The 57671-nt window shown below is 66.6% G+C and carries 47 protein-coding genes and 1 tRNA gene (2 of these 48 cut by a window edge); 22 read left to right on the plus strand and 26 right to left on the minus strand.

The features are described from left to right. From yjjJ to BMX32_RS04545, 6 genes are all read right to left on the minus strand, one after another. Nucleotides 1–1071, minus strand: partial view of a type II toxin-antitoxin system HipA family toxin YjjJ gene (gene yjjJ, locus BMX32_RS04520; protein WP_089975025.1) — the 5' portion only. 303 nt of this gene lie to the left of the window's left edge; only the first 1071 of its 1374 coding nucleotides appear in the window; it begins with the start codon at nucleotides 1069–1071; its stop codon lies beyond the left edge, outside the window. 319 nt (nucleotides 1072–1390) lie between these two features. Further along, nucleotides 1391–2674, minus strand: coding sequence for a sensor histidine kinase (locus BMX32_RS04525; RefSeq protein ID WP_089975029.1), 1284 nt, complete (start codon nucleotides 2672–2674; stop codon nucleotides 1391–1393). Next, on the minus strand, nucleotides 2658–3344 hold the full coding sequence (locus BMX32_RS04530) for a response regulator transcription factor (RefSeq protein WP_089975032.1): 687 nt from the start codon (nucleotides 3342–3344) through the stop codon (nucleotides 2658–2660). The genes BMX32_RS04525 and BMX32_RS04530 overlap by 17 nt, the downstream gene beginning before the upstream one ends. A gap of 211 nt (nucleotides 3345–3555) precedes the next feature. Continuing rightward, a complete protein-coding gene (gene rimK / locus BMX32_RS04535) occupies nucleotides 3556–4491 on the minus strand; it encodes a 30S ribosomal protein S6--L-glutamate ligase (protein WP_089975035.1) in 936 nt (311 codons plus the stop codon). Next, complete coding sequence (locus tag BMX32_RS04540) at nucleotides 4488–4937, minus strand: ATP-dependent zinc protease family protein (protein ID WP_089975038.1); 450 nt, start codon at nucleotides 4935–4937, stop codon at nucleotides 4488–4490. The genes rimK and BMX32_RS04540 overlap by 4 nt, the downstream gene beginning before the upstream one ends. 178 nt (nucleotides 4938–5115) lie before the next feature. Continuing rightward, nucleotides 5116–6420: an MFS transporter gene (locus BMX32_RS04545; RefSeq protein ID WP_089976935.1), complete on the minus strand. Its 1305-nt coding sequence runs from the start codon at nucleotides 6418–6420 to the stop codon at nucleotides 5116–5118. Between the two features lie 210 nt (nucleotides 6421–6630). On the opposite strand from BMX32_RS04545, the gene BMX32_RS04550 reads away from it, so the two are divergent. Then, on the plus strand, nucleotides 6631–8181 hold the full coding sequence (locus tag BMX32_RS04550; RefSeq protein WP_089975041.1) for a GDSL-type esterase/lipase family protein: 1551 nt from the start codon (nucleotides 6631–6633) through the stop codon (nucleotides 8179–8181). A 16-nt stretch (nucleotides 8182–8197) separates the two neighbouring features. Here the strand turns inward: BMX32_RS04550 and BMX32_RS04555 are convergent, their stop codons facing one another. Continuing rightward, complete coding sequence (locus tag BMX32_RS04555) at nucleotides 8198–9073, minus strand: LysR substrate-binding domain-containing protein (RefSeq protein WP_170843561.1); 876 nt, start codon at nucleotides 9071–9073, stop codon at nucleotides 8198–8200. Nucleotides 9074–9191: 118 nt separating this feature from the next. Here BMX32_RS04555 and BMX32_RS04560 point away from each other — a divergent pair, with 118 nt between their 5' ends. Together BMX32_RS04560 and katG are read left to right on the plus strand one after the other, a co-directional pair. Further along, a complete protein-coding gene (locus BMX32_RS04560; protein ID WP_089975046.1) occupies nucleotides 9192–10571 on the plus strand; it encodes an NAD-dependent succinate-semialdehyde dehydrogenase in 1380 nt (459 codons plus the stop codon). A 178-nt stretch (nucleotides 10572–10749) separates the two neighbouring features. Then, complete coding sequence (gene katG, locus BMX32_RS04565) at nucleotides 10750–12999, plus strand: catalase/peroxidase HPI (RefSeq protein WP_089975049.1); 2250 nt, start codon at nucleotides 10750–10752, stop codon at nucleotides 12997–12999. A gap of 72 nt (nucleotides 13000–13071) precedes the next feature. Here katG and BMX32_RS04570 read toward each other — a convergent pair whose 3' ends face one another. Next, complete coding sequence (locus BMX32_RS04570) at nucleotides 13072–22374, minus strand: autotransporter-associated beta strand repeat-containing protein (RefSeq protein WP_089975051.1); 9303 nt, start codon at nucleotides 22372–22374, stop codon at nucleotides 13072–13074. A 500-nt stretch (nucleotides 22375–22874) separates the two neighbouring features. Beyond that, on the minus strand, nucleotides 22875–23810 hold the full coding sequence (locus BMX32_RS04575) for a hypothetical protein (RefSeq protein WP_139206667.1): 936 nt from the start codon (nucleotides 23808–23810) through the stop codon (nucleotides 22875–22877). A 79-nt stretch (nucleotides 23811–23889) separates the two neighbouring features. Between BMX32_RS04575 and BMX32_RS04580 the strand changes: the two genes are divergently transcribed. The 5 genes from BMX32_RS04580 (at nucleotide 23890) to BMX32_RS04595 (ending at nucleotide 27869) form a co-directional block, all read left to right on the plus strand. Beyond that, on the plus strand, nucleotides 23890–25308 hold the full coding sequence (locus BMX32_RS04580; RefSeq protein ID WP_244511406.1) for a cytochrome ubiquinol oxidase subunit I: 1419 nt from the start codon (nucleotides 23890–23892) through the stop codon (nucleotides 25306–25308). A 5-nt stretch (nucleotides 25309–25313) separates the two neighbouring features. After that, on the plus strand, nucleotides 25314–26327 hold the full coding sequence (cydB, locus tag BMX32_RS04585) for a cytochrome d ubiquinol oxidase subunit II (RefSeq protein WP_089975061.1): 1014 nt from the start codon (nucleotides 25314–25316) through the stop codon (nucleotides 26325–26327). Next, nucleotides 26327–26440, plus strand: a complete 114-nt coding sequence (locus tag BMX32_RS18390; protein WP_139206668.1) for a DUF2474 family protein — start codon at nucleotides 26327–26329, stop codon at nucleotides 26438–26440. The genes cydB and BMX32_RS18390 overlap by 1 nt, the downstream gene beginning before the upstream one ends. Nucleotides 26441–26567: 127 nt before the next feature. Continuing rightward, nucleotides 26568–27623 carry a hypothetical protein gene (locus tag BMX32_RS04590; protein ID WP_089975064.1) on the plus strand — a complete coding sequence of 352 codons (1056 nt, stop codon included), beginning with the start codon at nucleotides 26568–26570 and terminating at the stop codon, nucleotides 27621–27623. A 57-nt stretch (nucleotides 27624–27680) separates the two neighbouring features. Continuing rightward, nucleotides 27681–27869, plus strand: coding sequence for a hypothetical protein (locus BMX32_RS04595; RefSeq protein ID WP_029213985.1), 189 nt, complete (start codon nucleotides 27681–27683; stop codon nucleotides 27867–27869). Between the two features lie 13 nt (nucleotides 27870–27882). On the opposite strand, the gene BMX32_RS04600 is transcribed toward BMX32_RS04595, so the two are convergent. The 4 genes from BMX32_RS04600 to BMX32_RS04615 form a co-directional block, all read right to left on the minus strand. Next, entirely contained in the window at nucleotides 27883–28614 is a 732-nt protein-coding gene (locus BMX32_RS04600; protein ID WP_139206669.1) for a TlpA family protein disulfide reductase, read from the minus strand. A 69-nt stretch (nucleotides 28615–28683) separates the two neighbouring features. Next, nucleotides 28684–29805, minus strand: a complete 1122-nt coding sequence (locus BMX32_RS04605; protein ID WP_089975070.1) for a M56 family metallopeptidase — start codon at nucleotides 29803–29805, stop codon at nucleotides 28684–28686. After that, entirely contained in the window at nucleotides 29802–30170 is a 369-nt protein-coding gene (locus BMX32_RS04610) for a BlaI/MecI/CopY family transcriptional regulator (RefSeq protein ID WP_089975073.1), read from the minus strand. Before BMX32_RS04610 ends, BMX32_RS04605 begins: the two co-directional genes overlap by 4 nt. Nucleotides 30171–30220: 50 nt before the next feature. After that, nucleotides 30221–30769 (minus strand): TetR/AcrR family transcriptional regulator, encoded by a 549-nt coding sequence (locus BMX32_RS04615; RefSeq protein WP_089975076.1) that lies wholly within the window; start codon nucleotides 30767–30769, stop codon nucleotides 30221–30223. A gap of 87 nt (nucleotides 30770–30856) precedes the next feature. On the opposite strand from BMX32_RS04615, the gene BMX32_RS04620 reads away from it, so the two are divergent. Together BMX32_RS04620 and BMX32_RS04625 are read left to right on the plus strand one after the other, a co-directional pair. Beyond that, complete coding sequence (locus BMX32_RS04620) at nucleotides 30857–31876, plus strand: NADP-dependent oxidoreductase (protein WP_089975079.1); 1020 nt, start codon at nucleotides 30857–30859, stop codon at nucleotides 31874–31876. Nucleotides 31877–31942: 66 nt separating this feature from the next. Next, entirely contained in the window at nucleotides 31943–32323 is a 381-nt protein-coding gene (locus BMX32_RS04625; RefSeq protein WP_089975081.1) for a hypothetical protein, read from the plus strand. Between the two features lie 317 nt (nucleotides 32324–32640). Here the strand turns inward: BMX32_RS04625 and BMX32_RS18395 are convergent, their stop codons facing one another. From BMX32_RS18395 to BMX32_RS04635, 3 genes are read right to left on the minus strand one after another with little or no spacing between them, the layout of a single operon-like run. Continuing rightward, nucleotides 32641–33081, minus strand: coding sequence for a hypothetical protein (locus BMX32_RS18395; RefSeq protein ID WP_139206670.1), 441 nt, complete (start codon nucleotides 33079–33081; stop codon nucleotides 32641–32643). Next, on the minus strand, nucleotides 33069–33701 hold the full coding sequence (locus tag BMX32_RS04630; protein WP_089975084.1) for an RHS repeat-associated core domain-containing protein: 633 nt from the start codon (nucleotides 33699–33701) through the stop codon (nucleotides 33069–33071). The genes BMX32_RS18395 and BMX32_RS04630 overlap by 13 nt, the downstream gene beginning before the upstream one ends. A gap of 17 nt (nucleotides 33702–33718) precedes the next feature. Further along, nucleotides 33719–34351: a hypothetical protein gene (locus BMX32_RS04635; RefSeq protein WP_089975089.1), complete on the minus strand. Its 633-nt coding sequence runs from the start codon at nucleotides 34349–34351 to the stop codon at nucleotides 33719–33721. Nucleotides 34352–34513: 162 nt separating this feature from the next. Between BMX32_RS04635 and BMX32_RS04640 the strand changes: the two genes are divergently transcribed. Further along, on the plus strand, nucleotides 34514–35167 hold the full coding sequence (locus BMX32_RS04640) for a peptidoglycan-binding domain-containing protein (RefSeq protein WP_170843562.1): 654 nt from the start codon (nucleotides 34514–34516) through the stop codon (nucleotides 35165–35167). 18 nt (nucleotides 35168–35185) lie between these two features. On the opposite strand, the gene BMX32_RS04645 is transcribed toward BMX32_RS04640, so the two are convergent. Continuing rightward, nucleotides 35186–35259 (minus strand) — tRNA-Gly (locus BMX32_RS04645). 447 nt (nucleotides 35260–35706) lie between these two features. Between BMX32_RS04645 and BMX32_RS18600 the strand changes: the two genes are divergently transcribed. The 4 genes from BMX32_RS18600 to BMX32_RS04665 all read left to right on the plus strand — a co-directional run bounded on the left by BMX32_RS18600 (nucleotide 35707) and on the right by BMX32_RS04665 (nucleotide 40709). Beyond that, entirely contained in the window at nucleotides 35707–35859 is a 153-nt protein-coding gene (locus BMX32_RS18600; protein WP_170843523.1) for a hypothetical protein, read from the plus strand. Nucleotides 35860–36212: 353 nt separating this feature from the next. Further along, nucleotides 36213–36944 (plus strand): tRNA (guanosine(46)-N7)-methyltransferase TrmB, encoded by a 732-nt coding sequence (gene trmB / locus BMX32_RS04655; protein WP_089975098.1) that lies wholly within the window; start codon nucleotides 36213–36215, stop codon nucleotides 36942–36944. Nucleotides 36945–36989: 45 nt separating this feature from the next. After that, nucleotides 36990–38723 carry a ubiquinone-dependent pyruvate dehydrogenase gene (poxB, locus tag BMX32_RS04660; protein WP_089975102.1) on the plus strand — a complete coding sequence of 578 codons (1734 nt, stop codon included), beginning with the start codon at nucleotides 36990–36992 and terminating at the stop codon, nucleotides 38721–38723. A gap of 168 nt (nucleotides 38724–38891) precedes the next feature. Beyond that, entirely contained in the window at nucleotides 38892–40709 is a 1818-nt protein-coding gene (locus tag BMX32_RS04665; protein ID WP_049808583.1) for an SLC13 family permease, read from the plus strand. A gap of 8 nt (nucleotides 40710–40717) precedes the next feature. Here the strand turns inward: BMX32_RS04665 and BMX32_RS04670 are convergent, their stop codons facing one another. Beyond that, on the minus strand, nucleotides 40718–41059 hold the full coding sequence (locus BMX32_RS04670; RefSeq protein WP_049808584.1) for a Rieske (2Fe-2S) protein: 342 nt from the start codon (nucleotides 41057–41059) through the stop codon (nucleotides 40718–40720). An 80-nt stretch (nucleotides 41060–41139) separates the two neighbouring features. On the opposite strand from BMX32_RS04670, the gene BMX32_RS04675 reads away from it, so the two are divergent. The 3 genes from BMX32_RS04675 (at nucleotide 41140) to yedA (ending at nucleotide 43373) form a co-directional block, all read left to right on the plus strand. Beyond that, nucleotides 41140–41415, plus strand: coding sequence for a hypothetical protein (locus tag BMX32_RS04675; RefSeq protein ID WP_089975105.1), 276 nt, complete (start codon nucleotides 41140–41142; stop codon nucleotides 41413–41415). A 68-nt stretch (nucleotides 41416–41483) separates the two neighbouring features. Next, nucleotides 41484–42359 (plus strand): methylated-DNA--[protein]-cysteine S-methyltransferase, encoded by an 876-nt coding sequence (locus BMX32_RS04680; RefSeq protein ID WP_089975111.1) that lies wholly within the window; start codon nucleotides 41484–41486, stop codon nucleotides 42357–42359. A gap of 99 nt (nucleotides 42360–42458) precedes the next feature. Further along, a complete protein-coding gene (yedA, locus tag BMX32_RS04685) occupies nucleotides 42459–43373 on the plus strand; it encodes a drug/metabolite exporter YedA (RefSeq protein ID WP_089975116.1) in 915 nt (304 codons plus the stop codon). 397 nt (nucleotides 43374–43770) lie between these two features. Here yedA and BMX32_RS04690 read toward each other — a convergent pair whose 3' ends face one another. From BMX32_RS04690 to BMX32_RS04705, 4 genes are read right to left on the minus strand one after another with little or no spacing between them, the layout of a single operon-like run. Further along, nucleotides 43771–45093, minus strand: a complete 1323-nt coding sequence (locus BMX32_RS04690; RefSeq protein ID WP_089975119.1) for an ABC transporter permease — start codon at nucleotides 45091–45093, stop codon at nucleotides 43771–43773. A 13-nt stretch (nucleotides 45094–45106) separates the two neighbouring features. After that, a complete protein-coding gene (locus BMX32_RS04695; protein ID WP_089975122.1) occupies nucleotides 45107–46273 on the minus strand; it encodes an ABC transporter permease in 1167 nt (388 codons plus the stop codon). A gap of 16 nt (nucleotides 46274–46289) precedes the next feature. Further along, on the minus strand, nucleotides 46290–46976 hold the full coding sequence (locus BMX32_RS04700; protein ID WP_029213241.1) for an ABC transporter ATP-binding protein: 687 nt from the start codon (nucleotides 46974–46976) through the stop codon (nucleotides 46290–46292). Between the two features lie 19 nt (nucleotides 46977–46995). Then, entirely contained in the window at nucleotides 46996–48246 is a 1251-nt protein-coding gene (locus BMX32_RS04705; protein ID WP_089975125.1) for an efflux RND transporter periplasmic adaptor subunit, read from the minus strand. A gap of 117 nt (nucleotides 48247–48363) precedes the next feature. On the opposite strand from BMX32_RS04705, the gene BMX32_RS04710 reads away from it, so the two are divergent. The 3 genes from BMX32_RS04710 to BMX32_RS04720 all read left to right on the plus strand — a co-directional run bounded on the left by BMX32_RS04710 (nucleotide 48364) and on the right by BMX32_RS04720 (nucleotide 51128). Further along, nucleotides 48364–49050 carry a fumarylacetoacetate hydrolase family protein gene (locus BMX32_RS04710; protein WP_089975128.1) on the plus strand — a complete coding sequence of 229 codons (687 nt, stop codon included), beginning with the start codon at nucleotides 48364–48366 and terminating at the stop codon, nucleotides 49048–49050. 71 nt (nucleotides 49051–49121) lie between these two features. After that, complete coding sequence (gene mscL / locus BMX32_RS04715) at nucleotides 49122–49526, plus strand: large-conductance mechanosensitive channel protein MscL (protein WP_029213244.1); 405 nt, start codon at nucleotides 49122–49124, stop codon at nucleotides 49524–49526. 159 nt (nucleotides 49527–49685) lie between these two features. Beyond that, nucleotides 49686–51128: a M20/M25/M40 family metallo-hydrolase gene (locus tag BMX32_RS04720; RefSeq protein WP_089975131.1), complete on the plus strand. Its 1443-nt coding sequence runs from the start codon at nucleotides 49686–49688 to the stop codon at nucleotides 51126–51128. Nucleotides 51129–51341: 213 nt separating this feature from the next. Here BMX32_RS04720 and BMX32_RS04725 read toward each other — a convergent pair whose 3' ends face one another. The 3 genes from BMX32_RS04725 to BMX32_RS04735 all read right to left on the minus strand — a co-directional run bounded on the left by BMX32_RS04725 (nucleotide 51342) and on the right by BMX32_RS04735 (nucleotide 56166). Continuing rightward, a complete protein-coding gene (locus tag BMX32_RS04725) occupies nucleotides 51342–54440 on the minus strand; it encodes an efflux RND transporter permease subunit (RefSeq protein ID WP_089976938.1) in 3099 nt (1032 codons plus the stop codon). Nucleotides 54441–54450: 10 nt separating this feature from the next. Then, nucleotides 54451–55584, minus strand: a complete 1134-nt coding sequence (locus BMX32_RS04730; protein WP_089975134.1) for an efflux RND transporter periplasmic adaptor subunit — start codon at nucleotides 55582–55584, stop codon at nucleotides 54451–54453. Between the two features lie 120 nt (nucleotides 55585–55704). Further along, nucleotides 55705–56166, minus strand: a complete 462-nt coding sequence (locus tag BMX32_RS04735) for a MarR family winged helix-turn-helix transcriptional regulator (RefSeq protein ID WP_049808587.1) — start codon at nucleotides 56164–56166, stop codon at nucleotides 55705–55707. A 77-nt stretch (nucleotides 56167–56243) separates the two neighbouring features. Here BMX32_RS04735 and BMX32_RS04740 point away from each other — a divergent pair, with 77 nt between their 5' ends. Then, on the plus strand, nucleotides 56244–56750 hold the full coding sequence (locus tag BMX32_RS04740; protein ID WP_029213249.1) for an O-acetyl-ADP-ribose deacetylase: 507 nt from the start codon (nucleotides 56244–56246) through the stop codon (nucleotides 56748–56750). A 53-nt stretch (nucleotides 56751–56803) separates the two neighbouring features. Here BMX32_RS04740 and BMX32_RS04745 read toward each other — a convergent pair whose 3' ends face one another. After that, on the minus strand, nucleotides 56804–57671 hold the 3' portion of the coding sequence (locus BMX32_RS04745) for a BatD family protein (RefSeq protein WP_089975138.1). 830 nt of this gene lie beyond the right edge of the window; 868 of the gene's 1698 nt are visible here — the last part of the coding sequence; its start codon lies off the right edge, out of view; the stop codon is at nucleotides 56804–56806.

Below are 57671 nucleotides of genomic sequence, written 5' to 3' on the forward strand. Positions count from 1 at the left end.
CATGTCGGTATTGCCGATAAGCCGCCCGAACCACCAGCGCCGCCTGACTTCGGCTTCGACGCCCGCGTCCACCCACCCGTTTCGCAGCATCCGCGTTGTCGCGGACGCCCAGTCGTCGCGCTCGCCGTCATGGGCGTCGCTCCACGCGGCGAGCGTGACGCATCCGCGCCGACCATGCGCTCCGATGCGGTCGAAGCGCGTCACTTCGAGACACACGCGTCCGTTGGAATGGATCAGCTCGGTGGCCGCGCTGGAAAGGCCATGCGCGGCCATCACCTTGCCGGCGATATGCTCGCAGATCAGCAGATCGCCCCAGCGTCGCCCCGCAGGGTTACTGTCGACGGGCTCGCTGAACTTGACGATCACATGGCGCACCGCGCCGTCGTCATCCCGCACCGTCGCCGTGAACTTCGGTTGCTCGCCAGCCGCCGATGAACCGACGGGCTCACCGGCGAGCGCCGCCGAAGCGAGTTCGTCGTAGACCCGGTGCCGTTGCGTCGCGGGAATCGCATCGACGCCCGCCTGAAGCGCGTGCTCGAGCGAAGCCTCCCCGAGCACGAAATCGCCCGGACCGTCTTCGCCGTGCAGCAACAGGGCGGCGAGCACCGCGTCGTCGCCCCAACGCAGGATATCGTTGGGCAGACCCAGCTCGCGCGACCAGCGCGAGGCAAACTGCCGGCCGAGAAAGCCCTGCGGACGCTGGTCGTCGAGAAACCACGGAACGCCGGGAGACAACCCATCGACGAAGTCGTCGCGCAGCCAGTCGGTCGGGCGCGACGCGTCCACGAGGGTCCCCGCCCGATAGAGCGCGGTCAGCCGACCGAATTCGGATGGTCGCCCTTGCGCATCGATCCGGAAGACCGGCCACGACGAACCGAGGCCGCGCACGTCGCGAGTCGCCGCATAACGCGTGCGTCGGCCACGCCCGATCTGGACCGCATCCGCCCCCGCCGCCCCGATCTCACGCGAAACGGTAGGCTGACTGACGCCCAGCGCCGCGCCGAGTTCGCGCGCGGTCAAAGGACCGTCGGCGCGGAGCATGTCGAGAAGGCGGTGAGTTGGGCGGGCCATGAGTGAATAGATACTTGAATAGATTTATCAAGTCAAATCTATTGTTTCTCAGACACTTAAGCTGAATACGGCGACTTTTGTGAATAGATAATTGATGAAAAATGGTGCGTGTGAGGATTTATACGTGGACCGGGGCGAAAAGATGTCGCGCGCGAGGCGCGCTACAGAGCGTCAGCTCGCCTTGCCGCAAATCGCGAGAACGTCCGGAGGGGAGTCGGGGTACGGCGTCCCTGGAGCGATTCCGCAGGGAGGCGAAGGCCGGACGAGAACTTAGCGACAGGGACGCCATACCCCGGCTCCCCCGCCTCACCCCCGCTCGTCAGCGAAAGTCGATCGTGGAAATGGCGCCCGACATCTCGGGGCGCGGACGCAGCGAAACATCCCAGCCATAGAGATCGCAGAGCCGACGGACGATCGCCAGGCCGAGGCCGGCACCGCCGCCCGTGGCGCTCTCGCCACGGATGCCGCGCTGGAACAGCTTTTCGGCGTCTTCCGGCTTGATGCCGGGGCCGGTGTCGATCACGTCGATGCGGCCGTCGAGCACGCGCACGGTGACCTTGCCTTCCATCGTGTACTTGATCGCGTTACCGATCAGGTTGGTCAGCGCGACCGAAAGCACCGATGCCGGTGCGTTCACGGTGACCGAGCCGTCGGCGATCAGCTCGATCTCGATGGGTTTGCCGCCCATCTGCGGACGCTGGCTTTCGATGACGTCGGCCGCGACCTTCGCGACATCCGTCGTTTCGCCGCGCGTCGGGCCCCGACGCTCGGCACGCGAAAGCAACAGCAACGCCTCGATCAGCTCCGTCGCCTGACGCGACGCGCGCTCGATGCGCTTCAGGCGCTCGCGCAGTTTGTCGGTGAGGTCGGGCGAACCCTGCAGCAGCTCCGTGGTGCTGGCGATGACCGCCAGGGGCGTGCGCAGCTCGTGGCTCACGTCCGAGTTGAACTCGCGATCGCGCTCGACGACCGAGGTGAGGCGCATGGCGTATTCGTCGAGCGCCACGGCCAGCTCGCCGACCTCGTCGTCGGCGAAGTGCGGCGCGAGCGCCTCGGCCTTGCCCACGCGGCGGAAGTCGCGAAGGCGCTTCGCCAGATCGGTCACGGGACGAAGCACGCGTGACGAGAGCCACACGCCGATCACCAGCGACAGCAGACCGAACAGGAACACGGCGGCGATGACGCTCGTCAGCAGCTGCCGCTTGCCGAGCTCGTCGCGCGACACGTCGAACTGCAGGAAGCTGATGATGCCGCCCTCGCGACGCACCGCCACCTTGTAGTGATGGCTCTTGCCGTCGCTGCCGTTCTCGTGGAGGTCGTGCACGCCGGTTTGCAAGGACTGCCAGTTCAGCGGCGCCTTGTAGATCGTGCGGTCGCTGAAGGTCGCGCCCTTCACGATCTCGAAGGGCGGGCGTTCGTTCGGGTTCGCGCGCACCTTCGCATTGAGCGAATCGACTTCGTCCTGCAGCGCGCTGTTGATCAGCTGCTCTTCGACGCGCTCGCGGATGTTGAGCGCCGCGTACGCGAACAGCGCGCTCAGCCCGAAGCCGAACAGCGTGAACGTGACGATCAGGCGGAAGCGAAGCTTACGTCGGGACCGCATCCGGATCGACCATGCGGTATCCGATACCGTGACGCGTGTGGATCAGCGGTTTCTCGAAGGGTTTGTCGATGGCCGCGCGCAGACCATGGATATGGACGCGCAGCGAGTCGGAATCCGGCAGCTCCTCGCCCCAGACCCTCTGTTCGAGATCCTGGCGGGTGACGACCGACGGGCTGGCTTCCATCAGTGCCTGCAGGAGCTTGAGGCCGATGGGATTGAGCTGGATCGACTTGCCCTCGCGCGTGACGGTGAGGGTGTCGAGGTTGTACGTGAGACCGCCCACCTTAAGCACGCGGCTCTGCGGACCCTTGCCGCGGCGCGCGAGTACTTCCAGGCGCGCCGCGAGTTCCTGCAGCGCGAACGGCTTGGTCATGTAATCGTCGGCGCCCGACTCGAAGCCCGTGAGCTTGTGCTCGAGCGAGTCGCGCGCGGTAAGCATCAGCACCGGCGTCTGCTTGTGGGCCTCATGGCGCAGTTTCTTCGCCACGTCGAGCCCGTCCATGCCCGGCAGGGTCAGGTCGAGCACGATGACGTCGAAGTCGTGGACGACCGCCAGGTGCAGGCCGGTCACGCCGTCGCCGGCGAAATCGACCACGTGGCCGCGATCCTCGAGGTAGTCCCCGATGTTCGTCGCGATGTCGGTATTGTCTTCGATGACCAGAACGCGCATGCGGGCACTCCGTTGTGCGGTCGCTTATAAGTCTTATCAGTATTGCGACTGCAAGCTTAACGGGGAATTCGTGAAGCCGACAGCATCCGTCCCGCAGTTCGTAAAAGAAAGGCCCGGGCGGGGGAACCCGCCCGGGCCGAAAGAACTACTGCCCCGATACCGTCACCCCGCGTCGCGGAATCACAGTGGGACCTTTATAGGGGACCGCCCTTTAAATCGCCGTTAACCCCTTCACGGCCCGCGGCCTGCGCGGCTTCGGGACCGCGGGACGGCTGGCCAGGCGGGCTTCGCAATGGGCCACGATGGCATCCGCCACGTCCACGCCCGTGCTGCCCTCGATGCCTTCGAGGCCCGGCGAGGCGTTCACTTCGAGCAACAGAGGGCCACGGGACGAGCGCAGCAGGTCGACGCCGGCCACTTCCAGACCCAGCGCCGAGGCGGCCCGGATGGCCACGTCGCGCTCCTCGTCCGATAGCTCGACGGCAGCGGCAGTACCGCCCCGATGGATGTTGGCCCGGAACTCGCCCGGGGCCGACGAACGCTGCATGGAAGCCACGACCTCGTTACCCACCACGAAGCAGCGCAGGTCCTGGCCGTTGGCCTCCTTGATGAATTCCTGGACGAGGAAGTTGGCGTAGAGGCCACGGAACGCCTCGATGACGCTCTTGGACGCCGACCGCTTCTCGGCCAGCACCACGCCCGTGCCCTGCGTTCCCTCGTTCAGCTTGATGACGTGGGGCGGCTCGCCGAGCATGGCGAGCAGGTCGGAGGTGTCGTCCGGGTTGTCGCCGAACGCGGTGAGCGGCATGTCGATGCCCTGCACTGCCAGGATCTGCAGGCACCGCAGCTTGTCGCGCGCGCGCAGCACGGCGTCGGAGGGGTTGGGCGTGAACACGCCCATCAGCTCCAGCTGGCGCAGCACGGCCGTGCCGTAGAACGTGCTCGACGCGCCGATCCGGGGGATGACGCAGTCGACCGGACCCAGCGGCTTGCCCTTGAAATGGATAGCGAACGACGCCGGGGCGATGCTCATGTAGCAGCGAAGCGGGTCGATCACGCGGACCGTGTGCTTGCGCCGACGCGCTGCCTCGACGAGGCGCTGCGTGGAATACAGCCGCGGGTTGCGCGACAGGATGGCGATTTTCATGAAGGGTCCCGGACGACGCGGCGCGGCGTCTGCGAGTAGGAAAGCGAAGGGTCGACGAGGAAGCGGCCATCGAGCGCCGTACGTCCGAGCAACAAGGGAAAGAGCATGTGCCGCCTGTCCGTCAGGTTGACCTCGGCCACGAAGCGTCGACCGGCGAGCTCCACCTCCGTCTCGATGAACCAGCGCACGGTGCTGTGACCGCCGGAGTCGGTCACCGACCGCCGGCCCGTCGCACGCGCTTCGCATGGCGCGGCCAGTCCGCCCTTGCGGGTCGTGCGCACCTGGAACCGCAGCCACGTGCCATCCGGGCGCTCGTCCACTTCCAGCCATTCCACGTGCAGCGCGGACGAGCGCGCACCCGTGTCGAGCTTCGCCTTGAGAACGGGAACGCCGAGCGACGGAAGAGCGAGCCGTTCGCGCCAGCCGAGAGTGACGACATCAGTCATGGGTCGGGAACGACGGTGTGGGGAATGACGATGGGACGAGAGGGGACGTCCCGTTCTCGAGGCGGCACGCCCCGATGGGAAAAGGATGCCGAAGCCGCGCTACCGGCGCAACTGGTGCGACGACGCCGGCGGCCGCCCGCCGTCACACGCATGAAAGACCCGTGAAGCCGTCGTTCCGTCAGCCGTGGAACGGTCGCCGGGTGCGCATGAGGTAGAGCGACGTCGCAATGCCGACCAACGCGACCGCGCCGACGTAGTGGGCCGGCCCGAGGCCGCCGCCGGACTTCGCGAGGATCCCCACCAGCACCGGCGTCGCCGCACCGCAGATCGCGTAGGCGACGTTGTAGGAGAGCGAGATGCCCGAGAAGCGGACGGCAGGCGGGAACGCGGCGATGAGCACCGAGGGAACGATACCCGCCACGCCGGCGAACAGGCCCGCGACCGGATACAGCACGTACAGGTTCGCACCGCCCGAGCGAAGGTCGAGATACAGCGCGTACGTCGAGACCGCGAGGCCCGTCGACACCACCAGCAGCGCACGTGCCCTGCCCTGCCAGTCCACCAGCAGGCCACCCAGCACGCAGCCGATGCACAGGGCGAGCGCCGCGAGACTGCCGGCGGTGAAGGCATGCGACGCGTCGACATGGAACGCCGTCTGCATGAGTGTCGGCGTCATCAGGATCACCACGACGATGGCGGCGGTAAGCACCCACGTCACCACCATCGACAGCAGCACGCCGGGAAGGTGGTCGCGCACGACGACGAGCGCCGGCAGTTCCGTCGTCAGTTGCTTCCGCTCGCGCATCGCCGTGAACACGGGTGTCTCGCTCAGCCAGCGCCGCAGGTAGACGGCGAGGAAGCCGAACACGCCGCCAAGCAGGAATGCGATGCGCCAGCCGTGATCGAGCATCGCCTCGGGCGACAGCCGCGCGTTCATGCCCGCGGCGACCAGCGAACCGATCAGGATACCCACGGTGAGTCCGGAACTGAGGCTCGCACAGGCGAGACCGACCCGACGACGCGGCACGTGCTCGGCGACGAAGACCCACGCGCCGGGCACTTCGCCACCGATCGCGATGCCCTGCACCACGCGCAGCAGCGTCAGCAGCACGGGCGCCAGCACGCCGATGGTCGCGTACGTGGGCAGCACGCCGATGATCAGCGTGGGCACCGCCATCAGGAACACGCTGAGCGTGAACATGCGCTTGCGACCCACGCGATCGCCGAAGTGCGCCATCACGATGCCGCCGAGGGGCCGCGCCAGGTAGCCCACGGCGAAGATGCTGAAGGCCTGCAACTGCGCGATCCAGTCCGACGTGCCGGGCGGGAAGAACAGATGGCCGAGCGTCTTCGCGAAGTAAGCGAAGATCACGAAATCGTAGAACTCGAGCGCGCCACCCAGGGCGGACAGGATCAGGGTCTTCGCATCGCCGCGTCCGAGCGGACGGCGGTCGGCGAGATCGGTATCGACGATGGCACTCATCATTTTTTCTTTTGGTTCGTGAGGAAGGCGCAGGCGGCCCATCGGGTATTTAGCTGGCACGCGCTCGCGGCGGTCAAGTTTGCCCTGCCGCGCCGAAGCGATCTTGGTGACCTGACGCACGAATCCGGAACTCGTGCGGGAAACGTGCAAGGCATTCGCGGAAACGCGGGGAAACACTCCGGCCTCCCCCCGATTTCTTACGAGTCCCCCATGCCCTTCGCCCCCTCTTCGTCCCGGCTCGCCCTCGCGCTGGCCCTCGCGTTCGGTGCCGCCGGCGCTGCCCATGCCGCGGCGACCACACCCTGGGTCGGCACCTGGGCCGTCTCCGCCAAGCCCATCGGCGAGACCGACTTCGCCGGCCAGACGCTCCGCCAGATCGTGCATACGAGCATCGCCGGACACGCCGCGCGGATACGCCTGTCCAACGCCAACGGCGATGGGCCGCTGACGTTGTCGAACGTCCACGTGGCCCAGAGCGCGGGCGGTTCGTCGACGAAGGCCGATACCGATCGACAGGTCACGTTCGGCGGCCGCACGACGATCACGCTCGCGGCCGGCGAGGAGATCGTCAGCGACAGCGTCGCCGTTACCGTCCCCGCGCTCTCCGATCTGGTGGTGAGCTTCTACGTACCACAGGCCACGCACGCGATCACGGGTCACGACTTCAGTTCGCAGACCCGCTATCAGGCACAGGGCGACGTCGCCGGCCAGCCGCAGATCCAGGCGTGGGCGGATGCCAACTACGCGTTCCTGACCAACGTCGACGTTCAGGGCGACGACCCGCAGGGTGCCGTCGTCACGCTCGGCGCGTCGATCACGGATGGCTACAACTCGACGTTCAACGCGAACACACGCTGGCCGAACGATCTGGCCGTCCGTCTCGCGGCCGCCGGCAAGAACATTGGCGTATTGAACCAGGGCATTTCGGGCAACCGGCTCCTGCACGATGGCGCCGGCCTCAGTGCGACGAACCGCTTCACCCACGATGCGCTCGATCAGACCGGCGTGCGCTGGATCGTCTTCTCCGACGACCCGATCAACGACCTCGGCGATCGTCCGGTACCGAGCGCCGCGAACCTCATCGACGCGGAGAGGGACCTGATCGCACGCGCCCACGCACGCGGCATCAAGGTGCTGTGCTCGACGCTCACGCCGTTCGAGGGCTCCGATCACTGGTCCCCGGAAGGCGAAACCGCGCGCGGCCAGATCAACGCGTTCATCCGTGGCGGCGACAGCGGCTGCGACGGCGTGATCGATCAGGACCTCGCGACCCACGACCCGCAGCGTCCGACGTGGTTCCTCCCCGCCTACGACGGGGGCGATCATCTGCATCCCAACGATGCCGGCTACCAGGCCATCGCCAATGCGGTGAACCTGAACTTCTTCACGAAGCCCAGCGTTCCCGTCATCGCGACGCCGCAGGGGTGCGGCAGCATCGGACCGGGCGAAGGCCTCCTCATCGGACAGACGGTCGTTTCCTGCGACGGCGGCTACCGGCTGGACCTGCAGGGCGACAGCAACGCCGTGCTGTACAAGGCGGGCGTCCCGCTCTGGAACACGGCGACGGTCGATCGCGACGCCGCCGGGCTGCGCCTCGACGCCGACGGCAACTTCGTGCTGTACAGCGCCTTCGGCACGACGCTCTGGCAGTCGGGCTCGGGCGGCCACGACACCGCACGCCTCTTCGTGCAGGGCGACGGCAACATGGTGATCTACGACAACGCTGGCCCGATCTGGAACACGGGTACCGCCGGCCGATAAGCACGGCGCGGCGACGCTACGGCGACGCGGCCCCGAGCGCGTCGCGCAGCGCCACCAGCGCCGCCCGTTCGCGGCGCTGGTCGTCGATGACGAGGTAATACGTTTCGTTGCCCCGGTCGACGCGCGCGTCGATCGGGGCGATCAACTTCCCGGACGCCAACTCGTTCCCCACAAGGAATTCCTGGGCGACGACGACGCCGAGCCCGGCTTGCGCCGCCTCATAAGCGAGCGCCGAGTTCTCGAAGACCCGCTGTCGCGACATGCACGTCGGGTCGATCCCCGCGGCCGCGCACCACGTATTCCAGTCGTCCGGGCGCGCGTCGACCCGCAGCAGCGTCTGCTCCGCGAGCCACGCCCCGTCGAGCGGACGACTGCGTTGCACGAGCGCGGGCGAACATACGGCGACCAGCACGTTGCGTACCAGCGGCGTCGCTTCGAATCCCGGCCAGTGTCCGCCGCCGAGACGGATCTCCGCGTCGCAGTGGTGACCGGTGTCGCCCTCGGACGACGTCGTCAGGCGGATCTCGATCTGCGGATGTGCGACCTGGAATTCGCCGAGCCGCGGAATCAGCCAGCGCGTCGCGAACGTGGTGTACGAATGCAGACGGACGATCGTGCGCGCGTCTTCGGAACGCATGGCGGCCGTCGCGCTGCGAAGCCCTTCGATATGACCCGTGACGCGATGGAAGTAATCCGCACCGGTCGGCGAGAGCGCGAGACCGCGACCCTGTCGCTCGAACAGGTTCGTCGCGAAGTAATCGTCGAGCACCTTCAGTTGCCGGCTGACCGCGCCGGGCGTCACGAAGAGTTCGTCGGCGGCCGCGCCGACCGACCCCGTCCGCGCGACGGCCTCGAAGGCGACGAGTGCGTTCAGAGGTGGCAGCGGCCGCAAGATAGTTTCCAGAAACTCAACTGTTTCCGAAAAATAGTCGATTGTCCCCCTCGATGTCCACGCGGACACTGGCTTCCGTACCGCGATACCTGCGGTCCCCCACATCGAGGAGTCAGCCATGATCAAGGTCTACAACCCGGCCGACGGTAGCGTCGTCGGCGAAGCCCCCGACATGTCCCAGACGGACGTGCTCGCCGCGATCGACCGCACCTGCGCGGCATTCCCGGCCTGGTCGAAGCTGCTGGCGAAGGAGCGTGGCGCGAAGCTGCGCCGCTGGTTCGAGCTCGTCAGTGCCGACCGCCGCGCCTTCGCGGAACTGATGGTCAAGGAGAACGGCAAGTGCCTTTCCGAGGCGCTCGGCGAGGTCGCGTACGGTCTCGGTTTCATCGAGTGGTACGCCGAAGAGTCCAAGCGCGTCTACGGCGACACGATACCCACCCACGCCCCGGACGCTCAGGTGATCGTGACCAAGGAGCCGGTCGGTCCGACCGCGGCGATCACGCCGTGGAACTTTCCCTTCATGATGATCACCCGCAAGATCGCAACCGCGCTGGCCGCCGGCTGCACGATGATCATCAAGCCGTCGGAGGAAACCCCGCTCACCGCCTACAAGCTGCTGGCGTACGCCCGCGAAGCCGGCATCCCCGAAGGCGTGTTCGAAATGGTCACCGGCGATCCGAAGGCGATCGGCGAAGCGTTCACCGGCGATCCGCGCATCCAGAAGATCTCGTTCACCGGTTCCACGAACGTCGGCAAGCTGCTCGCCCGCAACAGCGCCGACACCCTCAAGAAGATGACGATGGAACTCGGCGGCAACGCCCCCTTCATCGTCTTCGACGACGTCGATATCGACCACGCGGTGGCGGGTCTCGTGGCCGCGAAGCTGCGCAACTCGGGCCAGGTGTGCATTTCGCCCAACCGCATCTATGTGCAGGATGCGATCTACGACACGTTCGCCGCGACACTGAAGGTGGCCATCGAAACGATCCGCGTGGAGCAAGGCCTGCAGGAGGATTTCGTCGTCGGTCCGTTGATCAACCAGTCGGCCGTCAACAAGGTGGACGCGCTCGTCGCCGATGCGGTGAAGCATGGCGCGACTGTCCTGTCGGGCGGTGAACTCGCGAAGCCCGGCTCGTTGTTCTACAAGCCGACGATCCTCACCGACGTACCGGATGATGCGCAGGTCCGCCATACCGAGATCTTCGGCCCGGTGCTACCGCTGTATCGCTTCGACACGGAGGAGGAAGTCGTCCGGCGTGCCAATGACAGCGAATACGGCCTTGTGGCGTACGCGTTCACGCCGGACCTCGGCCGCGCGTTCCGCATGTCGCGCGACATCAAGGCGGGCATGGTCGTCGTCAACAGCGGGTCGGTCGGCACGGAATCGGTGCCGTTCGGTGGCGTGAAACAGTCGGGTTACGGCCGCGAAGGCGGCTATTACGGCATACAGGAATACGTGAGCGTGAAGTACACCCTGATGGCTGGCCTCGACAGGTAAGACGGCGCCCGCTCCTCTGGCATCCTCCCGGCCTCGATGCATATACGGAAACTCTCGACTCCATAGAATCAATCGATTGTCGCTATGCCACGGGCGACTCTATGATCGAGCGAGCAGCGTCGATTACCCAGTCGCCGGCGACCCGTCTCAGGGCCCGGCAAGCCAGAGGAGCAACGCGATGTCGAACGACGCAAAGTGTCCGTTCAAGCACGCCGCCGGGGGCGGTACGACGAACAGCGACTGGTGGCCCCAGCGATTGCGGGTCGACCTGCTCAACCAGCACTCCACTCGCTCCAACCCCATGGAGCCGGAGTTCGACTATGCCGAAGCCTTCGGCAAACTGGACTACCAGGCGCTGAAGAAGGACCTTTGCGCCCTGATGACCGACTCGCAGGACTGGTGGCCGGCCGACTTCGGCCACTACGGCGGCTTGTTCATCCGCATGGCGTGGCACAGCGCCGGCACGTATCGCATCGGTGACGGTCGCGGCGGCGGCGGTCGCGGCCAGCAGCGCTTCGCACCGCTCAACAGCTGGCCCGACAACGTCAGCCTCGACAAGGCCCGCCGGTTGCTCTGGCCGATCAAGCAGAAATACGGCCGGGCGATTTCATGGGCCGACCTGCTGATCCTCACCGGCAACGTCGCGCTGGAATCGATGGGCTTCAGGACCTTCGGTTTCGCGGGTGGTCGCGAAGACACATGGGAACCCGACAACGACGTGTACTGGGGTAACGAGAAGGAATGGCTGGGCGGCGACCATCGCTACGGCAAACCGACCGGCAGCGACGAAGGCGTGCTCGTGGCCGAACCCGAGCTCCATGGTGAAGAGGAAGGTCGCACCGAGGGCGGCCGTCACCTCGAGAATCCGCTGGCCGCGGTGCAGATGGGCCTGATCTACGTGAACCCGGAAGGCCCGGAAGGCCGCCCCGATCCGGTGGCCGCCGCGCACGACATCCGCGAAACGTTCGCCCGCATGGCGATGAACGACGAAGAGACCGTCGCGCTGATCGCGGGCGGCCACACCTTCGGCAAGACCCACGGCGCCGCCGAGGCAACGAACGTGAAAGTGGAGCCCGAGGCCGCCGACATCGAGCAGCAGGGTCTCGGCTGGCGTAACGAACACGGCTCCGGCGTCGGTCGCGACGCGATCACCAGCGGTCTCGAAGTCACGTGGACGCAGACGCCGGTGCAGTGGAGCCACCACTTCTTCCGCAACCTGTTCGACAACGAATGGGAGCTCACCAAGAGCCCGGCCGGTGCGAACCAGTGGACCGCCATCGGTGCCGAAGCGACGATTCCCGACGCGTTCGATCCCAACAAGAAACACAAGCCGACGATGCTCACCACCGATCTGTCGCTGCGGATGGACCCGGCGTACGAGAAGGTTTCGCGGCACTTCTTCGAGCATCCGGATGCCTTCGCCGATGCGTTCGCACGCGCCTGGTTCAAGCTCACCCATCGCGACATGGGCCCGCGTTCGCGCTACCTCGGCCCGGAAGTACCGGCCGAGGAACTGATCTGGCAGGACCCGGTACCCGCCGTCGACCATCCGCTCGTCGATGACGCCGACGTCGAGGCACTCAAGGAAAAGGTCCTGGCATCGGGTCTTTCGGTGTCGGAACTCGTGTCGACCGCCTGGGGCGCCGCATCGACCTTCCGCGGTGGCGACAAGCGTGGCGGTGCCAACGGGGCGCGTATCCGGCTGGAACCGCAGAAGAGCTGGAAATCGAATCAGCCCGAGCAGCTCGCGCGTGTCCTGCAGACGCTCGAAGGCATTCGGGACGACTTCGGCAAGGGCGGCAAGAAAGTCTCACTGGCCGACCTCATCGTGCTCGCGGGCAGCGCGGCAGTCGAGAAAGCCGCGCGGGATGCGGGCCACGACATCACGGTGCCGTTCGCACCCGGCCGTACCGATGCATCGCAGGAACAGACCGAAGTGGCATCGTTCGAGGCCATGGAGCCGAAATCCGACGGATTCCGCAACTACCTCAAGGATCGGTACAGCGTGCCGTCCGAAGCGCTGCTGATCGACAAGGCGCAGTTGCTCACGCTCACCGCGCCCGAGATGACGGCCCTCGTCGGCGGCATGCGCGTACTGGGTACCAATGTGGACGGCAGCAAGCAGGGCGTGTTCACGGACCGACCCGGCAAGCTGACCAACGATTTCTTCCGCAACCTGCTCGACATGGGCACCGTCTGGAAACCGACGTCGCCGGCGCGCGAAACCTTCGAAGGAACCGATCGCAAGACCGGTGCGTTGAAGTGGATCGGCAGTCGCGTCGACCTGATCTTCGGATCCAACGCGGTGCTGCGTGCGCTGGCGGAGGTTTACGGCAGCGCCGACGGGGAAGCGAAGTTCGTGAAGGACTTCGTGGCCGCCTGGGTCAAGGTGATGACCCTCGATCGTTACGACCTGGCAAGGAAGTAAACGCCGGATCAGGTAATGGTGTGGGTGTGGGAGCGCGCTCCCACACCCGTCGATACGGAAGCCGCGAGGTCCTCAGAAGCTCCAGCGCACCCCGAGGTTCACCGAATCGCTCTTCGTGTGCTCCGCACGATCCGCGTTGTAATAGACGAACGTGCTTGCCGCCGGCGTGATGTCGAAGCTCACGCCGACGCCCGCCTGCCAGTGGTTTCGCATCGGACGCGAACCTTCGATCGCGAACGTGCTCGACGGCGCACCGGCGAAGGCGTTGTTCACCGAGATCGCCTCGTCCTTCGTATTGTGCAGGTAACGCACCATCACGATCGGATGCAGCTTCGTGCCGGCCACGCCGAGGTCGACGTCACCGACGAGTCGCGCGCCAACGCCGTACTGCATGCTGCGCGCCGTCGCCTGCCCCACCTTGAGATCCGCGTCGCCCGCACCCTTTTCCGTAAAGCCGTCGTAACTGACCTTGGTGTAGTACGCGCCGACGAACGGTTCGAGATGCATCGTCTTGCCGAGCTCGAAGCGGTAACCGCCCTCGACGGACGCGTTGATCGCCTTGCCGTCGTAGCGCCCGGTGGCTTCCGGCCTGAAGTCGCCCACGTCGATGTGGCGCGAGCTGTCGGCATCGAGATGGCCGTACGACGCGAGGCCTTCGACCCACCACTGCTGCTGGTTGAAGTAGAGGGCGTGCAGGCCGACCGCGTACTGGTCCACGTCCGTGTAGTCGCCGCGACGATCGACTTCGCTGCGCGAGTTCGCGAAATTGGCATGCACGCCGACGCGCAGGTCGGGCGTGAGCGCCGCGTCCGTGCCCACGATCACGCCATGGATCCGGTAGTCCGCGTGCGCCGCGTTCGCGCTGCGGTCGAGATCGCTGCTCGAGGTATACGGCTCGGCCCAGACGGCCGCGCCCTGCTCGCCCGTATCGCGCTGCAGCTTCAGGCGGTAGAACACCGAATCCTGGTACTGACCCTGCCCCGCGAGTTCCGCGCTCGCCGCCGACGCGTACGTTTCGCCGGTCAGCGAATCGAAGGCATCGATGACCTGATCCGACTCCAGGCCGCGAACGTGACCGAGCAGGTTCGACAGCGGATCCCCGCCCGAGGTCGCGATCGTCTGCAACGCGTTTGCCATCGACTGCTGGTTGCCGTTGAGGCCCGGGAACTGATTGAACGGCGTGCCGCCCGTACCCAGTCCACTTCCCGCCTGGCTCAGCGTGTAGATGAGCTGGTTACCCTGCTGCCTGACGCCCGAGTCGAGGAACGGGAACCGGGTCTGCGTCACGCTCGCGTAGGTGCCGCTGATACCGCCCGTCGCATCGATCACCGTGTAGTTGGTCACCGGACCATACGAGCCGGCGCTCGGAAGGACGATCAGGTCACCGCCGATGCTGGCCGGGCCATTCACGTGGATGCTGTCGCCCGCACCCGTCGCATTGACCCGGATCTGCGTGTGCGGGCTGCCCGTGAGGGTGAGCCCACCCGTGGTGAGCACCGTCCCGGGCGTGCCCGAACCTGCTGCCGCACCGGTGGCGCCGTCGATGCCGCTGGGCGCGAGGGTACCGCCGTCGACCGTCACCGGGCCGCCGATCGTGCCACCGCCGACGAGACCGCCGCCCGGATTGACCGTGACCGGACCACCCAGCGTACCGTTCACGACGAGGTTGCCGCCGATCGTGCTGCCACCGTTGAACGTCACCGACGTACCCGTGCCGATCGACAGCGTGCCGGCCGCCGCGGTGAGGTGGTCGATGTTGTTGAAGACGCCGTTCGCGAGGCTTCCTTCGCCATCGCCCGTGATGTTGAGGGTGGAGCCCGGCGCGGTGCCGTTGACCGTGCCGGTCACCTCCGGCAGGTCGCCGTAGTCGAGATCGAGGTTGCTGCCGCCGCCGAGGTTGAGCGTGCCGGCGAGCGGCCCTGTCACCGTGATCGCGTTGCCCGTACCGTCGAGGTTCGCCGTGGCGCCGACGGCGACCGAGAGGCCACCCGTGTAAGGGTTGCTGGCGTTGAGGATGCCACCGTTGACATTCAGACCGCCGGTGAATCCGGCAAGCGAGCCGCCCAGCGTCAGCGTGCCCTCGTCGTTCTTGTCGAGCGGACCGGTACCGGAGAGCGACCCGTTGATCGTGAGATCGTTCGGCCCCTGCACCGTCGCGCCATTCGGGCCCACCGTCACGTTGTTGCCGAGCGTCACCGCCGCGCCCGCCTGGAGGTTCGCGTCGTCGATCGACAGATCGCCGGTGCCCAGCGCGCCGTCGCTGCCGACCACCACGGTACCGCCGGTCACGGTGGTGCCGCCGCCGTAGGTATTGGCGCCGTTGAGCACCAGCGTCGCGTCGCCCGCCTTGATGAGGCCGCCGGCTCCCGAGACATCGCCATTCAGCGTGAGGTCGTCGCCACCCGCCAGCGTAAGTGCCGCGTTGAGCACCACGTTGTTGGCGAGCGTCAGTGCGGCACTCGTATCCAGCGACGAGGCGCCGCCGACCGTCAGGTCGCCCGTGCCCAGCGCCGCGTCGTTCCCGAGCAACAGCCCACCCGCGTTGAGCGTGACGCCGCCAGTGAAGGTGTTCGCACCATTCAGCGCCTGGATGCCGGCGCCGTTCTTGATCAGGCCACCCGTGCCGTCCACGATGCCGTCGTATGCCGCGTCGATCGCGCCACCGAGGGTGAGCGTGTTCGCACCGAGCACGACGTTGCTCCCGACGACGCCGTCGAGCGAGGCGATCGACTGGTCGCCGCCGGCCGAGATGTCGAACGTCCCCGCGCCCGCGAGGTCGATCCCGCCATCGGGCGACAGGCTGCCGCCCGCACCGATCGCCAGCGTGCCGTCGTTGATGACGGTGCCGCCGGTATAGGTGTTCGGCCCGTTGAGCGTGAGCGTCGCGGCGCCACTCTTGATCAGGCTACCGGTTCCGGAGACGACGCCATCGAGCGTGATGTCGTTGCTGCCGAGCACGGTAAGCGCCGCATTGAGCGTCACGTCGTTGGCGAGCGCGACCGCGGTGCTAGCATCGAACGTCGATGCGCCTGCGACGGTGAGTGCGCCCGTGCCGAGCGCGGCGTCGTCGCCGACCACCAGGCCACCCGCATTGAGCAGGACGCCGCCGCTGAAGGTGTTCGCACCGCCCAGCCCCTGCACGCCCGCACCATTCTTGATCAGGCCGCCGGTGCCGGAGATCGTGCCGTCGTACGTCGCGTTGCCGACGCCATTCAATGCGAGCGTGTTCGCGCCGAGCGTCACGTCGCTTCCGGCGACGCCGGCGAGCGAACCGATCGTCTGGTTGCCGCCACCCGCGATGTCGAACGTGGCGCCCGACACGGCGACCGTCACCGCGCCGTTCGGCGACAGGCTGCCGCCCGCACCGATCGCGAGCGTTCCCTCGTTGATGAACGTGCCACCGGTATACGTGTTCGTGCCAGTGAGCGTCTCCGTGCCCGTGCCGAGCTTGATCACGCCACCCGTGCCACCGATCGACCCGGAGAACGTGCCGTCCGTCGCGTCGCCGAGTTCGAGGAAGTTCGCACCGAGATTGACGGTACCGTTGCCGATGAGCGTGCCGAACGTCTGCGTGCCGTTACCGGCCGAGAGGTCGAAGGTCGCACCCGTCGCGAGGTTGACGATGCCGGACGCCGCGAGGCTGGCACCTGCGCCGAGCGCCAGCGTGCCGGCGTTGATGTTCGTGCCCCCGGTGTAGGTGTTGATGCCGTTCAACGTGAGCGTCGCGTTGCCGTCCTTGGTCAGGCTGCCCGTCCCCGACAGATCGCCGTTCAGCGTCATGTCGTTGCTGCCGAGCACGGTCAGGCCGGCGTTGAGGACGATGTCGTTCGCCAGCGTCACGACGGTGTTCGCATCCAGCGTGGACGCGCCTCCCACCGTCAGGTCGCCCGTGCCGAGCGCCGCGTCGTTGCCGACGATCAACCCGCCCGCGTTGAGCGTCACGCCGCCGGAGAACGTGCTCGCGCCATTGAGTGTCTGCACGCCCGCGCCGTTCTTGACGAGGCCGCCGCTGCCCCCGATGCTGCCGTCGAACGTGCTGTCGGCGGCGCCGCCGAGCGTGAGCGTATTGGCGCCCAGCGCGACGTTGCTGCCCGCGACGCCGGCCAGCGACCCGATGGCCTGGCCACCGCCTGCCGCCGAGATGTCGAACGTGCCGGTACCGGCGAGGTTCACCGCGCCGGTGGATGCAAGGCTGCCGCCCGCGCCGATGGCGAGCGTGCCGGCGTTGATCGTGGTTCCGCCGGTGTAGGTGTTGGGTCCTGTCAGCGTGAGCGTCGACAGGCCATTCTTGATGATGCCGCCGTCACCGGCGATCGCACCGCTCAGCAGGAGCGCGTTGCTGCCGAGGAAGTCGAGGTTCGCGCCCGCGGCGATGTCGATGTCGTTCGCCACGTTCAGCGACGCCGTCGCGTCGAGCGACGCGTTGGCGCCGACGCTCAACGTGCCCGTGCCCAATGCGCCGCCGTTGCCGAGGACGAGGCCGCCCGCGTTCAGCGCGACACCGCCGGAGAACGTGTTCGCGCCGCCGAGTTCCTGGATGCCGGCACCGTTCTTGACGAGGCTACCCGTGCCCGCGATCAGCCCGTTGTATACGCCGTTCGCCACGCCAGCGAGGGTCAGCGTGTTGCCACCGAGCGTCACCACGCTGCCGGCCACGCCGTTGAGCAGGCCGATGGTCTGGTCGCCGCCACCCGAGATGTCGAAGCCCGTGCCGGGCGCGGCGAGCGTGACGGCACCCGTCGCTGCGAGACTACCGCCCGCACCGATCGCCAGCGTGCCTCCGTTGATCAACGTGCCGCCGGTATACGTGTTCGTACCCGTGAGCGTGGTGGTTCCCGTGCCGTCCTTGACCACGCCGCCCGTGCCCGCGATGCCGCCGGCGAAGACATCGTTGGTGGGTCCGCCAATGGTGATGCTCGTCGCACCGAGGTTGACCGTACCACCGCCCGTGAGCGTGCCGAACACCTGCATGCCGTTGCCCGCCGACAGGTCGAACGTCGCGCCGCTCATGACGTTCACGATGCCGGTGGAGACGAGGCTCGCGCCGGCGCCGAGCGCCAGCGTGCCCGCGTTGATGTTGGTGCCGCCGGTGAACGTGTTGGCGTTGTTCAACGTCAACGTGGCCAGTCCTTCCTTCGTCAGCCCGCCCGTGCCCACGAGCGAGCCGTTGAGCGTCAGGTCGTTGGATCCCAGCACCGTGAGCCCCGCGTTGAGCACCACGTTGTTGGCCAGCGTCAGCGGCCCGGTCGCATCGAGCGTGGCTGCACCGCCAACGGTCAGCGTACCGACGCCGAGCGCGGCGTCGGTACCCACGACGAGGCCGCCCGCGTTGACCGTCACGCCACCGCTGAACAGGTTCGCGCCGCCGAGCGTCTGCACGCCGGCTCCCACTTTCACCAGACCGCCGTTGCCGGTGATGACGCCGTCGAACGTCCGATCGCTCGCATCGCCGAACGTGAGCGAGTTGCCACCCAGCACGAGGCCGCTACCGGCGACGCCCGAAAGGGCGCCGATGGTCTGGCTCGCGCCGGCACCGGAGATGTCGAAGAGGGCCGGACCGGCAAGGTTCACCGCACCCGTGCCGGAGAGCGAGCCGCCAGCGCCGAGCGCCAGCGTGCCGCCGTTGATCGTGGTGCCACCGGTGTATGTGTTCGCGTTGGTCAGCGTGAGCGTCGACGGTCCGTTCTTGACGATGCCGCCGGCACCCGACACCACACCCCCGACGGTGACCGCGTTGCTGCCGAGCACGCTCAGATTCGCACCTGCGGCGAGGCCGATGTTGTTGCCGAGGGCGACCGCCGTGGACGCATCGAGCGTGGCGTTCGCACCGACGTTGAGCGCACCCGTGCCGAGCGCGCCGCTGTTGCCGAGCAGCAGGCCACCGGCATTCAGCGTCGTGCCACCGCTGTATGCGTTCGCGCCGTTGAGGGCGAGCACGCCCGCGCCGTTCTTGATCAGCGAGCCCGTCCCCGACACCGTGCCACCGAGCGCGATGTCCTGGCTGCCAAGCACGTTGACCGAACTGCCCGCCCCCAGATTCACGTTGTTGGCGAGGTTCAACGCCGCGCTGCCATCGAGCGTGATGGCACCGCCGACATTCAGCGCGCCGGTTCCCAGCGCACCGCCGTTACCGAGCAGCAGGCCGCCGGCGTTCACCGTCGTTCCGCCCGAGTACGTATTCGCGCCGTTGAGCGTGAGCAGCGTGTTGCCGTTCTTGGTGAGCGATCCGGCACCGGCGATCGTCCCGCCCAGCGTCACGTTCTGCGAACCGGTCAGGGACAACGCACCGCCAAGACCGATGTCGTTCGCGAGAACGAGCGGCGTCGCGCCATCGAGCGCCACGGCACCGCCGATCGTCAGGTTGCCCGTACCGAGCGCGCCGCTGTTGCCGAGGAACAGGCTGCCCGCGTTGGCGGTGAGCCCTCCGCTGAAAGAGTTGTTGCCGTTGAGCGTGAGCGTCGACGCGCCGTTCTTCACCAGACTGCCCGTGCCCGTGATGTCTCCGCCGAGCGTCACGTTGTTGCTGCCCAGCAGCGTCAGCGTGCCCGCTCCGCCCAGGCTCAGCGCGTTCGCGAGATTCAAGGGCACGCTGCCGTCGAGCGTCCCCGCGCCATTGACCGTGAGCGCACCCGTTCCGAGCGCTCCGTTGTTGCCGAGGTACAGGCCGCCCGCGTTGAGCGTGACGCCGCCCGTGAACGTGTTGGCTCCGGACAGCGTCTGCACGCCAAGACCGTTTTTCACGAGACTGCCGCCGGCGCCCGAGATCGTGCCGGCGAACGTCTGATTCGTGTTGTCGCCGAACGTCAGGGCGTTCGCGCCGAGGGACACCGTGCTACCCAGGACGCCCGACAGCGTACCGATGGTCTGGTTGCCACCCAGGGAAATGTCGAGCCCTGCTCCCGCGGATGCGAGCGTGAGCGCGTTGCTTCCCGAAAGGCTGCCGCCCGCGCCGATCGCGAGCGTACCCGCGTTGACGTCGATGGCACCGGTGAAGGTGTTCGCACCGGTCAGCGTCAGCGTGGACGAGCCGTTCTTCGTGAGATTGCCTGCGCCGGACAGGACGCCGCCGAATGTCAGCGGCTGACCGCCCAGCACGGTGAGGTTGGAACCGCCCGCGAGGCTCACGGCGTTGCCGAGGGTCAACGGGTTGGCGCCACCGATGCTGACGTTGCCATTGACGCCCAGTGTGCCCGTACCGAGCGCATTGTTGTTGCCGAGCAGCAGACCGCCCGCATTGAGCGCGACGCCGCCGGAAAACGTGTTGTTGCCGTTGAGCGTCAGTGTCGTCGCGCCGTTCTTCTGCAAGCCACCCGCCCCGGCGATCACGCCATCAAGGGTCAGCGCCTGCGCGCCCGGCAGATTGAGCGTCGCGCCCGCGCCGAGGTTGATCGCATTGGCCAGCGCAAGCGCCGCGGTGGTGCCGTCCAGCGACGCATTGCCGCCTACGGTGACCGCGCCGCTGCCGAGCGCCGCCTGGTTCGCCACGAGGAGCGTGCCGGCGTTCAGCGCGACGCCGCCCGTCGATGCGTTCGTACCGGTGAGCGTCTGCGTGCCCGCGCCGTTCTTCACCAGCCCACCGCTGCCGGCAGCGATGTTGCCGGCATAGGTCGCGTTGCCGATACCGCCCAGCGTCAACGTCCGGGTGCCGAGCACGACGGACGCACCCGTCGCGCCCGACAGCGATCCGATCGACTGGTTCGCGCCCGCCGAAATATCGAGCGTCGATCCGCCCGCGAGCGTGACGCCCGAGTTCGGCGAGAGGCTGCCCGCGCCGGACACGGCGACCGTGCCGGCATTGATGAGGAAGGGCCCGGTCAGCGAGTTGACGCCGGTCAGCGTCAGGGTGCTCGCGCCATTCTTGGCGATGCCGCCGGCTCCCGAGATCGCGCCACCCAGCGTCAGCGGCTGCCCGCCGAGGAGATTCAGCGTCGCGCCGCCGTTCACCGCGATGGCATTGCCGATCGTGAGCCCGGGCACACTCGTGTCCAGGCTCGCATTGGCACCCACTGTCAGCGGTCCCGTGCCGAGCGCCTGCGCATTCGTCAGCAGCAGTCCGCCGGCATTGAGGTTGACGCCCCCCGTGAAGAGATTGGTGCCGCCGAGTGTCACGATGCCCGTGTCGACGATGTCGAGGCCACCCGGACCGCTCAACACGCCACCCGACAGCCCGAACGCGTTGGTGCCCGCCAGCGTCAGGCGACCGGCGAGGTTCATGTTGTTCGTGACCGTCAGGCCGGCCGTCGACGCGGCGATGGCACCGCCGTTCGCCGTGAGCGTGCCCGTTCCGAAGCTGCCGGCGTTGTTGAAGTTGACGAGACCGTCGTTGATCGTCGTGCTGAGCGCACCCGAGCCGCTGTTGACGACTCCGAGCAGGTTCCAGGTACCGCTGTTGACGACGAGGTTCTGGAAGTTGATGTAGTTGGCGCCATCGAGCGTGGTGACCACGCCGCCCGTGCCCGATCCGGTACCCGTCGCGGCGTTCTGCAGGATGAGCTGGTTCGTCAGGCTACCCGTGCCGCCGTTGGCGTAGCCCGAGCCGGCAAGGTTGATGCTGACGTCGAGCAGCAGCGTATCGAGCGACAGGCCGCTGCGTACCACGCTGGACCCCGAGACCGCGGTGTACCTGTTGGAACCCGCCGAGTTGCCCATGTAAAGGCTGCCGTCGAGGATGCCGGCGTTGACGAACGTGTTGCCCTGCGCCGAGCCCTGGAAGCCGATACGGCCGAGGATCTTGCCGGTCTGGTTCAGCGGATCGGTCGTGTCGCCGGTGCGCAGGTTCACCATGTTGGTCTGCGCGCCGCCGTAGCTGAGCACCGCGATCGAATCCGAGGTCTGCAGTGCGCCCAGACCGAGCACCCGCATGCTGATGCTGCCTTCGTTGCGGATGGTCGTCACGCCGGCCGCACCGTTCTGCACCAGCAACGCCTCGCCGCCGATGCCGACCAGCGAACCGAGGTTGTAGATGCCGTTCAACTGGCCGCCGACCTGGTTGGTGACGTTGATCGTGTTTCCGGCCGAGTTGCCGAGCACGGCGCCGGCCCCGGCGAGACTCAGCCCGGCCGAAAAGAACGGGTCGATGATGCCGGCATTGTTGAGCGTGATGCCGTTACCCGTGAGGTTCACGGCCGAGCCTCCGAGCACGGCCGGGACGCTGAGAACGCCGCCACTCGCGACGTTCAACGTGACGTTGTTCGCCGCACTGAACAGGTTCAGCGTGGTCGACCCGTTCGCGCAGGTGATGATCGCCCCTGCCGTCGAGCAGGCGGCCTGCGCGGGGGAACTGAGCATCGGTGTCGCCAGCACCGAAGCCAGCGTCATGTAGATCCCCCGGGTAAGGAGGTTACGGCGAAGCGAATCCGGCCGGCGCTTGCTCATATTGTTTTCATCCCCGAAACAGGCTGCCGTTCTGTCGCCCCGGATACCCCGACATGCACGCGCACGGCCGAACGGCAGGCCGCACGCTATCCGCCCGGCAGGTGCCAGGCTGGAAAATCGGGAACGGGGTTCTTTTGAGTTGGCCCGAGACTAAGGGAGCGCGAGAACGCGACGATGCATCAATTCGGCAAGAACAGGGTATGGCCGCTATTGGTGCGTGAAATCGTCTGCACGCCTGTGAGACCCGGAGGCGGATTTCCCGATGCTTTCCTTTCGCACGGCGGATTCAGCGTGAACGCCGCACCGCGCCACCGATCATCCGGAGCGCACCGACGAGACGCCTCGTCCCGCCTCCTGCCACCCAATGCTCGGCGGAACGGTCGTCAAAGTGCCGAATTGGCACATCGTGGTGCCATCCGCGAACGGTGCGCCGCGCCCTGAGCGATCTCGTCCGGCCTGCCCGCCGAAAGGGTCGAAATCGACATGGACGGCGCGAGCGATCAGAGTCCGCACGGTATTTTCAGGCGCTGGATCCGACGTTGCACGCCCTCGTCGTCGAAGCTGCCCCAAGCGAGACGGTCCGGTTTGACGGCATAGGACAGTCGATCGCGCGACAACGATTGCACGGGCATGAGCTTACCGACGGCGATCGGTATCGCTTGATTCCATGTCGTAATCCCATCCACGATCCACGGCAGGGGAACGTTGGCCTTGGCCCGGGAAGTCGCGGTGACCTTGCGACCGTCGCGGAATGTGACGGTAACGGCGAAGCTCGGGTAATCGTCGGTCCAGTTGCCTTCGTAGTACCGGCGCATGGCGATGAGGATGTCCGAGCGCCGCAAGCGCTTGTGGCAATCACCCATCATGAAGGCATCGGTCGCGCGCTCCATCGCGTCGGCTTCCGAAACGGCAGGTGCCAACAGAGCATCGGCCAGCGCGGTGACGTCCTCCAGCTTACGGGAGCCCTTCAGACTGGCTTCCATGATGTCGGTAGGAGGCAGCGGACCCTCCACCTCTTTCGCGGTACCGGTGAGCTCGTAGCGATCGAGCGACGGCGTCAGGGTCACGTGCTCTTCCTTGGTTCCGAACACCGATGCCCAACCGTACGTGACCTCGACCTGGGTCACCGACGCGGCGTTGAACGCGTCGCCTTTTTTCAGGCCATCGGGGCCCTCGCCCCGGGCGTCGCCAAGGACAGGGATGGCATCGTCGACCGCCCGATAGCCGGCGTCGGGTATGTCGTCGCGCCTGACGACCGCGCTTGCGGGCGCGGTCAGGATCGCGAACAGGCACAGGGCCACTCCCGCTATGAGTCGTTCCGTCATCCCTGCCCTCCCCTGAAGTCGCAGGCGATCATCGCCCCGCCGGTGGCCGCTTGCAAACGGCCGCCTTTTTTCCTCCCGTGATCTGTGCCGGAGGCCGCGGCGAACTGTCACGTGCGGCTTTTTTTACCTAGCCACGGTCGGATTCGCCATGCGATGTTGGCGGCCATATCCGAGGTATAGGCGGAACGCGGTGACCACGACGACCGAAGCGCTTCTCCTTGCGCGGTGGCAATTCGCCTTCACCGTGTCGTTCCACATTATCTTTCCGGCGATCAGCATCGGCCTGGCGAGCTACCTCGCGGTGCTCGAAGGTCTCTGGCTGAAGACGCAGAAGGTCGTCTACAAGGAACTGTACTTCTTCTGGTCGAAGATCTTCGCCGTGGGCTTCGGCATGGGCGTGGTTTCCGGCGTGGTGATGAGCTACGAGTTCGGCACGAACTGGTCGGGGTTCTCGACCGTTGCCGGCGCCGTGACGGGGCCCTTGCTTGCTTTCGAGGTGATGACCGCCTTCTTCCTCGAAGCCGGTTTCCTTGGCGTGATGCTCTTCGGCTGGAACAAGGTCGGCCCCCGCGCGCACTACTTCGCCACCTGCATGGTCGCGGTCGGCACGCTGATCTCCACGTTCTGGATTCTTTCGTCGAACAGCTGGATGCAGACGCCGCAGGGTTTCGACATCGTCGACGGTCGCGTGGTTCCGGTCGACTGGCTGAAGATCATCTTCAACCCGTCGTTTCCCTATCGACTGGTGCACATGGCGCTGGCCACCTTCGTGCTCACGGCGTTGCTCGTGAGCGCGTGTTCGGCGTGGCACCTGTTGCGCGGACGCCGCGACGACGCGGTACGCAAGTCGTTCTCGATGGCGCTGTGGATGCTGCTCGTGGTGGTGCCGATCCAGATCGAGGCTGGCGACATGCACGGCCTGAACACGCGCGAGCACCAGCCGGCGAAGATCGCCGCCATCGAAGGCCTCTGGGAAACCGAGAAGGGCGGCACCTCGCTCAACCTCATCGGCTGGCCGGACATGGAAGCGGAGACCACGCGCTACGCGGTGAAGGTGCCGCATCTCGGCAGCCTCATCCTCACGCATTCGTGGGACGGCGAGATCCTCGGCCTCAAGTCGTTCAAACCCGAAGACCGGCCCAACTCCACGATCGTCTTCTGGAGCTTCCGCATCATGGTGGGCATGGGCCTGCTGATGCTGCTGCTCGCCATCACCGGCCTCGTCCTGCGACGTGGCGGACGCATCTACGAGACGCGGTGGTTCCAGCGGTTCGCCTTGTGGATGGGCCCCACGGGCATCGTGGCGCTGCTCGCCGGCTGGGTCACCACCGAAGCGGGCCGGCAGCCGTGGGTCGTCTACGGCGTGCTACGAACGAAGGATGCGGTATCGCCGGTGACCGCCGACCAGGTCGGCACGTCGCTGATGATCTTCGTGATCGTGTACTTCCTCGTGTTCGGCACCGGCATCTATTACATGCTGAAACTGATGGCGAAGGGCCCCAACCTGCCGCGCGACGCCGCGGAAGGCACGGCGGCCGACACCGGCATCGGCCACGATCGCTTCGATCATCGCCCCCTTTCCCGTCCCACCGACGCCATCGACGAGTAACGACCATGGTCATCGATCTGCCGGTCATCTGGGCGGCCCTCATCGGCTTCGTCGTCTTTCTCTACGTGGCCCTCGATGGCTTCGACCTCGGCATCGGACTCGTCTTTCCCTTGCTGAACGAGCCCGGCGACCGCGAGGTGATGCTCAACACCGTGGCACCGGTCTGGGACGGCAACGAGACGTGGATGGTGCTCGGCGGCGCGTCGCTCTTCGCGGCGTTTCCGGTGGCGTACTCCATCCTGTTGCCCGCGACCTACCTGCCGATCATCGCGATGCTCTGCGGGCTCATCTTCCGCGGCGTGGCGTTCGAGATCCGCGCCAAGGCGCGGCGCACCCAGCACCTCTGGGATCTCGCGTTCATGGGCGGCTCGGCCGTCGCGACATTCGCGCAGGGCGTGATCCTCGGCACGCTCCTTCAGGGCATCCCGGTGCAGGATCACGCCTATGCGGGTGGCCCGTTCGACTGGTTCAATCCGTTCAACCTCTTCACGGGGCTCGGCCTGCTGGTGACCTACGCCGCCCTCGGCTGCGGCTGGCTGCTGTTCAAGACCGACGGCGACCTGCGCCGCCGCGTGCGCATGCTGATGTGGCCACTGACCGTGCTGCTGGGTCTCACCATCGGCGTGGTGAGCATCTGGACCACCCTCGGCCAGCCCGCGGTCGCGGACCGGTGGTTCGCCCTGCCCGACCTGTTCTTCTTCCTGCCGGTACCGGTGCTGGTGATCGCCGCGCTGGTCGGCATCTTCCTCACGCTGCGCCGCGAACACGAGCGCGACCATGTGCCCTTCATGCTGACGCTGGCGATCCTGTTCCTCGGCTATACCGGCTTCATCATCAGCATCTTCCCGCACATCATTCCGCCGTCGCTGGACATCTGGGAAGCCTCGTCGCCGCACTCCAGCCAGATGTTCACGCTCGTCGGCGCGTTCATCATCATCCCCATCATCCTCACCTACAACTCGATGGCGTACTGGGTCTTCCGTGGCAAGGTGCGCCAGGGCGACGAGGGGTATCACTGATGGCAGCGCGCCCGGGCATGCGCAAGACGCTGTGGTTCGTGTGCCTGTACATCGCGGGCGTCGCGGCGGTGACGGTGGTGGCCGGGTTGTTTCGGTTGCTGATTCCGCGTTGAGACCACCTGCGCCGACGGTCATCGCTCCGCCCGCACTGCGACAGACAACGAACCCGATCAGGCGGTAGGATCGGCGATGGACCGGGAACCCCGGCCTCCTCGCCAACCGATCAGGGAAGTACCAGGGATGATGCGTCGATTCGCGCCTGCCGTTTTTATGCTCGCGTCGCTGAGCGCCGCCTCCGAGACACGTGTCGACACCCTCGTGTATCCAGCGGGCACGCGCTATGCCGACGAATACAAGGTGCCCGTCGTTTCCGGCATCGACGAGCGGGCCGCCGACAAGATCAACCTTGCGATTCAGCATGAGATTCTCGGCATCGTGCCCGGTCATTTCGCCACGCCCATCTTTCCCGAAGACGAGCGGAACAGCGGAACCACATCCGCCGACTTCACGGTCGTGCGGGCCGATGCCCAGATCGTCTCCCTCGACATCGGACGCGAGTTCATGGGGGCATACCCGTCGTATGGACGCACGGCCATGTCGTTCGATGTGCACGACGGCAACCCGATCGCCGCCTCCGATATCTTCACGCCGGCCGGCCTGAAGAAGGCACAGAGCACGATCGACAAGCGCCTCGTCGCGGCGATCCGGAAGATCATCGCGCACCCGGATCCCGGCCGGATCGACCCGAAGAACGGCGACGCCGCGGACGACCTCGCCACACAGCGCGACGCGTATAACGACTGCATCGAGAACATCCGTGAGCACGACTGGAATACGACGTTCCAGCTCGGCGACGAGCTCAGCGTGAAGGAAGGATGCGGGTTTCCCCACGTGATCCAGGCTCTCGACGATGTGGGCGAGGTCGAGTGGAAGGTGTCCTATGCGTCGCTCGCGCCCGATCTGACGGATTACGGACGCTGCCTGCTGGTAGACCGTCGCAGCGACTGCAAGCGCGACCATCCCACGCCGGCCGTCGGCGTCTGGCGCGGCACTCTCGGCAAAACGGCGATCTCACTGATCGGCAATCAGGATGGCCTCGTCTACCTCTACGATAGGTACGGCGAGGCGATCGTTCTGAAGGCCAGCACCGTGACGCCAGGGCATTGGGTGATCGTGAGGACGAACGGCGAGGGCCCCGTCATCGAGACGTTCGACCTCAAGGCAGACCCGGAAGGCGGTTTCATCGGCACGTGGACGCAGCCGGGCAAACCCGCGCTACCCGTCCGATTGCATTGACGTACCGCGACGCGATCGCGACCCGGGCGTCGCGCCCCGCTCATCACTGAGGCCACCATGACGCCATTAGATAAACCACTGAAGCGCGAGCTCACCGTCGACGACACCGCCTATACCCTGACCATCGATCCCGACGGCCTCAAGCTCGTGGAAAAGGGAAAGCGCAACGGCGTGACGCTGAGCTGGGCCGATCTGCTCTCGGGCGACGCCGGACTCGCCGCCGCGCTGCAGGCCTCGGTGCGGTGACGGGGACCCGGGGCTAGCGCGCCGCGCCGACCCATCGTTCGAGGTCGGCCACGGCGAGCGTGCCGCCCGGGCCCTTCACCGCATCGGACGCCACCGCGCTGACCACGACGCCCATTGCGTCGACGTGCATCAGCACCGGATACACCTTGACGCCGGCTTCGGTGGCTAGCGTGGCCTGATCGGCGACCACCGGCCAGTTGAACCGGCGTGTCCGTACGAATTCGCTCGCAGTCGCCGCGTCGTCGAAGGTGAACGCGACGACCGGTATCTCGGGATGCTGGCGATGGAACGCCGAAAGGACGGGAGTTTCAGCGATGCAGGGAGCGCACAACGCGAAGAAGAAGTTGGCCACGAAGGGCTTGCCGCGAAGCGACGCGAGCGACACCGGCTTGCCGTCGAGCGTCTTCGCCTGGAATGCGGGGAAGGGATGACCGGTAATGGGAAGCCGTCTGGCTGCCGCATTCCCCGTCGCCGCGGCAACCATGGCCGCCTCGCCCTGCACCTTGAGCACCGCCCGGTGATGGACCGTGTCCTTGTCGATATCGAACGGTCGTGTGGCGATCGCGGCCTGGAAGCGGTCGAACGGTATCGCGTTACCGGATGCGTCCTGGAAGATCACCGTGTAGTCGCGCGGGATCGCCAGCTGGTCGAGCATTCCCTTCTGCGCGGCGGAAGCCTCCGGCAAGGCGTGGGACGCGGTCGCGAGCATGAAGAGCATCGCGGCTAGAACGAATTTTCCGGGCACGACCTATCCTCTGCGCTACTTGTGAAGCCGATACGCTACACCTGTAGCGTCATGGCTTCAAGCGCGGCGTCAGCGCCGTCCGGCGGGGGTCATCGTCATCCGCCACGTACCGTTCGCCTCCTGCGCGAACTCCACGCGATACGGCGCGCCGTGCGGCACGGTATCCGCCGTCGCTGGCATGGGGCCGCCGACGGTGGTCACGCGATAGTTGCCCGGTGCATGCCCCGCCTCCGCCACGAATCGCATCGAGAGGCCATATTCCCCGGCGATGGCTTCGACGGCGGTCCCGGCGTGGACGATGCCACCGGTCGCCGCCGTGGCGGCCACGACGATGACGATCGCCGCGCACGCGCGCGTGCGCGATGGCGTCGGCGAAACGACGTCGGGATCGAGGATCGCCGCCAGTCGACGCTGCAGCGCAGGCAGATGGCCTGCCATCCCGGACGCGCCGACGGGTGCTGCGGCCGTGTTGCGGAGGACATCCACCAAGACGCGCGCGTAGGCTTCGCGCGTCGCGTCGTCGGCATGCGCGAGCGCGTCGGCATCGCAGAGTTCCTCGCGGGCCGAGAGCATCGCATCGTGAATCCACGACAGTGGGCGAAGCCATGGCAGTATCGCCATCGCCACATGCTCGGCGAGAAGGCGCCAGTTATCGTGACGCCGCGCATGCGCCAGCTCGTGGCGCACGAGCGCGTCGACGACGGGAGTCGGACTGACCATGAGCGCGGCCGGAAGCACGACGACGGGACAGCGATAGCCCACCAGCATGGGGCCCGGAACATCGGCGGCCACCACGCCGCGTCGCTCGGGAACCGCCGTGCGCAGCGCCGTCGCCGCGATCGCGACGCGATGGAGACGCGTGCCAAGACGCACCAGTTTCAGCAAGCCGGCGGCGCCGAGCATCGCGGCGCCGACATGCGCGAGGTCGACGATCCATGGCTGCGCCGGCAGCGCGTCGGGAAGGAACGGCGCGGCCATCGTCCACCACGTCGTCCGGATCCCGGGACCGGCGATCGACGCAACGCACGGCAAGCCCAGCGGAAAACCCGCCGTGGTCCAGAAAGCGAGACCGGCCAGGCGATGCAGCGTCTTCGCGGACATGCCGTCCCGAACCAGCGACAGCGCGACCCGCCATCCGGCACCGACCAGCAGCGCCGCCAGGCATCCCGCGAGAAACCCAGTCGCGGTCATGGGCGTCGTTTGCGGCGGTTGAGCATGCGCTCGAGTTCCGAAAGCTCTTTCTCGTCGAGCAGCGCGCTGCCCGTCAGCGCGGACAGCGGAACGTTTCCGGACACCTCGAGGACGTGACGGAAGAGATGATCCAGCGATTCGCCGAGCACCTCGATCTTCGACCGCGCCGGGGAGAACACGGCCAGCCCGTGCGACTCGTCGCGAACGACGAGCTCTTTCTGACGCATGCGCTCGAGCACCGTGCGCGTGGTCGATACCGCCCAGCCGGTGCGCTCGGCGAGCACGTCGTGCAGCTCGCGCGCGCTTTGCGGGCTGTGCTCCCACAAGGCCTTGAGGACATCCATCTCGGTGTCGGAGAGGATCATGCACGTTTTCCGGGTGGACGAGCCCGGATGGTACTACACCTGTAGCGCGATCACGGCGCCTTCAGTACCGCCCCCGCGACGACGTTGAAAAGCCGTGCCGCGCGCTGTGCGTGCGCCGGCTGCTCGCGCAGCCACGCAAGGGCCGCGATGAGATCGAAGAGTTCCGCGCCGTCGAGGTCGGGGCGTGCGGTGCCGTCCGCCTGCGCCCGACGGAGCAGCGAAGCGCCGGCGGTCTTCAGGCGCACGCACGACTCGTGCAGCGCGGAGGCAGGGTCCTCGATCGCACTCATCATGGGCTCGAGAATGCCGCGGTGCGCATGCGTGAACGCGATGACCTCCTCCAGCCAAACGAGCAGCGCCTTATCGGTTTCGGCGGCGCCGTTCAGCTCGTTCGCCTTACCTGCGAGGTCGTCGAAGCTGGAACGGAGCAGTGCGTCCAGCAGAGCTTCCCTGGTCGGAAAGTGGCGATACAGCGTGCCCACGCCCACGTCCGCCTGCCGCGCGATATCGCGCATCGACACGTCGGCACCCTGCTCGAGCAGGGCTTTCTGGGCAATCGACAGGAGATGGTCGTAATTCTTTTTCGCGTCGGCGCGCATGGGGAGCCTTGATATACGGAACACCGTTCCGTATATTTGGAGCGGTGTTCCGGTAAAGATACCCCAACGACTTCCGAGGAGAAAGTCATGCCCGTTTCCATGATGAAAGCCGTCGTCCAGCACGGCTTCGGCGGTCCCGACGTGCTGTGTTATGACGACGTGCCAGTACCCCGGCTCAGCCCGGGCGAAGTGCTCGTCCGGGTCCGCGCCGTCGGCATAAACCCGCCCGACTGGTACCTGCGCGAGGGCTACAAGACCCTTCCCCCGGAATGGCGCCCCGCTGCGACGTTCCCGCTCATCCTCGGTACCGACATCTCCGGCGTCGTCACTGCGGTGGCCGACGATGTCGAGGGCTTCGCGCTCGGCGACGAGGTGTACGCCATGGTGCGCTTTCCCGAGGGCATGGCCGGCGGTAGCCGGGCCTACGCCGAGTACGTGACCGTTCCCGCGCGCGAACTCGCCCTCAAGCCCGCCGGAGTGGATCACGCCCATGCGGCCGCGGCACCCATGTCCCTGCTGACCGCATGGCAGTTCCTCGTCGATCTCGGTCACGACGAACCGAATGCCGTGCAGCCCGGCCCGCATCGTCCCGTCGACCTCAAGGGCAAGACAGTGGTCATCAATGGCGCCGCCGGCGGCGTCGGCCATTTCCTGGTGCAGGTCGCGAAGCTGAAAGGCGCGCGTGTGATCGCCATCGCCTCCGGGCGCCACGTGACGATGCTTAAGGACCTGGGCGCGGACGAAGTGCTCGACTACACGAACGCGACACCGGAAGACGAGCTGCGCGACGTCGATCTCGTTGTCGATGCCGTCGGCGGCCCCACCAGCAGCCGCTTCCTGAAAACCATCAAGCGCGGCGGTGCTCTCTTCCCCGTCTTCCCGCTGGGCTTCGCCGGTGCGGCCGAAGCCGAACAACGCGGCCTCACCGTCTCGGCCACGCAGGTGCGGTCGAATGGCGCGCAGTTGCGGGAGCTCGCCAGCCTGCTCGACAGCGGCGCGATCCGCGTCGTCATCGACGGTAGCTGGCCACTCGCCGACGCGGCGAAGGCACACGAGCGCGCGGCGCAGGGCCACATTCAAGGCAAGCTCGTTCTGATCGTGGAATGAGGCATACGCCCGAGGTCGTCCACGCGCACCCGCGCTGTCGCGCCAGAACGAATAAGGAGCCACACCATGCCCAGTATCCGTGATGCCATCCACGACCTTTTCAATCGTCCCGAGCTGACGACAGCCGACGCGGTCGATCGACATTTCGATACTGCGTTCCGGCAACGCGTCAATGGCGCGTGGATCGATCGTCAGGCATTTGCCGACGGCATCGCCGAGCTCAGATCGCGCGTGGTGCACGTACGTGTCGATGTGCTCGATGAATTCGTCGACGGCACACGGTATGCGGAGCGACACGTCATCGAGATCGCCACGCGCGACGGCGAGCTGATTCGTCAGGAGGTGTTTCTTTTCGGAGCGGCGGCGCAGGACGGGCGATTCCTGAGGATCGAAGAAGTGACGTTACGGATTCTTCCAACCAGAATCCCAAGCGACCACAGGTCTTGATCGCCTAGAGTCTTTTCCGGAGACGGAAAAAAAGTTACCTCCACGTCCACGGGCCCTTCAAACGACACGACGTAACGGGACCCGCACGGCCAAGAAAGAATGAGACCGGAAACCAAGCCGATCACGAAGCCAGAACATAGCTGATCTGCGAGCGCACTCTGGTCGAAAGCCCCCCTCCTCACAATAGCGGCTCCTGGGACAATCAGAGCCATGCCAGACACGCCTGCACAGCCTGTACCAGCGCATACATAGACGACGGCCAACCTTATCCATCGCACAGATGCCGCGAGCCACTACCGCCCGAGGACGATCATCTGTCAACTCGGCCGAACTGGCACACGCGCAGCCAGCGAGAAGATCAGGCCGGAAAGAAGACCGGTAATGAACCCTAAACCGACCTGTTCTACAAAAGCACTTGGCGAACCGGGCCAGTCGCCATTGAGCATCGCTACTGCAAGAATGAACATGAATGCGCCGATTGCCGCCGCACCAGCGCAAACATACCCAATTGCCAACTTATTCCAGCGCACTAGTGCCCTTAGCCATGGCCACGCCAAGCAGACCATTGCTGTAAACGTGATTGGCAAGCCAAAAAGATAAACGAACCCTAACGAAAGCGCCCAAGCTTGCCATGGTCGGCTATAGCCGACGGCGACATAGTAGAGAACATGACCAAGGAAAAAGGCGAGCGGAGTGATAAGGGAGGTGGCCACCATCCCCTGCCATATACGACGTCGAGCCAGATTTACGGATGACATGCCGGAGCCTGGCACCAACCAACTGCGGCGTTGCTCAGGGGAAGATCCCCTCCGAAGACCGGTACTCCCAAAGAGGACACAGAGCCACCTGCAATAGACCTGAAGATGTCATTATGGAAGTCGGCAATCGACTTACCACTTATGACCACGTGGTTAACAGCCGACGCATTTCCAGCATCCAGTTGAGCGGCTCGTGCAGCGACTAGCGCTCTGCGAATCGCCTCCATCTTTTCATTCGTGATCGCTCTCGTCGACGCGCACGTCTGCCCTGGAGGAATGTGATCCGAAATCAACATTGCAAGCCGGTAATTGGTTATCCCCGAAAGAAGACCAACATTGTTCGCCACCTTACTCCCTGCACACGCATATGTATCTCCCCCAGCACACGCCGTAGCATAGTAACTCTTACAATCACCCGCCTCTGCGTAGCCCCTCTCTTCACCCGTGTTCCAGCGACCTTGACCATTGCAGGCAAGCCCGCTAGCGTCCGTTCTCTGCAACGGCCCCGATCCTACGTACGAATAAGTACTTAGCCCGTCCTCTAGACCGATTGGATCGCTCTGGAGATAACGTCCAGCTGAAGGATCGTAGTAGCTAGCGTTGTTCGCCAATCCGGACATGCAGGCTGTGATTCCTTCTACTTTCTGCGGCGCACTAGTTTTCCGACCCGTTCAACGAAACCGCCTTCCCGCATCGGATCAGCACATCCGAATGCACGCATGTTCTGATCGCGCGCACGCTCCAGAAGATTCAGAGCATCAGGGGACCGCTGCCTCAACGACGTGAGGAGCAGCTCATAGTTCCCTTTTTGACTGGCATGGATGCGCTTGGGATCGATAGCTTCCATAACTTGCAGCGCGTCGTCCTCTTGCCTGAGCAAAATCAATGCGGCGGCATGCATTAGCCGCGCGTACTCGTTCTGAAGGCGTGGCAAGTAGTCGATGAACTGGATCAGACTCATGGGTGGGCCAATCACCAATGACTGCTGCAACGCTGGAACAGACAAAACATGGTCGACCAGCTCCTCCTCCGATAACTCGTCCTTCCCAACGAACCCACTACCTGGTGTCCGGTTGCTGTACGACAGGTGCGGCCCTGCTGGGTCGAACAGTGGAAAACGGAAGTTCGTGACGTATAGACCTCTCGGTACGTACTCGAGAAGCACGCCTTGAAGGATGTGCTCGAAGTCAGCTCGGAAAAAGTGCCCCTCGTGGCTCCTGACCCCGACCACGCGCTCCTGCATGAGTCGAGCAATCAACTTTTTCTTCATGCGCTCGGTCCTATAGCTCGCCGGGTAATTTCGCTCACAAAGTTAGCATGGGCCTGACTATCGCCGAGGCGGCCGGTCGACATTTCGATCCCACGTTCCGACATCGCGTCAACGGCAACTGGATCGATCGACAAGCACACGCAAGGTGACACTCACGGCGTATTGCATGAGAAAAACAAGGGCGCTGCCGTTGGCGCGCTCCAGACCGACCTCGCCGCCTTGGGCTTTACCGCACGGGACGGCAGCACGATTCATCCTGACCGGCACTTCGGCGCAAAGACCAAGGAAGCCGTCGAGGCGTTCCAGACCGCGCACGGGCTCAAGCCGGATGGCGCGGCAGGACCGGCAACGCAAGCCGCCATCACTGAGGCCAAGACCCATGTCCAGGCGGCACTATCCATGCCGACCCTGCTCGATGCCCGCCATTCCGCCAACGGGATGTATGAGCGGGCGCACGCATGCCTTGCCCGCATTGACGAGAGCCAGGGTCGCGCTCCTGGTGCGCACACGCAGAACGTCGCCTGCACCCTCACAACCTTCGCTTTAGCGTCGGGCATGCAGCGCATCGACCATGTGGTCCTGAGCGACGACGCAAGCAGGGCATGGGCTGTCCAGCGGCAGCTCAACTCACCCTACAAGCAGCTGGCCGAGATGAACGTGATGCAGGCCATCCAGACCCCGCTGTCACAGAGCAGTCAGGAAGCACCCATGCATGTGCAAAACAACGTCCAACAGCGGGCGCAGGCCGAGCAACAGCAGCAAACCCAACAGCGAGACCAGGCGCAACAGGCGGCCGGTCCTTCAATGGCCAGATGACGGCATCGTAAGGGAAGCTGGAGCGGGTGAAGGGAATCGAACCCTCGTCAGTAGCTTGGGAAGCTACAGCTCTACCATTGAGCTACACCCGCGTCGGGCTGGGATGGTAATACGACAGCGGCGGCGGGGGAAAGGTGGCGGCTGGCTGAACGTGTCCGGGAGGCCCAATGCCTCGTGCGGGGGCTGGGCGCATAATCGGGGCGGGAATCCCCAGGAGGGTCGTGTCATGCGTCGTTCGGTGTCGCTTTCGGTCGCGGTCGCGCTGGTGCTTGGCTCCGGTGCCGTTCTGGCGCAGTCGCGCAGTGTCTCTACCGCCGATATGCCGAAGCCGGGGGTGAGCTACATCGCCGGGCCTTCCGCGCCCGTGCGCAAGGAAACCGTCGGTACCGGATCGCTGCCTCAGCCCACGCGGCTCTATGTCGGTGGGCAGGTGTCGGTCGGGGGCGGGGGTTATCAGACGCAGGATGGGTACGGAAACTCGGTCTCCGAGAGTGGCTATGGCTACGGCTACGGTGGGGGCTACCCGCCGGGTTACGGGTATGACAACGGTGGCTATGGCCATGGCGGGTATGGCGACCACGGTGGTGGCCATGGGTATTCGGGGCATGGCGGGCATGACGACGACGGTCCGGGGCATGGGCATGGTGGCGGGCATGATCATGATGGCCGGCCTGGGCGTGGTGGGTCGTTGACGCTGGCCGCGCCGCCGGGGAATGTCCCGGGTCGTGGGACGACGGCCGGGGCTGGTGTGAACCTTGCGCCTGACCGACCGTCGCGGCCGGATCGGGGTTACCGCGATGATCGTGGGTGGAATAACGGTGGGTATGCACCGCCGATTCAGCCCGGCACCGGGGTGACGAATAGTCGTTTTCCGCAGCCGGGGACCGGGATGGGGAATGGGAATCAGCCGGGGACGGGGGTTCCTATGCGGGGTGGATGGCGGGGGAATGGGCGGTGAGGTGCAGTGGCCCGCTGCGCGGGTTCGCCAGCGGGCTGGCTCCCACCCCTTCGGTAGGCGGGCCGGGTCTCGCGGTAGAATTGGCGGATGGTAGACGACGAACTTCCGGGCGACGCCCCTTTTCACCGACGTATTCGTAGCTTCGTGCTGCGCGAAGGGCGTATGACGCCGGCGCAGCAGCGTGCGTTCGACGACCACTGGGCGCGTTTCGGGCTCGACTACACGGGCAACGGGCGCGATCTGGCTGCCACGTTCGGGCGCGACGCGCCGCGCGTGCTCGAGATCGGTTTCGGCAATGGCGAAGCGCTGGCCTGGGCGAGCGAGCACGATCTGGCGCGCGACTACGTCGGCGTCGAAGTGCACGGTCCCGGTGTCGGCCGGCTGATGAACGCGCTCGCCGCGCGCGACGCGTCGAACGTGCGCCTCTACAAGCACGACGCCGTGGAAGTGCTCGAGAACGAGATCCCGCCCGGCAGCCTTTCCGAAGTGCGCATCTGGTTTCCGGATCCGTGGCACAAGAAGCGTCACAACAAGCGTCGTCTCGTGCAGCCCGCGTTCGTCGAACTGCTGGCCTCGCGCATGGCGCCCGGTGGCCTGCTGCATCTGGCCACCGACTGGGAAGCGTATGCGGAGCACATGCGCGAGACCATGGAAGCCGCGTCGGGCTGGCGCAACCGCGTCGGGCCCGGTGCCGTCGCCGAGCGTCCCGCGTGGCGTATCGAAACGCACTTCGAGCGGCGTGGCACGCGTCTGGGCCACGGCGTGTGGGATTACCTATACGAATGGATAGGGCCCAACGACAGGTTGTTGACTGATTAGGGCGCATAACATGGGGTTCACCGTCCCAGACCGGAGCCCCATCCGATGTCCATCTCCAACCTCGCCGACCTCATTGCGGAAACCCTCGAAGAAGCGGGTGTTCGCCGCATCTATGGCCTCGTAGGCGACAGCCTCAACGCCATCACCGATTCGCTGCGCGAACGCGATGCGATCGAGTGGGTACACGTGCGGCATGAAGAGTCGGCGGCGTTCGCCGCGGGCGGCGAAGCGCAACTCACCGGCGAGCTCGCCGTCTGCGCGGGCAGCTGCGGTCCGGGCAACCTGCATCTGATCAACGGCCTGTTCGATTGCCATCGCACGCGCACGCCGGTGCTCGCGATCGCGGCGCACATCCCCAGCTCGGAAATCGGCAGCGGGTATTTCCAGGAGACGCATCCGACGGAACTCTTCCGCGAGTGCAGCGTGTATTGCGAAATGGTGTCGGACGCGTCGCAGATGCCGCGCGTGCTCGAATCCGCCATTCGTGCCGCGGTGGGGCAACGTGGCGTGGCGGTGGTGGTGATTCCCGGCGACGTCGCGATGCGCAAGTCGCCGGTGAAGAAGGTCACGCCTGTCGCGGGCCTGCTGCCGCCGGCACCCAAGGTGATCCCCGCCGAACGCGAACTCGACGCACTGGCCGCTCTGCTGAACGCGGGCAAGCGCGTGACGTTGCTCTGCGGTCGCGGCACCGCCGGCGCGCATGACGACCTCATCGCGCTTGCGGAAGCGCTGAAGTCCCCGATCGTGCATGCGCTCGGCGGCAAGGAATTCGTCGAATACGACAACCCGTTCGACGTCGGCATGACGGGCCTGATCGGTTTCAGTTCGGGCTATCACGCGATGGAGGATTGCGACACGCTGCTGATGCTCGGCACCGATTTCCCGTATCGCCAGTTCTATCCGGAAGAGGCGACGATCGCGCAGGTGGACATCCGTCCGGGCAACATCGGTCGCCGCTGTCGCGTCGATCTCGGCGTCGTCGGCGATGTGGGCGAGACGATCCGCGCGCTGCTCCCGCGCATCGAACCGAAGCGCCTGCGCGGACATCTCGATCGCTGCCTCGCCCACTACGCCCGTGCGCGCGAAGGCCTCGACGAACTCGCACGCATCGATGGCGGCCACGACCTCATCCACCCGCAGCAAGTGACGCGACTCGTCAGCGATCTCGCCGAAGAGGATGCCGTGTTCACCTGCGACGTCGGTACGCCCACCATCTGGGCGGCACGCTACCTGCGCATGAACGGCAAACGTCGGTTGCTCGGCTCGTTCGTGCATGGCTCGATGGCCAACGCGATGCCGCAGGCCATCGGTGCGCAGGCGGCGTTCCCGGACCGGCAGGTGATCTCGCTCTCCGGCGACGGCGGCTTCTCCATGCTCATGGGCGACTTCATCACGTTGGCCCAGCAGGGGCTCCCGGTGAAGGTGATCGTGCTGAACAACGGCACGCTCGGGTTCGTCGAGCTGGAGATGAAGGCCTCGGGCTACGTCGAGACCGGCGTCGAACTGAACAATCCGGATTTCGCGGCGATGGCGAACGCCATGGGCATCCATGGGCGCCGCGTTACCCGCGCCAGCGACCTGCAGTCGGCGATCGCCGAGGTGCTCTCGCACGAGGGTCCGGCGTTGCTGGATGTCGTCAGCAACCGCCTCGAGCTGGCGATGCCGCCGAAGATCACCGCCGAGCAGGCCAAGGGTTTCAGCCTGTATGCGCTGAAGGCCGTGATGAGTGGACGGGGCGACAGCATCGTGGATCTGGCGGTGAGCAACCTGAGTCGATGACGGCTCGGGTGGGAGCCAGCCCGCTGGCTCCCACCCGCTTCAGCCGCGAGCCAACCTCTGCGCGTATACTCCTGCGGCAATAACAGCAGCTGGCCGCGCCATGCCACCGCACGCTTCCATCGACCGGATCCGGACAGCCGGCAAGTGGCACTGACCCTTACTCCCGAAATGATCCTCGTGCTGGGCCTGGTGGGCTTCACCATGCTCATGCTCGTTCTGGAGTGGATCCGGGCCGACATGGTCGCGCTGCTGGTCGTGGTCACCATCGGCCTCACGGGGCTGATTCCCGGCGACCAGGTGTTCAACGGCTTCGCCGGTAACGCCGTCATCGCCATCATCGCCATCATGATCATGGGCGCCGGCCTCGACCGCGCCGGCGTGCTCAACCTCACCGCCGCCTTCGTCATGCGCATGGCCCGGGGCGTCGAGTCCCGCCTCGGCGTGGTGGTGAACAGCGTCACCAGCCTCTTCAGCGCCGTCATTCCGAGCCAGGCCCTCGCCGCGCTGATGATCCCGGTCACCAGCCGCCTCTCCGCCCGCACGGGCGTGCCGATGTCGCGGCTGCTGCTGCCCATGGCGTTCTGCATCCTGACGGCCACCAACACCACGCTGATCGCGAACTCGCCGCTGATCGTCCTCAACGACCTGATCGCCAGCGCCAACAGCAACCTGCCCCCGGGCGCGCACACGATGCCGAAATTCGGCCTCTTCAGCGTGACGCCGGTCGGTCTCGTGCTGGCGGTGGTGGGCGTGCTGTTCTTCTATTTCTTCACCCCGAAGCTGCTGCCCGAGCGCGAGGACGACCGCCTCAAGGTGACGCCCGGCCGTACGGAAAGCTACTTCGCCGACACCTACGGCATCGCTGGCGAGACCGCCGAGCTCACGGTCACGGCCGAGAGCCCGCTGGTGGGCATGAGCATCGGCGAGGTGGAACAACTCCACGGCGCCCCCCTGATCCTGGCGATCAAGAACGGCAACGAGAGCCGCGTCGCCCCGCCTTCGGATCAGATGATCTGGGTGGGCACGGTGCTCGGCGTGCTGGCGCCGCGCGACGCGATCAACGCCTTCGCCAACAACCAGCTCTGCCGCGTGTCGTGGCGCATGCGCCAGCTCGGCGAGCAGTTCAACACCACGCGCGCGGGTATTTCCGAGGCCGTGGTGCCGCCGAGTTCGCGGTTCATCAAGCAGTCCGTGGGCGACCTTCGCCTGCGCAAGCGCTTCGGCATTTCGGTGCTGGCCGTGAACCGCGGCGACGAAGTCTTCCGCGAAGACGTGCGCGCCGTGACGCTGCGGGCCGGCGACACCCTGGTGCTGCACAGCAAGTGGCGCGACCTGATGCTGGCGGAGGAAGACCGCGACATCGTGGTCGTCACCGACATTCCGAAGGAGGAACAGCGCCCCGGCAAGATCTGGCAGGCCGTGGGCTTCTTCGTGCTGGCCAAGTGCCTCGCGCTGTTCACCCACCTCGATCTGTCCGTGGCGATGATGACCGGCGCCGTGGGCATGCTGCTCACGGGCGTGCTGAACATGGACGAGGCCTACAAGGCCATCAACTGGAAGACGATCTTCGTCACCGCCTGCCTCATTCCACTGGGCTGGTCGATGGACTCCACCGGCACCGCCTCGTGGATCGCCCAGGAAGTGCTCGCCACCCTCGGCCATGCGCCGCAGTGGACGCTGCAGCTGTCGATCGCCGTGCTGACGCTGCTGTTCTCGCAGGTGATGTCGAACGTCGGCGCCACGGTGATGATGGTGCCGATCGCGATCAGCGTGGCCGTGAGTACGGGCGGCAACCCCTCGGCCTATGCGCTGATCGTGGCGGTCTCGTCGTCCAACACGTTCCTGCTGTCGTCCGGCCACCCTGCCCTGATGATGGTCGCGGGCCCCGGCGGCTACCGCGGCAAGGACTTCCTCCGGGTCGGCATCCCGCTCACCATCCTGGTGCTGGCGATCACCCTCGTCACCATCAACCTGATGTACCGCTGAGCGATTTCTCAGACGAGGTGAACGGCGCCGTCGGTCACGCCCACCGCGAGCGACCGCAGGCTTTCTCCCTTGCACGGCCCCTGCGTGCACTCACCCGAGTCGGCCGTGAAGCTCGCGCCGTGGGCGGCGCAGACGATCGTGCCGTGGCGCACCAGAAACTTGCCGGGCGCGTAGTCGAGGCGCCGGCCCGCATGAGGACACACGTTGAAGTACGCGCGCGCTTCGTCGCCGTGCCGGTAGACCAGCAACGACTCCATCTCGCCCTCCACGAGCGCACCGACTTCGACGGCGCCCCCGTCGGGAATGTCGGTCAGCAGGCAGAGGGGAGCGGTGGGAGTAGTAGTCGTCATGGCACTTGTCTGTGAGGTTCGGATGCCCCAAGGTAAAGAGGCTGATACGCATGTCATTGTGCCATACGGATTTTTAACCAATGCGCTTCGTTTTTCCGCCCATCCGCCGCTCGCGTCATCCTCTCGTCCGCGCCCTGTCGCTGGTGCTGGGCCTCGCTGCCGTGGGCGTGTTGCTCGTGTTCGGCGTCGTGGTGATCGGCGTGCTCTTCGCGGGCGGCCTCGCCTTCTTCGCCGTGCGTCAGTGGAAGATGGCGCGTGGCCGCCCCACCGTGGCCCAGCCCGCCGCGCCGAAACAGCCGGACGTGCTCGAGGGCGAGTTCGTGGTCATTTCGCAGGGTCAGCCCGTCCACCACTGAGTCCGCAAGAAGCGGATGGTGGCGGTGCGTTGCCCCGCCTACGCTGGCTTCCCATGAAGGAGGCCCCCATGAATCAGGCTCATGCCATGCGTCCCGCCGCCGACGATGCCCTCGAACGCGTCCGCGCCACCCTCGAGCGCGACGACGGCGCCAGCGACCTCGCCAGCCTCGCCGTCGTCGCGGGACTCAGCCCCACGCACCTGCAGCGGGCCTTTCGCCGTCGCTACGGCGTCAGCCCGGCCGAGTACGCGCGTGCGCGTCGCTTCGATCAGCTGCGCGAAGCGCTGCGCGAGGGCACCGCAGTCACGGACGCCGTTTACGAGGCCGGTTTCGGTTCCGGCAGCCGTGTCTACGAAGAAAGCGACCGCCACCTGGGCATGACCCCGGCGAGTTATCGGGCAGGCGGTGCCGGCGCGTCCATCCGTTTCACCACCACGACGACGCCGCTCGGCCAGCTGCTGGTCGCGACGACGGCGAAGGGTATCTGTTCCGTCACGCTGGGCGAGGACGATCGCGCTCTCGAAGAACGGCTGGCGGCTGAGTTTCCTCATGCGGAGCGCGAGCGTGTCGACGCCGGCCGCCAGGAATGGCTCGACGCGATCATCGCCCGCGTCGCCCACGACCTGGGCTGGAGCGATGCGGATGTCCCCGCCATGCCGCCGCTCGACGTCGCCGCCACGGCGTTCCAGTGGCGGGTCTGGGACGCCCTCACCCGCATCCCGCGCGGCGAAACCCTGAGCTACGGCGAGCTCGCCGCCGCCCTGGGCGTGCCGAAGGCGGCGCGCGCCATCGGCCGCGCGTGCGGCAGCAACAAGCTGGCGCTCCTGGTGCCGTGCCACCGCATCATTCGCGAGGACGGCAGTCTCGGCGGCTGGCGTTGGGGGCTGGGCATCAAGGAACAGCTGCTGGCCACCGAGCGCGCCATGAAAGCCGCTCAAGCCTGACCGTCGAACGTTTCGCTACCCTCCGGCCGTCGGCGGCGATATCTTGGCAAGCTCTGATTCGCACCGGCCCCGCGGTGCGTCCCTGCCCCGGACCACCGTATGTCTGACGCCACCGCGACGCCCATGCCGGGCCCTGTTTCCGTCGTGAACGAGCCCCGCTGGATGGTGCCGCTGGCGCTGTTCGCGCTGTACGTGATCTGGGGATCGACCTACCTCGGTATCCGCTACGCGCTGGTCAGCTACCCGCCGTTCCTCCTCGCGGCGATCCGTTTCGCGGTCGCCGGCGTGTTGCTGTTCGCCGTGCTGCGGATACGGGGTGCCGCGTTGCCCACGGCGCGCCAGTGGCGGAACGCGGCTTTCGTCGGCACGCTGCTGCTGGCCGGCGGCAATGGGCTCGTGTGCTTCGCGGAGCAGTCGGTGAGTTCCGGCATCGCGGCCGTCGCGGTGGCGAGCATGCCGCTGTTCGCCGCCGTCTTCGGCGGCATCTACCGCGAGTGGCCCACGCGTGGCGAAACGATCGGGCTCCTGCTCGGCTTCGCCGGCGTCATCGTGCTCAATCTCGGTGCCGGATTGTCCGGCGCGCCGCTTGGCGCCATCGCGCTGATCGTCGCCGCGATGTCGTGGGCGTTCGGCTCGGTGTGGTCGAAGCGCCAGGACATGCCGTCCGGCCCGATGAACACGGCCGCGCAGATGCTCTGCGCCAGCGTTTCGCTCGCGATCATCGCGCTGCTGCGTGGCGAGCGCTTTCCGCCGCATCCGGAGCCGAGCGCCACGTTCGCGCTGGCCTACCTCATCGTGTTCGGATCGATCGTCGCGTTCAGTGCGTATCTGTACGTGCTGAAGACCGTGCGGCCTGCGCTTGCCACCAGCTACGCGTATGTGAATCCGCCGGTGGCCGTGCTGTTCGGCGTGTTGCTCGCCGGCGAGCATGTGGGCGTGTATGAGCTGGCCGGCATGGCGATCATCCTCGTCGGCGTGGGCATCATCACGATGATGCGGGTGCGGAAGGCCTGAAGCCTTCGCGACCTGGTGTGTGGGAGCGCGCTTGCGCGCGATGGGTCTTGCGGCGAGCACCCATTCGCGCGCAAGCGCGCTCCCACAGTGAGGATTGCCACGGTGAGGACTCCCGCAGTGAGGACCCCAGAGTCAGGGCTCCCGATTGGACCGCCGAATGTGACGGGCTTCGCATTCCGCACGCGCCCACGCGTTTTTGAGAAAACTTCCATATCGCCGCGCCCATCGCGTCCCTAGCCTCGTCGCCTCTCTCGAAACGCGGAGCGATGGGTGCGGAAGATCGGACCGTGTTGCTTTCGATGTCCGCGATGCCGCCGGTGGTGGCTGGCGCGCGCGGCGACGCTTTTCGGCGTCGCCGTCGGTGCGCTCGCGTCGTGCCAGCGCTTCGACGAGGGCCTTACAGCTCGCGCAACGCCGTCGTCACCGGAAGACGCGCGGCGCGCAGTGCTGGAAACAGCCCTCCGATGAAGCCGATGGCCAGCGCCCACTTGATGCCGGTCCAGAGCAGGTCCGCGCTGACGTGGAAGCGGAAGACCACCTGGCTGAAGTTCGCCCCGAGCGTGGATGCAGTGTAGCCGTTGAAGATCACCCAGACGATGCCTGCGCCGATCAGTCCACCCAGCAACGCGAGCAGCATCGTCTCCAGCATGATCGACACCACCACGGGCAAGCCGCGAAAGCCGATCGCGCGCAGCGTGGCGATTTCGCGCGCACGTGCCTGAATCGCGGCGAACATGGTGTTCAGCGCGCCGAACACGGCACCGATCGCCATGATGATGCCGACGGTGATGCCCACCGCGCGCAGCACCTTCGTGAGCCCTTCCGACTGCTTGCCGAAGTATTCGCGCGTGGTGCTGACATCGACCTTGAGGCGCGGATCTGCGGCGAGTGACGCCTTGAACGTGTCGAAAGCCTTCGGCGAGTCGAGCAGCACCGTCACCGATTGCACGCTGCTGCCGCGCCGGTATGCGGAGGCCACGCTCTGCGTGTCGCCCCAGAGTTCGGATTCCAGCGCATCGCCGGAGTCGAAGATACCGACCACCGTCCATGTCTGTCCCGCGAGCCGGATGCTCTTGCCGACGTCGAGGCCTTCGAACTGCGCGCTCGCCCCCTTGCCGACGATCAGCTCGCGCAGTCCCGGCGTGAACTTGCGCCCCGCCACGATCTTCACCTGACCGCGCAGGTTCCACACGTCTTCGCTCACGCCGCGAATCGGCACGTTCGAATCGCTGTTCGGATCGCCCTTGCGCGGCAGGTTGGCGACGACCACGAGTTCGCCCGACGCGATCGGCTTGCCCTGCGCGTCCTTCTTCACGCCTGGCGCCTGGATCACGACGTTGGCACTGTCGCGGTCGAGGATGGAGTTGAGTTCCGCCTGAGAACCGCCGCGCAGCACGATCGCCGTCTGGTCGTTGCCCGTGGAGCGCAGCGTCTCCGCGAAGCCTTCGCTCATGGCGAGCATGGCCACCAGCACGCCGACGACGCCCGCGATGCCGACGACCACGACGGACGACGAACCCAGACGCTGGGTGACGGTGGCGAGGCCGACCCGGGTCACCTCCCACGTCTGTCTGCCGCGACGCGTGAACGCCATCCACAGCGCGAGCAACACGGCCGCCGCGACGATGACGGGCCATGGCAGAACGATCCACAGCGCGAGGAACACCGCCACGATCAGCAGCGTGAGCAGGCCGGAGCCGAACTTCTTGAGGAATGTCATCGGGGTGTCCTTCTCAGCGTCCGGCGAGCGCGTCGACGATGTTCAGTCGCATGGCACGAATGGCGGGTAGCAGACCGACGAGCGCGCCGATGACCAGCATCAGCACGATGCCCAGCACCCAGGTCTGCGAGCCCAGTGGCGGCAGGTTGAGCATGCCGCCACTGCCCTTCGCGACGATCGGCACGACGACGCCCGCCAGCGCCAGCCCGAGGATCCCCCCGAGCAGGAGCAGCAGCACGCCTTCGGCGAGCACCATGCAGAGCACGCTGCGGCTGGAGAAACCGATCGTCTTCAGCACCGCGAGCTCGTTCGTCCGTTCGCGCACCGCCTGCGCCATCGTGTTGCCGGTGAGCAGGATGAGCGTGAAGAACACCGCGCCCATGATCGCGGAGACGATCAGGCCGATGTCGCCGAGCTGCTTCGCGAACGAGGCGTTGAACGCCTGCTCGGTCTGCGTCTTCGTCTCGTGATCCGAGTTGGCCGATAGCGCGTCGATGGCCTTCGCCACCGCGTCGGCCCTGTCGGGCGACGTGAGTTTCACGATGTACCAGCCCACCGTGGTGCCGATGCCCTGGAAGGCGTTCGCCTCCTGGAAATACTTGTGGTGGAAGAAGAACTGCTGGTCGGTGCCGTTGGCGGCACCGGGCGCGGCCTTGTAGATGCCGACGATGTCGAACGGCCACGTCTTGTCGCCGTTGCGCTGCGGGAAGATCGTCGACTGTAGCGGGATCTTGTCGCCCACCTTCCAGCCGAACCGCTTCGCCAGCGGCTCGCCCACGACCGCGCCGGTGCGCGTGGCGTCGAATACCTTGCGCTGTTCCACCGGCAATTCGATCTCACGATAGATGTCGAGAAAGTTGTCGCTCACCGCGAAACTGAGCACGAAGTTCTTCGGATCCTGGTAGATGCCACCGAACCAGTTCGCCGAACCGACCGTGGCGACGCCCGGCACGGCCGCGATACGTGCGCCCAGGCTCGACGGCAGCGACTGGATGATGGAGTAACGCGAGGTGGTCACCAGCCGGTCGACGCCGATCACGCTGTCGCCCGACGAGAACGCCGCGCGCGTCGCGTCGAGCATGCCGAACAGCAGGAACGCGGCGAGGATCGAGATCAGGGTGAAGAACGTGCGCGCCTTCCGCCGGAACAGCGCCGCCCATATGAGGTGCAGGTATTTCATGCCGGCCCCTCCGTGATCACGCCGTGGCCTGCTCGACAAGGGTGCCCTTGTCGAGGTGCAGGGTGTGGTTGGCGTACTCGGCGGCCTTGGGATCGTGCGTCACCATCACGATCGTCTTGCCGTGCTCGCGGTTGAGTTCGCGCAGCAGGCCGAGGATGTCTTCGGCCGACTGGCGATCGAGGTCGCCCGTGGGTTCGTCGCAGACCAGCAGCGTGGGATCGGAAACGATCGCGCGGGCGATGGCGACGCGCTGCTGCTGGCCGCCGGAAAGCTCCGACGGTTTGTGCGTGGCGCGATCCGCCAGGCCGACGAGCTGCAGCGCGATCGACGCGTTCTGCTTGCGCTGCGAGCCGGACAACTTCGTCAGCAGCAGCGGCAGCTCCACGTTGCGCTGCGCGGTGAGCATCGGCATCAGGTTGTAGAACTGGAACACGAAGCCGACATGCGCCGCACGCCATTTCGCCAGCGCACCCGCGCCCAGCTGGTCGATACGGTCGCCACCCACCGTGATGCTGCCGCCCGTGGGCGTGTCCAGGCCGCCGATCAGGTTCAGCAGCGTGGTCTTGCCGGAACCGGACGGCCCCATCAGCGCGAGGAAATCGCCCTGCTCGATCTTCAGGTTCACGCCGTGCAGCACTTCCACTTTCTGCCGTCCGCGTTCGTAGATCTTGGAAAGATCCTGGATGTCGATCAGCGTGGTCATCGGTGCGTCTCCGCGAGGGTCAGGGCGTGGTCGGCTTGACGACGGCGACGGCGGCACCGTCGGCGAGGTCGGCTGGGGGTGAAACGATCACGGTGTCGCCGACGGCGACGCCGCTCGTGACGAGTCGCAGGTCGCCGCTCGGTTGCGCGGCGGCCGTGACGACGCGTCGCGCGGCCTTGCCGTCCGCGACGGCGTAGACGACGGACTGGCTGTCGCGCTGGACGACGGCCGTGGCGGGCACGAGCACGCCCTTCGCGGCACTCGCCTGCGCCGGCGCACGACGTTCGAGGAACGACACGCGCACGCCCATGTCCGGCACGATGCGCCCGTCCTTGTTCTCCAGTGCCACGCGCACCTTCACGGTGGCCTTGCCGCGATCGGCGGCGGGCACGATGGCGATGACGTGCGCGGGGATGCGCCAGTCGGGATACGCGTCGAGCACCGCCTCCGCGGGCATGTCGGGCTGCACGCGGCCGATATAGGCCTCGTTGACGTCGACGTCGATCTCCAGCGAATCCATGTCCACGATCGTGCCAACGCCGGTACGCGTGAAGCCGCCACCGGCCGAGAGCGGCGAGACGATCTCGCCCACCTGCGCGGCCTTGTCCGTGATCACGCCATCGAACGGCGCGCGCACCACGGTGTAGTCGAGATTGACCTGGCCGACACCCACCTGCGCGTCCGCGGCCTCGGCCTGGCGGCGCACGGCGTTGAGCTGGGCACGGTACGTGTTGGCCTGCGTGCGCGTCTGCTCCGCGAGCTGCCGGGAGACGAGCCCGCGACCGACCAGCGATTCCTGGCGGGTCGCGTCGCGCATCGACTGATCGAGCTGGGCCTGGGCCTGCACCACGCTGGCGTGCGCGGCCGCGGCGTTCGCGCGCGCGGAGGCGAGGCTGGCGCGCAATGCGTTGTCCTCGAGACGTGCCAGCACCTGGCCCTTGCTGACGCGATCGCCTTCTTCGATCAGCACCTCGACGAGCGCGCCCGTGATCTGGGCGGAAACCGTCGCCTGGCGGCGGGCCGTGACGTAGCCGGTCGCCTGGAGGACCGCGCCCGCATCGCCAGAAGACGTTGCCGCCACGGCGGTCGCCGTCTGCACCTCGACAGGGCGCCGTGCGAAGAACATCCAGGCACCGCCAGCGAGGGCGACTAGGACAAGCAAGGCGAGCCCTGCGATCAGCAGCGTCCGCGTCGGCCTCCCCTCGCCCGGCGCTTCCTTCTGCGACTTGTCGATCTTCAGCTGCCGCAGCAGATCGGCGTTCGAATTCATCGTCCCTCAGCCCCTTTCCCCGGATGGCACCACGATCATGCGACGCGCAAGGAACGTGCACCACTTTCCGGCATCAGTCATCTGTCGTGACAGGTGTCACCTGCTACCCTTGGCGCCATGCCTACCGTCATCCCCTCGCCGGCCCAGCCGAGCATCCCCGTCGTCGGCCGCACCGAGCGGTTCCCTGTCCGTCGCGTGTTCTGCATCGGCCGCAACTACGCCGATCATGCGAAGGAAATGGGCGCCACGGTCGACACCTCGAACCCCATGTTCTTCACCAAGCCGGCCGACGCGATCGTCACCGACGGGGCCGACGTGCCCTACCCGTCCGTCACCAACGACCTGCACCACGAGGTGGAAATGGTGGTGGCCCTCGGCGGCGGCGGCAGCGACCTCACGCCGGAGCAGGCCTCGCGCATCGTCTGGGGCTACGGCGTCGGGCTGGACCTCACCCGCCGCGACCTGCAGGCCGAGGCGAAGAAGAAAGGCTCACCCTGGGACGTCGCCAAGGCCTTCGACCATTCGGCGCCGGTCTCGGCCCTCGTCCCGGCCACCGATTTCGTGCCGGACGCCGCCACGCGCATCGAGCTCCGGATCAACGACGAGATCCGGCAATCCGCCACGCTGTCCGACATGCTGCTCGACGTGCCGGCCATCCTCAGCGCGCTCTCGAAGCTGTTCGAACTGAAGGCGGGTGATATCGTCTACACCGGCACGCCGGCCGGCGTCGCCGCGTTGCATCGCGGCGATCGCTTCGTCGCCACGCTGGGGGATACCGTCACGCTCGAGGGACGGGTGAGCTGACTTCGCGATCTGCTTACATACGGATCGTTAGGTTTGACGATCGACGTCATTGCCACGAGGAGTAAGAGCCAATGAGTTTCGTTGCGGAATTCAAGAAGTTCGCATTGCGCGGTAACGTAATCGACCTGGCGGTTGGTGTGGTGATCGGTGCCGCCTTCGGCAAGATCGTCACGTCGCTCGTCGACAACATCATCATGCCGCCCATCGGCTGGGTGATCGGCGGCATCGATTTCTCCGACTGGAAGTGGGTGCTGAGACCCGCCAGCGAGGGCGTGAAGGAAGTGGCCATCCAGTACGGCATCTTCATCAACGTGCTCATCCAGTTCACCATCATCGCGCTCGCGATCTTCATGGTGGTCAAGGCGATCAACCGTCTGACGCGCCGTGCGGAAGAGGCGCCGGCTGCGCCGCCCGCCGACGTGGCGCTGCTCGCCGAGATCCGCGATCTGCTGAAGCAGCAGAACCGCCAGATCTGATGGTCGGTGGGAGCCCGCCTGCTGGCGACGGGTGCTTGCCGCGAGCATCCATCGCCAGCAGGTTGGCTTCCACCGGACGCCCGGCTCCATGACTTCCGGCCTACCTGCCCCGCTGCCCCCGGCGCAATAATCGACGTTTCCGTCCCCGGGGGTCATTCGATGCGTCATACGTTCCGCCTGCACGCGCTGGCCGCGTGCCTTGCGTTCGCCTTCTCCGCCCACGCCGCCGACAAGGCGACGACCATTCCCGAGAAGGCCGTTGCCGCCGCGACCGCGCTGCGCGATCGCGCCATGACCGACAACACGGGTTACGACTTCGTCGCCGGCCTCACCACCGAAGTGGGTGCGCGCGTGGCGGGCAGCGAAGCCGATGCGCGCGCCGTCGCCTGGACGGTCGCGAAGTTCAAGGCGATGGGCTTCGACAAGGTCTACACCGAGAAGGTCAGCTACCCGCTGTGGCAGCGCCGCAGCGAGCATGCCGCCATCGTCTCGCCGTTCCCGCAGCCTCTGCTGCTGACCGCACTCGGTTATTCGGCCGGCACGCCCGCCGGCGGCCTCACCGCCGAAGTGATCGGTTTCGACGACCTCGAAGCATTCAAGAAGGCCGATCCGGCCTCCGTGAAGGGCAAGATCGTGTACGTCAGCACGCACATGCAGCAGCAGAAGGACGGCCACGATTACGGCAAGGGCTCCGCCACACGCGTCGGCGGCCCCGTGCTCGCCGCGAAGATGGGTGCTGCCGCGTTCCTGCTGCGCTCCGCCGGCACCGATCCGCATAGCCGCACGCCGCACACGGGCGTCACGGGTTTCTCGGATCCGAAGGACGCCATCCCCGCCGCTGCCCTGTCGCTGCCCGATGCCGACCAGCTCGAGCGCGTGCTGAAGGAAGGCAAGCCCGTGACGCTGAAACTCGACCTCGATGTCGGGTTCAACGGCACTTACGAAGGTGCCAACGTGATCGCGGAAGTCACGGGCCGCAAGCACCCCGAGCAGATCGTCGCCATCGGCGGCCACCTCGATTCGTGGGACCTGGGCACCGGCGCCATCGACGACGGCGCGGGCGTGGCCATCGCCGCCGCGGCCGCGAAGCTGATCAAGGACATGCCGCAGCGTCCGGACCGCACCATCCGCGTCATCGCGTTCGCGAACGAGGAGATGGGCCTGTGGGGCGGTCGTGCGTATGCGGAAGCGCATGCGAAGGACGTCTCGGCGTTCCAGCTCGGCACGGAGTCCGATTTCGGTGCGGGTCGCATCTGGCGCATGACGGCCAGCGTGAAGCCCGAAGCGCGTGGCGCCATCGAGCAGATCGCGAAGGTGATCGAGCCGATCGGCGTCGCGTACGAGCCGAACAAGCCGGGCGGCGGCGGCTCCGACCTCTCGCAGATGCATGCGAAGGGCATGGCCGCGCTGTCGCTCACGCAGGACGGCACCGACTACTTCGACTACCACCACAACGCCAACGACACGCTCGACAAGATCGACCCGAAGGCGCTCGCACAGGACGTCGCCGTGTACGCCGCGTTCGCCTACATGGCGGCGCAGGCCGATGGCAACTTCGGTTCGGCGCCGGGTGCGTTCGCGAAGGATGGCGCGCACGACTGATCGTTATCGCCATGTAGGGGCCTGATGGTGGGAGCCAGCCCGCTGGCGAAGGGTGCTTGCCGCGAGCACCCTTCGCCAGCGGGCTGGCTCCCACCAGAGCATTGCCGCGAGCACCCTTCGCCAGCGGCTGGCTCCCACCGGAGCATTGCCGCGAGCACCCTTGGCCAGCGGGCTGGCTCCCACCAGAGCATTGCCGCCGGCAGGCTGCCCCTGTCAGGCCGTGTGCGTTGCCAGTTTGCGCTTCGGCGCCAGCCGGTCCTGCAAGCGGTTCATGTAGAGATAGATCACCGGCGTGAGGTACAGCGTCAGGATCTGCGACACCACCAGACCGCCGACCACGGCAAGACCCAGCGGTCGCCGCGTCTCCGCACCGGCACCGATACCCAGGGCGATCGGCAACGTACCGGCGAACGCCGCCATGGTGGTCATCATGATCGGGCGGAATCGCACGCGGCAGGCTTCGAAGATGGCATCGGCCGGTGCCAGCCCCGCCTCGCGCTGACGCTCCAGCGCGAAGTCGATCATCATGATCGCGTTCTTCTTCACGATGCCGACCAGCATGATGATGCCGACGAACGCGAACAGATCGAGCGACGCGTTGAAGATCACCAGCGTCAGCAACGCGCCCACCGCCGCGGCCGGCAGGCCGGACAGGATCGTGAGCGGGTGGATGAAACTCTCGTACAGGATGCCGAGCACGAGATAGATCACGAACACGGCCAGCAACAACAGCAGGCCCATGCCCTTGACCGAATCCTGGAACGCCTGCGCCGTGCCCTGCACGCTGCCGCTCAACGTCGGGGGCAGTTTCATGTCGGCGGTCGCGCGATCGATGCTCGCCACGGCATCGCTGAGCGATACGCCCGGCGCGAGGTTGAACGACACCGTGACCGCAGGCAGCTGGCCCTGATGGTTCACCGTCAGCACCTGCGGCTTGCGCACGAAGCTGGCGACGGTGTTGAGCGGTACGAGCTTTCCACTGTCGGACGTGACGTAGAGCTTCGACAGCACGGCCGGGTCGTCCTGCATCTGTCGTTCGACCTGCAGGATGACCCAGTACTGCGTCGCCGCACCGTAGATGGTCGAGATCTGGTTTTCGCCGAAGGCCGTGCCGAGCGCGGTCTGCACCTGATCCATCGTGAGCCCGAGCGGCGCGAGCTTGTCGCGATTGACCGTCACGACCATCGACGGGCTGTTGAGATCGAGATCGGTGGTGACGTCCTGGAAACCGGGCAGCTTCTGGAAGGCGGTGACGAGCTTGCCGGACCAGTCGTACAACGCGTGCAGGTCGGTCGACTGCACGGTGTACTGGTACTGCGCCTTCGACTGGCGACCGCCCACCTGGATCGCCGGCGGGTTCTGGATGTAGGTGCGGATACCCGGCACCTCGGCGAACTTCCTGCGAAGGTCCTGGATGATGTCGTCGGGCGTCGCGCCGTCGCGTTCCGAGCGTTCCTTGAGCCGCAGCAGCAGCGAACCGGAATTCACGGTGGAACGCGCGCCACCCGCGCCGACGCTCGACATCACCGCCTCGATACTCGGGTCCTTGACGGCGATATCCGCGAGCGACTGTTGCCGGGCGGACATCGCGGCGAACGAAATGTCGGTCGGACCTTCGGTTGTGACGCGCAACTGACCGCTGTCGCCGGCCGGGATGAAGTCCTTCGGCGTGATCGCGAACAGCACGCCCGTGGCGGCGAGGCTGAGCGCGAAGCCGAGCAGCACCGTGCGCGGATGGCGCATGCACCACGCGAGGGTGCGGGTATAGCCGTCGGTCACCGCCGCGAACCCGCGATCGAACCACACGACGACGACACTGCGCTTCTCGTGATCGTGCGCCTTGACGAAGCGGCTGCACAGCATGGGCGTGAGCGTGATCGACACGAAACCCGAGATCAGGATCGACACGCTGATGACCACGGCGAATTCGTGGAACAGTCGTCCGACGATGCCGCCCATGAACATCACCGGGATGAACACCGCCACCAGCGACAGGGTCATCGAGAAGATGGTGAAGCCGATTTCGTTGGCGCCCTTCACGGCGGCATCGAACGGGGCCTCGCCCATCTCGATGTGTCGCATGATGTTCTCGAGCATCACGATCGCGTCGTCGACGACGAAGCCCACCGCCAGCGTCAGCGCCAGCAGCGAGAGGTTGTCGAGGCTGTAACCGAGCGCGAACATGGCGCCGAAGGTACCGAGCACCGAAATCGGCAAGGCCACCGCGGGAATCAGGGTCGCCGACGCGTTGCCGAGGAACAGGTAGATCACCAGCACCACGAGGATGCCGGCCAGCACGAGGGTGAACTGCACGTCGTGCACGGAATCGCGGATCGACACCGAGCGGTCGTACATCACGTTGAGCTTCACCGACGGCGGCAGCGTCTCCCTGAACGCCGGCAGCAGCGCGAAGATCTTGTCGACCGTCTCCACGGTGTTGGCGCCGGGCTGGCGCTGGATCGCGAGCGTGATCGAGCGATTGCCGTTGAACCAGCTGGCCTTCTGGTCGTCCTGCACGCTGTCGCGCGGCACGGCGATGTCGGCGAGGCGCACCGGGGCCCCGTTGCGGTAGGCGACGACCACCTGGCGGTAATCGGCCGCGCGCATCAGCTGGCCGTCCGAACGGATCGACAGCAGCTGGCGTTTGCCGTTGAGCGATCCCGTGGCCTTGTTGACGTTGGCGGCCGCGATGGCCTCGCGCATCTGGTCGATGCCGATGCCCGTCGCCGCGAGGCGATCCGGATCGACGGCGATGCGTACGGCGTACTTCTGCGACCCGTAGACGTTCACCTGCGCGACACCGTCCACCATCGACAGCCGCTGCGCGAGTTCGGTCTCGGCGTAGTCGTCGACCGTGGACAGCGGCAACGTCGACGACTGCATGGTGAGGAACAGGATCGGCGCGTCCGCCGGGTTCACCTTGCGATACGTGGGCGGTGTCGGCATGTCCTGCGGCAGCTGGCGCTGCGCGGCCGAGATGGCGGCCTGCACGTCCTGCGCGGCGCCGTCGATGCTGCGGTCGAGCGCGAACGTGACGGTGATCGTCGTCGAGCCCAGCGAGCTGGACGACGTCATCGAGTCGATACCGGCCACGGTCGACAGCTGCGCTTCGAGGGGAGTCGCCACCGACGAAGCCATCGTCTCGGGCGACGCGCCGGGAAGACTCGCGCTGATGTTGATCGTGGGAAAGTCGACGTTCGGCAGCTCGTTGACCGGCAGCCTCGGGTAGGCGGCGATGCCGAAGATCACCAGCGCCGCCATCAGCAGCGTGGTCATCACCGGTCGGCGGATGCAGAGTTCCGGGAGGTTCACGCGGGCGCCCTCAGCCGTTGTCGATGCGCACGCGGGCGCCATCGACCAGCAGCATCTGCCCTTCCGTGACCACGCGCTCGCCGGCTTGCAGGCCCTTGTCGACGACTACCCGATCGGCGGTGGTGGCGCCCGTGGTGATCGTGCGCTGCTCCACCGACTGATCCGGCTTGACCACGAAGACGAACGTGCCCGCGGTCGAACTCTGCAAGGCCACGACGGGGATACTCACCGCGTCGGCGAGGCGCGTCGTCGGCAGCGTCACTTCCGCGAACTGCCCGGGCGTGAGGCGCCCGTCGGCATTCGCGAAGCGGCCCTTGAGCACGATGGTGCCGGTGGTGGCGTCGACGGCGTTGTCGATGAATTCGAGTTCGCCCTGCAGCGGCGCGCCATCGTCGCCGGGAATCTTCGCGTGCACGGGCAGCGCGCCGCGCCGCACGCTGTTGCGCACGGCGGAGAGGCTGTCTTCGGGGATGGAAAACGCCACGCGGATCGGGTCGACTTCGTTCAGGACGACGATGTCGGTGGTGTCGGCGGAGAGCGTGGCGCCGGGGTACGCGAGCGGTGCGCCGGTCACGCCATCGAAGGGCGCGACGATCGTGGTGAATTCCAGCTGCGTCTGCGCGGCGCGCGCGGCGGCGCGGTCGCTTTCGAGCGCGGCGCGCGCCACGCCGAGGTTGGCCTTGTAGAGATCGTAGTCGGCGCGGCTGACGAAGCCCTTGCCCAGCATGTTCTGGTATCGCTCGAGGTCCGCCTCGGCCTTCACGAGCTGCGCCTGGTCGCGCGCCACGTTGCCCTGGGCTTCGTCGTACGCCGCCTTGAGCGGTCGCTGGTCGACGCGGGCGAGCAGATCGCCCTTCTTCACGTGCGCGCCGGGCGTGAAGGCCAGGCTTTCGAGCTGGCCGTTCACGCGGGATCGCACGTTCACGGTCGAATAGGCCTCCGCGCGGCCGATCACCTTCAGCGAAAGATCGATGTCGCCGCGGGTCGCCACCGCGGTACTGACGGGAACCCCCGCGGCGGCCTTGCCGGCCGGCCTGTCCGCGCCCTTCGCGCCCGGATCGTGCCGCCATACGCCGACGCCGATGGCGACGATCGCCACGAGGCCGGCGATGACGATGAGTTTCTTCCCTGGGGATCGTTGCATGTGGTCTCCGGCCGGATCCGCCTTCGATCCGGTCGCCGCGCTGGGGATGCGCGGACTGGGTGGCTGGTTCGGGTAAGCGTAACTACTAACGCACCACCCCGGGCATCGGTTGACCCGCCGTCAGCCTTCGTCGACCGGTCCGTCGAGGCCCTGGAGGTTTTCCTTCATGCGATCCAGCACGGCCAGCATGGTCTGCAGGTCGTCCGTGGAAATACCCTGGGTGGCGTCGCGGCGCAGGCCGCGCGCGATATCTTCCATGTCGTCTATGACACCCCGTGCCTGGTCGGTGTCGTGAAGACGCCAGGCGCGACGATCCTTGGGATCCGCGCGGCGCTCGACGAAACCGGCGGCCTGCAGGCGGTCGATGACACGACCCACCGCGATCGGCTCCATGTCGAGCTGCTCGGCGAGCTCGTTCTGGCGCATGCCCGGACGTCGGTGCAGCGCCTTGAGCGCACGCCACTGCGCACGGGTCAGCCCGAAGCGAACGGCCCGCCGGTCGAAGTGCTTGCGAAAGAGCAAGGTCACGTCGTTGATCAGGTAGGCGAACGAGATGTCTTCAACTTTCAGCTGGTCGGCCATAACCTTGGGCTGCAATGAATGAACTGTCACGTACATCCTAGCCAAATGCCGGCGCGCCGTCACAGGGAGCATCAGCCATGCCACCGGAAGTGTTCGAAGGCGACATCACCACGCTGGCCGTCGACGCCATCGTCAACGCCGCCAACGAGTCCCTGCTGGGCGGGGGCGGGGTCGACGGGGCCATCCACCGGGCGGCCGGCCCCGCGCTGCTGGCCGCCTGCCGCGCCCTTCCCATGGTGCGCCCGGGCGTGCGCTGCCCGACGGGCGAGGCCAGGATCACTGGCGGATTCGCGTTGCCGGCCCGCTTCGTGATCCACACCGTCGGGCCGGTCTGGCGCGGCGGCCAGGAAGGCGAACCGGCACTTCTCGAGGCCTGCTACCGCGAATGCCTCCGTCTCGCCCGGGAGCACAACGTCGCCTCGATCGCGTTCCCCGCGATCAGCGCGGGCATCTATGGATACCCCGCCGAAGCGGCTGCGGGCCTCGCGGTGCGGGCGGTGAGGGATGCGCCGTGGCGGCCCGAAACGGTGGTCTTCTGTACGTTCGGCCCCTCGATGACGAAGACGTACAACGCTGCCCTGTAGCGCCTGCACAGACCGGGTTCGCCGCGGGCACCCGGTCGTAGCAGGAGGCTAGATCAACGGGGATAGAGCGGCGGCAGGGCGTCGTCGCTTCCGCCTTGCGTGGGCGGCAGCCAGTCGAATCCTTTCGCGAACGCGTCGCGCAGCCGCGGTCCCGGTGCGTCGCCGTCCGCGTAGCGGGCACGTTGCAGCGCGGCGATCGCGTCGCGTTGCGGGCCCTCGCGCAAGGCGGCGGAGAGCGCCCCGAGCGACGTCACCGACGGACGGACGATGCGTGCCCACCGCAGCAATGCCTGCTCGGCCGCGGCGAGATCGCTGCGCACCGCCAGCTTGAGGAAATGCTCATGCGCGGGTCGCTCGCGCGTCACGGGGGCCGGTGCCGGCGGCACGTCGGCGGCACGCGAACCGCGTCGGCGCGCAAGCAGGAACCATGCGACCACCGTGGCGATCCAGAGCGACAGCACGGCGATGAAGAGCAGCCGCCATGGCGAACCCGTCGGCGTCGCGGCCGCGGCATCGGCGACGGTCGCCACCGGTGCCGGTGCGGACGCGGGTGCGGCGCTCGCACCGGTGGAGGGAGGCGCGATGGCCGGCGCCGCGGCACCGTTCGACGGCGCGACTTCGATATCGCGTGCGGGGACCGTCGCCACCTCGGGCTTGTCGGTGACGACGTTCCACCAGTGCAGCGTCGTTTCCGGAATGTGCAGCGTGCCGGCGCGCGTCGGCACGACGGCGAAGCCCTGCTGGCGCCGGCCGGTGACCCACGAGCCACTGCTGCCGCCACCCGTGACGGCCTTGTCGGGATACACGTCCGCACCGTCGAGCTTCGGCAGCGACAGCGCGGGCAACGCTTCGAACGGCATGCCGGTGGCATCGAGGCGCATGGTCAGCGTGATCGGCTGGCCGACACGCGCCTTGCCGTCG

Source organism: Luteibacter sp. UNCMF331Sha3.1, from assembly GCF_900109915.1.
GTDB lineage: Bacteria > Pseudomonadota > Gammaproteobacteria > Xanthomonadales > Rhodanobacteraceae > Luteibacter.

Excerpts from the sequence above, each read along its gene's own strand:
- BMX32_RS04525 (WP_089975029.1), bottom strand. The coding sequence starts at position 2,674 with ATGCGGTCCCGACGTAAGCTTCGCTTCCGCCTGATCGTCACGTTCACG.
- BMX32_RS04530 (WP_089975032.1), bottom strand. The coding sequence starts at position 3,344 with ATGCGCGTTCTGGTCATCGAAGACAATACCGACATCGCGACGAACATC.
- rimK (WP_089975035.1), bottom strand. The coding sequence starts at position 4,491 with ATGAAAATCGCCATCCTGTCGCGCAACCCGCGGCTGTATTCCACGCAG.
- BMX32_RS04540 (WP_089975038.1), bottom strand. The coding sequence starts at position 4,937 with ATGACTGATGTCGTCACTCTCGGCTGGCGCGAACGGCTCGCTCTTCCG.
- BMX32_RS04545 (WP_089976935.1), bottom strand. The coding sequence starts at position 6,420 with ATGAGTGCCATCGTCGATACCGATCTCGCCGACCGCCGTCCGCTCGGA.
- BMX32_RS04550 (WP_089975041.1), top strand. The coding sequence starts at position 6,631 with ATGCCCTTCGCCCCCTCTTCGTCCCGGCTCGCCCTCGCGCTGGCCCTC.
- BMX32_RS04560 (WP_089975046.1), top strand. The coding sequence starts at position 9,192 with ATGATCAAGGTCTACAACCCGGCCGACGGTAGCGTCGTCGGCGAAGCC.
- katG (WP_089975049.1), top strand. The coding sequence starts at position 10,750 with ATGTCGAACGACGCAAAGTGTCCGTTCAAGCACGCCGCCGGGGGCGGT.
- BMX32_RS04570 (WP_089975051.1), bottom strand. The coding sequence starts at position 22,374 with ATGAGCAAGCGCCGGCCGGATTCGCTTCGCCGTAACCTCCTTACCCGG.
- cydB (WP_089975061.1), top strand. The coding sequence starts at position 25,314 with ATGGTCATCGATCTGCCGGTCATCTGGGCGGCCCTCATCGGCTTCGTC.
- BMX32_RS18390 (WP_139206668.1), top strand. The coding sequence starts at position 26,327 with ATGGCAGCGCGCCCGGGCATGCGCAAGACGCTGTGGTTCGTGTGCCTG.
- BMX32_RS04590 (WP_089975064.1), top strand. The coding sequence starts at position 26,568 with ATGATGCGTCGATTCGCGCCTGCCGTTTTTATGCTCGCGTCGCTGAGC.
- BMX32_RS04595 (WP_029213985.1), top strand. The coding sequence starts at position 27,681 with ATGACGCCATTAGATAAACCACTGAAGCGCGAGCTCACCGTCGACGAC.
- BMX32_RS04605 (WP_089975070.1), bottom strand. The coding sequence starts at position 29,805 with ATGACCGCGACTGGGTTTCTCGCGGGATGCCTGGCGGCGCTGCTGGTC.
- BMX32_RS04610 (WP_089975073.1), bottom strand. The coding sequence starts at position 30,170 with ATGATCCTCTCCGACACCGAGATGGATGTCCTCAAGGCCTTGTGGGAG.
- BMX32_RS04615 (WP_089975076.1), bottom strand. The coding sequence starts at position 30,769 with ATGCGCGCCGACGCGAAAAAGAATTACGACCATCTCCTGTCGATTGCC.
- BMX32_RS04620 (WP_089975079.1), top strand. The coding sequence starts at position 30,857 with ATGCCCGTTTCCATGATGAAAGCCGTCGTCCAGCACGGCTTCGGCGGT.
- BMX32_RS04625 (WP_089975081.1), top strand. The coding sequence starts at position 31,943 with ATGCCCAGTATCCGTGATGCCATCCACGACCTTTTCAATCGTCCCGAG.
- BMX32_RS18395 (WP_139206670.1), bottom strand. The coding sequence starts at position 33,081 with ATGTCATCCGTAAATCTGGCTCGACGTCGTATATGGCAGGGGATGGTG.
- BMX32_RS04630 (WP_089975084.1), bottom strand. The coding sequence starts at position 33,701 with ATGTCCGGATTGGCGAACAACGCTAGCTACTACGATCCTTCAGCTGGA.
- BMX32_RS04635 (WP_089975089.1), bottom strand. The coding sequence starts at position 34,351 with ATGAAGAAAAAGTTGATTGCTCGACTCATGCAGGAGCGCGTGGTCGGG.
- BMX32_RS18600 (WP_170843523.1), top strand. The coding sequence starts at position 35,707 with ATGACAACGGTGGCTATGGCCATGGCGGGTATGGCGACCACGGTGGTG.
- trmB (WP_089975098.1), top strand. The coding sequence starts at position 36,213 with ATGGTAGACGACGAACTTCCGGGCGACGCCCCTTTTCACCGACGTATT.
- poxB (WP_089975102.1), top strand. The coding sequence starts at position 36,990 with ATGTCCATCTCCAACCTCGCCGACCTCATTGCGGAAACCCTCGAAGAA.
- BMX32_RS04665 (WP_049808583.1), top strand. The coding sequence starts at position 38,892 with ATGATCCTCGTGCTGGGCCTGGTGGGCTTCACCATGCTCATGCTCGTT.
- BMX32_RS04670 (WP_049808584.1), bottom strand. The coding sequence starts at position 41,059 with ATGACGACTACTACTCCCACCGCTCCCCTCTGCCTGCTGACCGACATT.
- BMX32_RS04675 (WP_089975105.1), top strand. The coding sequence starts at position 41,140 with ATGCGCTTCGTTTTTCCGCCCATCCGCCGCTCGCGTCATCCTCTCGTC.
- BMX32_RS04680 (WP_089975111.1), top strand. The coding sequence starts at position 41,484 with ATGAATCAGGCTCATGCCATGCGTCCCGCCGCCGACGATGCCCTCGAA.
- yedA (WP_089975116.1), top strand. The coding sequence starts at position 42,459 with ATGTCTGACGCCACCGCGACGCCCATGCCGGGCCCTGTTTCCGTCGTG.
- BMX32_RS04690 (WP_089975119.1), bottom strand. The coding sequence starts at position 45,093 with ATGACATTCCTCAAGAAGTTCGGCTCCGGCCTGCTCACGCTGCTGATC.
- BMX32_RS04695 (WP_089975122.1), bottom strand. The coding sequence starts at position 46,273 with ATGAAATACCTGCACCTCATATGGGCGGCGCTGTTCCGGCGGAAGGCG.
- BMX32_RS04700 (WP_029213241.1), bottom strand. The coding sequence starts at position 46,976 with ATGACCACGCTGATCGACATCCAGGATCTTTCCAAGATCTACGAACGC.
- BMX32_RS04705 (WP_089975125.1), bottom strand. The coding sequence starts at position 48,246 with ATGAATTCGAACGCCGATCTGCTGCGGCAGCTGAAGATCGACAAGTCG.
- BMX32_RS04710 (WP_089975128.1), top strand. The coding sequence starts at position 48,364 with ATGCCTACCGTCATCCCCTCGCCGGCCCAGCCGAGCATCCCCGTCGTC.
- mscL (WP_029213244.1), top strand. The coding sequence starts at position 49,122 with ATGAGTTTCGTTGCGGAATTCAAGAAGTTCGCATTGCGCGGTAACGTA.
- BMX32_RS04720 (WP_089975131.1), top strand. The coding sequence starts at position 49,686 with ATGCGTCATACGTTCCGCCTGCACGCGCTGGCCGCGTGCCTTGCGTTC.
- BMX32_RS04730 (WP_089975134.1), bottom strand. The coding sequence starts at position 55,584 with ATGCAACGATCCCCAGGGAAGAAACTCATCGTCATCGCCGGCCTCGTG.
- BMX32_RS04735 (WP_049808587.1), bottom strand. The coding sequence starts at position 56,166 with ATGGCCGACCAGCTGAAAGTTGAAGACATCTCGTTCGCCTACCTGATC.
- BMX32_RS04740 (WP_029213249.1), top strand. The coding sequence starts at position 56,244 with ATGCCACCGGAAGTGTTCGAAGGCGACATCACCACGCTGGCCGTCGAC.